Source organism: Bacillus sp. NPDC094077, assembly GCF_050279465.1.
GTDB lineage: Bacteria > Bacillota > Bacilli > Bacillales > Bacillaceae_G > Bacillus_A.
Genome location: NZ_JBNNUF010000017.1, coordinates 1 through 48968, shown reverse-complemented (window position 1 = coordinate 48968; position 48968 = coordinate 1). Strand labels below are relative to the sequence as shown.

The following is a 48968-nucleotide window of genomic DNA, read 5'->3' as shown; positions in this document are numbered from 1 at the left end:
AGGTGATGGAACAAGAACAAAAGGAATTCGTAAAGGACTATAAATATACTTAAATTAAAAAACAAGGGAGAGAAGAAAAATGAAAAAATTAGAAGCAGGAAAAGTAAAAGCGTATGGATCATTTATGGCAGTAACATTAGCAAAGAAAAGTAAACCAGGTGATGGAACAAGAACAAAAGGAATTCGTAAAGGACTATAAATATACTTAAATTAAAAAACAAGGGAGAGAAGAAAAATGAAAAAATTAGAAGCAGGGAAAGTAAAAGCATATGGATCATTTATGGCAGTAACATTAGCAAAGAAAAGTAAACCAGGTGATGGAACAAGAGCAAAAGGAATTCGTAAAGGACTATAAACATTATTAAATTAAAAAATAAGGGAGAGAAGAAAAATGAAAAAATTAGAGGCAGGAAAAGTAAAAGCGTATGGATCATTTATGGCAGTAACATTAGCAAAGAAAAGTAAACCAGGTGATGGAACAAGAACAAAAGGAATCCGTAAAGGACTATAAACATTATTAAATTAAAAATAAGGGAGAGAAGAAAAATGAAAAAATTAGAAGCAGGGAAAGTAAAAGCATATGGATCATTTATGGCAGTAACATTAGCAAAGAAAAGTAAACCAGGTGATGGAACAAGAACAAAAGGAATCCGTAAAGGGCTATAAACATTATTAAATTAAAAAATAAGGGAGGGGAGAAAAATGAAAAAATTAGAAGTAGGGAAAGTAAATGCATACGGATCGTTTATGGCGGTAACCCTAGCTAAGACAAAGAAGCCAGGTGATGGAACTAGGGCCAAAGGACTTCGTAGGAGTTAAAAATAGTGAAATAGAAAATTAGATTTATGAACTATCTAAGAAGAATAGTGGAATTCTAGTTCTACTATTCTTCTTAAAAGATGAAGGAGGAGACAATTGTGCTATTAAGAAAGAATTCTAATACTGTCACTTCTAGTGCTAATGAGGAGGAGACAATTGTGTTGCATATTAGTGAAGGAGAATACTATGGTCTAGAAGGTGTACATAAGGAAATTTGGGATAATTTTAACAAGGATTTCTTTGAAAAAACATTAATTGTAGAAGAATTTCTATCTAATTTTGATAATCCCAAAGAGGAGATTCAAAAATTGGTGGATGCAAGTGTAAAGGATTTAATTAATTATAAATTACTACTGGTTGTTGATAAAAATGAATAATTCTAAAGAATATTTTGTTGCTTTACATAATTTGGTTAGAGGGCTGTTAATTGAGAATCCATTTGATGTTGTTTTTAATAAAGTTGCTATTCAGTTCTTTCCAATGTATGAAAGTGCTCAAAGGAGAAAAGCAATGCCGATAGATTTAAAAGAATTGATAACATTTAGTAAATATTTATATGAAATGGATGAACAAGATGCTTTAATCGCCTCATGTGTATCTATTTCTTTAACAAATCAAATTGTCCTATATTCAAATGGAATTGATGCAAAATTAATAATTGGATTTAAAAAAATAGATGAAAAGTTACATTCTCATGCTTGGGTTGAATTAGAGAATGGCGAAGTTATTGATCCTCAAAATCATCTTGGAAAATTACAAGTAATGCATGTATTTAAAATGAGAGATGGAGTTGAAAGGTGGGTTACAGAAAATGAAAATGTGGATAGCTATGTGGGGGGAAAATAATAATTTAAAAAACCAATGGAGCAAGAATCTAAGAAATTGGTTAAGTTCAATGAAGATAAGTAACCAACTAAATTTTGATAGAGAGGGATTTTTTTTAAGTGAAGTTGATTTCTCTTTTAAAGGCTCTCATAAAAAGAGCAATGAACAAATTTCCTCTTTAGGTACTCCATTAATTTTGAACGGTGTACTAAGTGATTCCTTAGGCCATTCTTATATTGAAAATTTAACTTCAAAGGGAAGGGCAAATCTGTATAAGAGTTTAACCTCAAATATCGATAATCAATTACAAAATGCTCACGGTGATTTCACAATTACATATGTTGATCGGAATATGGATAATCTTATAATCGCTAATGATATTTATGCGACGAGACCGATTTATTATTATAAACATCCAAATGACGATTTCTTTTGTGCATCAAATGATTTAAGAATTTTGTTATTAAATTATGAAATTCCTTTTACGATTAATTACAATGCTTGCTTAAATTACCCAACTACACAATTTGCGATTAGTGAAGCGGAATTTAGTAATGAAACATTTTTTCAAGGTATTTATCGATTACCACCAGCTTCAATTTTACAATGGAATAAAAATGATAAACTAAACCTTCGTTCGTATTGGGGACTAAATAATCTACTAAATACAGTGAAACATACGAATATTACAGATTATGTAGATGAGTTCCGTCAGACAATGCTAGATGTTGTTCAACTTCGTATATCAGATACAAAAACAATCTTAGATGTGAGTGGAGGTTTAGATTCAGGAAATATTTTAGGTGCTGCAATCGCCAATGGCTCTAGTTCCTCTATTTTTGGAGTTAATCTATCTTTTGAATCTAACGACATGTCATTTAGTCATGATAAAGAACTTGTGACTAAATTATTGCAAGATTTAAATGTTGATCATGCCATTATTATGGGTGATGATATTAACAAGATTTTAAATGCAGAAATAGGAAGAGATCCAATGTGGTATATAGATGGACCTGATCCACGAGGAAACCCTTTGTATGATGAAGTTGTGGCTGGAATTTCTATTGAAATTGGTGCCGATCGTTCTATATCTGGCGACGGTGGAGATTATGTAGCGAGTGGAGAGGAATTAGTCATTGATTCTTTACTTAGACAGAAAAAGTTTAAAGAAGCAGTATCAAAATTATGGAATTGGTCTGATAAAAAGGTAGGAGGGTTCCTGGATAAATCATTTACTTATGGTATTGCACCATTTATTCCAGGATTAAATGAAAGGTTATACTATAAGACCGTTTGGGCTGAAAAAGTGGAAGCAAATATGCCATTTTTTACCCCAGAACATATGGAACGTGAGAATAAAGGTAATCAAAGAGAGTATGAACAGTATAAAAAAAGTAAGGATTTTAAACTCTGGGGGCACAGATATCACTATGACTATTTATATCCTAGAGCCAGATGTTTGGATACAACTAGAGTAGCAACGGATTACATGTACCCATTTTATGATAAAAAAATGATCGAGCTTAGTTTTTGTGTTCCACCTGAAGAGCATTATGATTTACTAGAAGGTCATAAAAATGGATATTATAAAGGATCTAAACAGCTGATGAGAAAAGCGTTTAAAGACGTTTTACCAGATTATTTATTGAATAGAAAAATAAAAACGACGTATGCACACATGGCTAGAAAATGTTTGTTAAATGAAAAACAAAATATTTTACAATTGTTCTCAAAAAATAAAAAGAATTTTGTAGCGGAATTAGGGATTATTGATAAGGAGAAATATAGAGATCATTTAATTGCAATGTTAATAAGATCCAATGATCCGAATAACGACCTAGGGATAAGTTTCCAATACCTTCGTTCAGTTTTAGAATTAGAAATTTGGCTACAAGAAGTTGAAAAGGGAAGAAATTATATTTTAGAAAGAAGTAAGCCAGTGGATCCTCGTAATATAGGAAAATGTATTTTTTCTTCAGAATTAAGACGAGCAACATTCTATTGAAAGTAGAGGAGAGCAATGTTTAATTTTTGTAAAGAGCGAATGCTCAATCTTAAAAGTACGATGAGCATAGCTTTTTTTTTAGGGAAAATAATATGGAAGTCTAGTCCGATTTTGGTCATAGTTTTGTTAGTTTTACTTAGTGCTGAAGGTTTAATTGTCGCCATACAGTTATTTGCCACAAGGGAAATTCTAAATGGAATTACAAATGCAAACCCTGGTGAAAACTACGTATATATTTGGGGGATTGTGTATTGTTCTACATTTGTTATAGGGATTTTCTCTGTGTCAATCACAAGTTGGATTCAAAAGTTACTAGGTGAAAAATCTATGTTGACAATTAATACAACACTTTTAGAAGCTATAGAAAAGATGCCAGGTATGCGATTTTTTGAAGAAACAAAATATAGGGATAAACTTGAGACTTTAAGAGATAGTACAAGTTGGTTACCTATGCAAATAGTTGAATCAACAGGCAGTGTAATAACAGGGGGAATTTCACTAATTAGTATCATCGTAGTAGTGGGTACGCTTTCACCTCTTTTAGCAGTGATATTAATTGTAAGCGCTATTCCTTTTGTTATATATGCCAATAAATTTACTGCAATGGAATGGGTATACGAAAATGAATTCGCATCTAATCGAAGAAAGATGTCATATTATCGAGACAATTTATTAGTGAAAAATACGGTACAGGAAGTTAGATTATTTAATTTGGGTGAATTTTTTTTGAAGCGATATAAAGAAACGTTTGATGTGGTATTTTCAGCGTATAAAAAAATTCAAACAAAATCTTTAATTCCAATTACATTGACTGGTTTATTATCTGGTGGAGTAGCTGGATTAGGTTATTTGTGGGTAACTTATAAAATAAGTAACGCTTCTTTGACAATAGGAGATATCGCCTTATATTTAAGTGCCCTATTTCAATTAAACGTATTATTAAGAAATGTTTCAAATGAATTTGTTGAAACACTTGAGCTTTGGAGAATGGGTGGAGATTTTCATGATTTTGTTAAATTAAAACCGGATATTCAAATCCCTTCCAGTTCAAAACTTGTAGATTTGCATGAAATGAATATTGAATTTAAAAATGTAAGCTTCAGTTATCCAACTAATAAAGAACATAAAATTCTAAAAGGTCTTAGTTTTAGACTGAATGCAAAGCAAAGTACCGCTATTGTAGGAATGAATGGTGAAGGTAAAAGCACAATTGTAAAATTACTTTGTCGATTTTATGATCCCGACGAAGGGGAGATTCTAATCAATAATATAAACATAAAGGAAATAGATATTCAGTATCTTCGTAAACATATTTCCGCCATCTTCCAGTCATTTGGAAAATATGGATTATCAATAGATGAAAACATTGGAATTGGTGATTGCGAAAGAATAGAAAATAAAAAACAAATTCAAGAAATAGCTAAGCGTGTTGGTATACACGAGAAAATTAATAGTTATACAGATTCCTATAAAACAATGGTAGGAAATGAATGGAATGGGATAGAGTTTTCAGGTGGGCAATGGCAAAAAATAGCGCTAGCTAGGGCCTTTTTTAGAAACGCTTCTACCCTAATAATGGATGAACCTACAGCCGCATTAGATATTAAATCAGAAGAGCAATTGTACAACCAATTTTATTTATTAACGAGACAAAAGACAGTACTATTAATCTCGCACCGTTTTAGTACTGTAAAAATGGTGGATTCTATTATTGTGATTAAGGATGGAGAGGTTATTGAACAAGGTTCACATGAGGTGTTAATGGATATGCAAGGAGAATATGCAAAAATGTATTTAATGCAAGCATCTAGTTTTTCTTTAGAGGGGACTGTTAAAAATGAAAATCCTCAATAAGGCATATCATGCTTTTAAATTTATGAGAGAAACATTGTCTTCTTTAAAACTGCTATGGAAAGCTGATAAAGTGGGATTTACCTATATTATGCTAATTAAAATACTGGAATCAATTATTCAGCCATTGCTTATTTGGTTAAGTACTAAGGTAATTGATGATTTATCAAAAGACCCCGCAGCATTATTAAATTCTAGCCTTACGTTTTGGATAATCATTACATTTATTATTCTCACAATCACTGCAGATTTGTTTAATCCTTTTTATGAAGTGAAAAAAAGGCTGTTGGTAGCGAAACTGCAGATGTATATCGATGTATTAATTATGAAAAAAGCCAATACATTCGAGAGTCTTGAATTCTTTGAAGATAAAGAACTGTACAATAAAATAAGGTCTTTTAGAAATAATGAGTATTGGATTACAATGTGGATTGATTTAATCATGAAATCATTTGGAGGCACTGTAAAGATTATAGCTAGCGTTGCATTACTATTTTCTCTATTACCGTGGTATCCATTTCTTCTTTTAATAGTTTCTATTCCAAAACTTATTAAAGAGGTAAATTTAAATCAGGCTACATTTGAAGGTAGGCCAGAATTAATGGAACTAAGAAGGAGAGCTGAATACTATACATCAGTTCCCTTATTACCGCAATTAGCACAAGAGGTAAAATTATTTCACTTAACACCTTTCTTTAAAGAGAAGTATGTTAAGACAGTACAAAAATTGTCTGCAACTTTAAGTAAAGATCAAAGAAAATTAGCTGTTCATAGTCTTCTTTGGGGTTTAATACAATCTTGCGTAATTTCCTTCAGCATAATTTTTATAATTAATGGTGCGATTAATAATGAAGTATCAATTGGAAATGTAGTTTTATTTTTAGGTATGACGATTCAGTTATGTGAAGGAGTTAATGAGTATTTTGCCTTAATTGCTATAGGGGCGAGGGAAGGAAGACATTTAAGAAACTTACTTAATTTTATACAACTACCTAATCCTAAAAGAGTAAATTCATCTTTAGTAGAGAGTCAAGAGAAGGATTCTGGTTTCTATTTATCGCAAGTGGATTTTTCATATCAAAATTCAGAAACAAGTTCTCTTAGTGTAAAAAAATTGCACATACCTCAAGGGAAAATCACTGCATTAGTTGGCGAAAATGGAGCGGGGAAAACGACGCTTATTAAATTATTATTAAGGCTATATAATCCGAGTCAAGGATCGATTTACTATAATAATAAAAACTTAAACGATTATGATTCAACTGAATACAAAAAAAAGTGTACCGCTGTTTTACAAGACTTTGTAAGGTACGAAATGTTACTAGGAGAAAACATAGGGCTTGGTGATGTGAAAAATATTAATAATACTCCTGAGATTCAACTAGCAAGTGATAAAAGCAATGTGAGGGAATTGCTTCCTACTATGACAGATGGATATGATACTCAATTGGGGAAATTATTTGGTGGACAAGAACTATCAGGTGGTCAATGGCAAAGAATTGCTATTGCAAGAGCATTTATGCGTGATAAAGAAGCTGAAATCTTAATATTTGATGAACCAACTTCAGCGCTTGATCCATATGCTGAAGATGAAATATTAAGAACCTTATCAAATTTGGCTGATAATAAAACTGTTATTATTGTAACGCATAGGTTAAGTACTGCAAAACTAGCAAACCACATTATTTATTTGGATAAAGGACAAGTAACAGAACAAGGAACACATGAAGAATTAATAATTAAAGATGGGAAGTATGCTGAGCTATATTCTATTCAGGCTAAGAAATACAGTTAATTTTTAAATGGAAAGATTCGTTTTGTTAACTATAACTCTATACATTGTTTTATGCGAAATCTACTTATAAATCGATTTACAAGTAAAAGGGGGCTATAAAAATGAAAAAAATGTATAGGATGCTATTAATCGTAATGCTTTTAATAGGGTTTAGTAGTTTAACAGAGGATAATATAATAAAAATTTCAGCAGATACAAATAAGGTAAATAAAGCAAAATATACTGTGATGGTTTATCTGGATGGATCTAGTTTAGAGAGTGATTTTGAGCTAGCTTCTGAAGATTTAAAAGAGATGCTGAAGATAGGCTCTTCAGAAGAAGTTAATATAGTTGTTGAAACAGGTGGAGCAAAAAAATGGCATACACCAGAGATTAATCCAGAAACCAATCAAAGGTGGATAATCCAAAAAGATTCATTACAATTAATTGAGGATGTTGGACTGAAAAACATGGGGGAATCATCTACACTAAGCGATTTTATGATTTGGGGTATGGAAGAGTATCCAGCAGAAAAATATGCTGTGATTTTATGGGGACATGGATCGGGATCTGTATATGGATATGGTCATGATGAACGGTTTGGGCTTGATCCACTTACATTACCAGAACTTGAAAAAGCGTTTAAAGACACTTATGAAAAAACAAGAAAAAAATTAGAGGTTGTAGCATTTGATGCTTGTTTAGTTACAAATCTAGAAACTCTTAGTTATATAGATCAGTATGCTAATTATATTGTTGGTTCAGAAGATATGGTTCCAGCTCATGGTTTAGATTATATATATACATTTGAAAAATTATTAAATAAACCAAATATGAATGGGGAAGAGTTGGGAAGAATCATAGCAGATGGTTTTTATAAGCAAGCCGTTGAAAATGAAGAAGAAGATGACGTAGCTATCTCTGTGATAGATTTATCTAAGGTAAAACCTATTACAAAATCTTTTTATGATATAGCAAGCTTATTGAAAGCAGATGTATCAAATGATGATAAATTTCAATCTATCCTTACTGCAAGACATAAGGTAGAGGAGTATGGAAAAATGGATGGACCAGAGGATTCAGAAATGGTAGATTTAGGCGATTTGGCAAAACAAATGTATTCTCAGTATCCATTCTATTCACGAAGAATTATGAGTGCAGTTGATCAGGCTGTAATTTATAATGTGAAAAGCCCTTGGAAACAAGCTACTGGTATTTGTTTGTTTTTCCCATTAGGTGACAGAGAGAGATTTGATGAAAAATTAAAACTTTATAAAAAAAATAACTTCTCCAAAGATTATTATGATTTCCTTGAAATAGTTATTGAGAATCTAAAAAATAATCAATACATGAACGTGAGCGATGAACCTTTATATCCAATTTGATTGAAATGCGTTTGGAAAATAAAAAGTTGTAGTTTCAATGAAAACGAAACTACAGCTTTTTATTTTTATATAATTTTTTATATGGGAGAGGTAATGGGCGGAAATAGGGAAGTTTTAGTAGATGTGTTTTATTTTGAAATTAGTTTGAATGAAGGGGGGGATTTGCTAAATTCACTATGTTGTTCATTTCCTTCTTGGTTCATACTTGCTTGATAAGAAGAAAAGCCTTTATACGTTTTTCTTTTCCATTGCCATAAGCCATTATTTTGATTGAAATCACCATAGTAATGATTGTAATCAAGTTTATTTCCGGTGTTCTTATTAAAATTATTCTTTAGTTAAATCGTCGCAAACTTCTAAGGATAACTGTGTAAAAGTGCGTATTTGCTCGGAAGTTAGGTCGAGAAATTCTGAGCATATGAAATAGTAGAAATCATTCTTCGTCGTAGGAACATTTTGATCGTTATAGACAGATATTGATATGAATTTATCTCAAGAATCACAAAATTCAAATTTAAAGATATATTCACTATAAAAAAGTTGTAAAAATTTTAATGCTAATCCTCCAAAGGCTAGTTGAAAAAACGAATCATCTTGTGTCATTTCATTGACAATTGCATGTAAATCTTGATATTCAATATCAGTTAGAGATATCTCCAATGAATCGGTCAAAACATGAATATACATCAGTTCTCAAAATTGAACGTATTAAAGGTAGTCTTTCCAAGCAACGAATAAAAGAAGATGAAAACACAAAGAAATACTACATTGATCATAATTCTATTCGCTCTACAGCAGACAGTGGTGGCCAACAACTCGTGCGAGGATTAGAGCATCAAATGCTACATGAAATTCAGGCACAAGCAGAGCTGCAAGATTTTATTAATGTCCTCAAAGCACTTGAGCAATATCCCATAGTAGGAACAATACAAGTAATTATGGATGTATTGCCAGATGTTCACAGTGAACATAGATTTACAAAATTGAGTGATAATATCACTAAGAGACGTTATGTAATTGCTCAAATATATTTGGGAAATGGAAAACAATACAACATTATAGAAATTGAACTGGAAAATCGGTCTTTGTCGACGTTGATTTTATCTTCGCTTGTAACTCGTGAATGGAAAGTTATTTATGATCGGCTGCTTGTAAATCTTGTGAATGATAGTGGGAAATGGACAAGTAAGTCATTGAAAAGCCTTGAAGGTCAAGATATTAAGCTGGTAAAAGCTAAACATAGTTCTAAAGGGATTCAGCACAGGGCAGAGGTTTTATCGAACAAATTAAGTTACTAGGTTGAAGTAACAATTATGAAACTTTATGAAAGGGATTATTCTATATTGCATGAGGAAAAAATTAACAGTGGAAGCATGTAATAGAATCTGAAATTAAAATGGACACATTTTCAAGGTCTTCGACGTGGAAAATGCGACGAGTGACATCGCGGCCTTATTCCGGAAAAACCTAGCCCAAGCGAAAGGCTTATCCAAAACGGTACGCGTATCATGAAGGTCTATAAAAAACCATCCTAAAACATTGAAGGACCTTTGTGTGCAGCTCTTTTTTCAAGTAGATAGCCCTTCTCCAATTCTTGATGTTGAAGACAGCGCAGAGAACTTATAGGAGAATTACGGATTGGATAAGAATTTTGATTAAAGGTCCTAGGGGCAATTTTAAAAAAGCTGCATGTTAAAACACGTCTTTTTCCTATAGTCAATGTTGCCAATTACTATTTACCGCAAAATGCTATAGCTTATGATATAATATATCGTGGTTAGTTGTACAATTACGAGGTGATTCTAAATGGAGTTAAGCGAAGCGATTAAAAAAGTACGCTTGGAGCTGTGTTTGTCTCAAGAGGGACTTGCACGTGAGCTTCATGTTGGTTTTACATCTGTGAATCGATGGGAGAATAATCATACAAAGCCGAATCAAATTGCTCGACATGCCTTAATCAAGCTTTGTAAAAATAAAAATGTAAACACTGAATTGATTGAGTTGCTTGTGAAGGCGAAATAGATATTATGTAGTTTTGGAAAAGGGCTTAGGGAATTTCTATTCTATAATATGAGGAGATATGATATGAAAGCTGAAAGGGAAATAGAAACCGCTTTTATAGAAAAGCTTAGGAACTTAAAATACATATATCGTGAGGATATTAGAGATAAAGCTTCGCTTGAAGCTAATTTCAAAGAACATTTTGAAAGACTGAATCGTGTAAAGTTAAGCAATTCTGAATTTGAGCGCCTCAGAGATAGTATTATCACTGCAGATGTATTTACTGCTGCAAGGACTTTACGAGAAATTAACACTTTTAAGCGTGATGATGACACGCCGCTGCAATACACCCTTGTTAATATAAAAGACTGGTGTAAAAATGAATTTGAAGTGATAAACCAACTACGCATAAACACAGATAACAGCAATCATCGTTATGATGTTATTATCCTCATCAATGGGGTTCCTGTTGTTCAGATTGAACTGAAGTCACTGCAAATCACACCTAAAAAAGCTATGGAGCAAATTGTAGAATATAAAAACGACCAAGGCAATGGTTATACAAACTCGCTGCTTTGCTTTATGCAGCTTTTTATTGTGAGCAATGAGAGTAACACATATTATTTTGCCAACAATCACAAGGAGCACTTTTGTTTTAATGCAGACGAGCGCTTTTTGCCAATCTATCAGATGGCAGATGAGGACAATAACAAAATTACCCATCTTCATGATTTTTCTGACAACTTTTTGCCGAAATGCACTCTCGGGCAATTAATAAGCCGTTACATGGTACTTGTTGTAAGTGAGCAGAAATTGATGATTATGCGTCCTTATCAGATTTACGCTGTTAAGGCAATAATGGACTGTATCGATCAGAATCGTGGTAACGGATATATATGGCATACTACCGGAAGTGGAAAAACACTTACATCGTTTAAAACATCAACACTATTGAAGGACAATCCTGAAATTGAGAAGTGTTTATTCGTCGTTGATAGAAAAGACCTAGATAGACAAACTCGATTGGAGTTTAATAAATTTCAAGAAGGCTGCGTTGAAGAGAATACGAACACAGAAAGTTTAGTTAAACGACTTACTTCGGATGATTACCGTGACAAAGTTATTGTTACCACAATTCAGAAGCTTGGGCTCGCTCTTAATGAAGATAGCAAGCGTAACCAAGAGAAAAAGAAAAGGGGCGAACCGACCTACAAAGATCGCTTGGCACAGCTCGCCGATAAACGTATTGCCATTATTTTTGATGAATGCCATCGCTCACAGTTTGGCGATAATCATGAAGCAATTAAAAACTTTTTCCCGAAAGCACAGCTTTTCGGCTTTACCGGAACACCAATATTTGAAGAAAATGCAACATATAAACAAATTGATGGAACGGTTGGTTCTTATATCACAACAAAAGATGTTTTCGAAAAAGAACTACATGCCTATACCATAACTAATGCCATTGATGACCGCAATGTGCTTCGCTTTCACATCGATTATTTTAAGCCGGAAGATGTCAAAAAAGCAGCAAAAGCCTCTGATACTGTAAGTAAAAAAGCGATTGTCGAAGCAATATTAGCAAAACACGATGCGGCTACTAATGGTAGACGATACAATGCGATTTTCGCCACAGCTTCTATCAACGATGCAATAGAATACTTTGAGATCTTCAAATCGTTACAAGAGGAACGCAAAAAGAATGAGGGTGCAAGCTTTAATTCGTTAAATATTGCCTGTGTTTTCTCTCCACCGGCTGAAGGAAACAAAGATGTTAAGCAGTTACAAGAAGACCTACAGCAAGAAAAAGCCGATAATGAACAAGAGCCCGATAAGAAAAAGGCAGCACTTAAAAGCATCATTGATGACTACAACTTGCAGTACGGCACAAATCACAGCATAAACGAATTCGACTTATACTATCAAGATGTGCAAAAACGTATCAAAGACCAAAAGTACCTAAACTCTGACTATTCGCAGGTAAACAAAATTGATATAACTATTGTGGTGGATATGCTTTTAACAGGATTCGATTCAAAGTATCTAAACACCTTGTACGTTGATAAAAACTTAAAGCAACATGGCTTAATTCAAGCATTTTCAAGAACAAACCGTGTTTTGAACGACACAAAGCCTTACGGAAATATTCTTGACTTTAGAGGGCAAGAAAAAGATGTAGATGAAGCAATTGCACTGTTTTCTGGAAAAGAAAACAGTAGTAGGGCAAAAGAAATTTGGCTTGTTGACCCCGCTCCTGTTGTGGTTGAAAAGCTGGATAAAGCAGTTGCCGATCTTGAGAAATTTATGGAATCACAAGGGTTAGAATGTAAGCCAGAGCAAGTAAGCAACCTTAAGGGCGACGCCGCACGAGGTGAATTTATCAATAAATTTAAGGAAGTGCAGCGTCTTAAAACACAGCTTGACCAATATACAGATATCAAAGAAGAACAAGAGGCAAAAATTGAAGAACTGTTGCCGGAAGACACTTTGCGTGCGTTCCGTGGTGTCTATATTGAAACTGCCCAAATGTTAAAAGCACAGCAGGGCAAAGATATTAGGGATAAAGATCCGGTGATTGAACAGATTGATTTTGAGTTCGTTCTATTTTCCTCTGCAATTATTGATTATGACTACATTATGTCTTTAATTTCGAGATATACACAACCCGATGTGCCTAAAAAAGAAAAAATGAGCCGTGAGCAGCTTATTAGTTTACTTTGTTCCAATTCAAATATGATGGAAGAACGTGAAGATATTATTGCTTATATCAGCACATTGGAATCTGGTAAAGGATTGGATGAAAAAGAAATAAAAGCTGGATACCAAAAATTCAAGGAAGAAAAAGCAGTAAAAGAAATGGAATCAATTGCAAACAAACATGGTATTGAACCTGTATCGTTGCAAGCCTTTATAGATGAAATTATAGGGCGTATGATTTTTGACGGTGAAAAACTAAGCGATTTGTTAGAGCCGCTGGAGCTTGGCTGGAGAGATAGGACTAAGAAGGAGCTGGAATTGATGGACGAATTAATACCGCTTTTTAAAAAGCTTGCAGGCGGACGTGTGATTGTGGGGCTGAATGCATATGAATAGAAAAGAGAAAATGGCTTTGGTACCGAAACTGAGGTTTCCGGAATTTGGAAACAACGGCGCGATTAACTTTGAAAATGGAAATGTAATATTTGAATCAATCAGTAATAAAAATCATAACTCTGATCTTCCTGTTCTCGCTATAACTCAGGAACATGGCGCAATTCCAAGGGATCGGATTAATTATAATGTGTCTGTAACGAATAAGAGCCTTGAAAGTTACAAGGTTGTCGAGATAGGGGATTTTGTCATTAGTTTACGGTCTTTTCAAGGCGGCATAGAATATTCTTTGTATCATGGTATTTGCAGTCCAGCATACATTATTTTACGCAAAAAAATTCCAATAGTGGAACAATACTATAAGCATTATTTTAAAACAAATAAGTTTATACAAGACCTAAACAAAGACTTAGAAGGTATAAGAGATGGTAAGATGGTAAGCTATAGTCAATTTTCATCGATACTATTACCTAAACCAGAAAACAAAGAACAACAAAAGATTGCTGATTTCCTGTCCTCCCTTGATGACCTTATAACTGCAGAGGATAAAAAGCTTGAAGCTCTCAAAGCGAACAAAAAAGGATTAATGCAGAAGTTACTCCCTGCCGAAGGTAAAACTGTGCCTGAGTGGAGATTTCCAGAGTTTAGGGGTTGTAGGGAGTGGGATATATACCTGATCAAGGATTTTGCAAAGGTTACTACTGGAAAAAAGGATACGCAAAATAAAGTTGATAATGGTAAATATCCGTTTTTTGTGAGATCTCAAGCCGTTGAGAAAATAGATTCATATACATTTGATTGTGAAGCAATTTTAACATCCGGTGACGGTGTTGGTGTAGGCAAAAACTTTCATTATATTAATGGAAAATTTGACTTTCATCAAAGAGTTTATTGCATATATGATTTTTCGAAATCGGCATTTGGCAAGTTTGTCTTTCAATATTTCTCTGAACACTTTAACAATAGAGTAATGAAGTTAAGTGCGAAAAATTCTGTTGATTCTGTTAGGAAGTCTATGATCACAGAAATGCCAATTACTATGCCAAACATAGCAGAACAACATAAAATATCCGATTGCCTTTCTAGCATAGATGACCTCATAACCGCACAAGCAGAAAAAGTTAAAACTCTGAAATTACACAAAAAAGGCTTGATGCAAGGACTGTTCCCTTCTATCGAGGAGGTGAGTGAATGAGTTCTCAATCGATAACTTCTTTTTCTGATTTAAATGCACTGGCGACCCATTTTAGAACGGTTCTCGATAGCAAGAAGTATGTTCTTCTTTTTGCATACAATGGTACAGGCAAAACAAGACTTTCAGGAGCGTTTAAAGACTTAGGGAAACATTCTATTCCTGAAAGTGAAGAAAAAACGCGAGATACATTATATTACAATGCTTTCACAGAAGATTTATTCACTTGGGATAACGACTTAGAGGGCGACACCAATAGACTGCTGTATATTAATAGAAATTCTCGTTTTTTTGATGGCTTAAGAGAGCTTGAAATGGAAAGCCGTATTCGCCCGTTTTTAAATCGGTACGCTGATTTTGATTTTTCAATTGATTATCAAAATTGGACGATTAGTTTTTCGCGGGAAGTAAGAAAAGATGGCGGAACTGAAAACGTGGATAACATAAAGATTTCTCGTGGCGAAGAAAATATATTTGTATGGTGTTTCTTTCTGGCGGTTGTCCAATTAGTTGTTGACCAAGAACCAGCCTACAGTTGGGTTAGGCACATTTATATCGATGATCCCATTTCATCACTGGATGATAATAACGCCATAGCAGTAGCAAGCCACTTAGCGCAGATGCTAAAAAGCCAAGAGGATATTAAAGTAGTCATATCTTCACATCATTCGTTGTTTTTCAATGTAATGTATAATGAGTTTAAAAGGGCAAAAGGCAAGGACTATCACTTATTAAAGAATAAGGAAACAGACGAATACCTCATTCAAGAAACCAAAGATACTCCATTTTTCAACCATGTTGCATTAATAAAAGAGCTAAGCAAAGCAGCGAACACAGGTAGGCTCTATACTTATCACTTCAATATTTTGCGAAACATTCTTGAAAAGGCAGCATCGTTTCATGGATTCGAAGACTTCACCGAATGTATTAAACGCGATGAAGATGACCCGGATGGAATCACATTTGCAAGATATGTGAACATATTAAGTCATGGTAACTATTCGCTGTTTGAGCCTATTGAAATGGTTGAAGATAATAAAGAGGTTTTTAGAAAAATTTTAAGGGGTTACCTGGAATTATACCGATTCAACCCTGAACTATTTACCGAAGAATAGGGGGCAAAACAATGAATGATACACAGCAAAAACAATTAGGCGCAACACTTTGGGGAATTGCTGACAAATTACGCGGGTCCATGAATGCTGATGACTTCCGTGATTATATGCTGTCTTTCCTCTTCCTGCGCTATCTTTCAGATAATTATGAAGAAGCGGCAAAGAAAGAACTTGGCAGCGATTATTTACAATGTGAAGAAGAAATAAAAAAAATCACAGTTGCTGCCAATCAGGATGATGTTATTAACGCATTAAAAGAACAGATAACAAACTATTTTAATAAACAGCAATTGGATAGCAAGGAAAAAAACTCAGTAATCGAGGAACATGAGGTGTTGTTGGAAAGCAAAAAGTTAACCCCTCTTGTTGTTTGGTATATCAACAATTTAGATCAAGTGGCTACGTTTGAAAAGCAAATGCGACGTAAGGTTCATTTTGTAATTAAGCCACAGTATCTCTGGAGTAATATATACGAATTGGCCCGCACACAAAATAAGTATCTTTTGAAAAACTTGCAAGCAGGCTTCAAATTTATAGAAAACGAATCCTTTGATAGCACGTTTCGCGGATTATTCTCTGAGGTTAACCTCGACTCTGATAAACTTGGAAAGAATTATGAATTACGCAACACAACGCTGTGCTCAATAATAACTGCTATTGCAGAAGGATTATCGGAGTTCCCCAATGAAAGTGACCTTTTAGGTGATGCGTATGAATACTTAATAGGGCAATTTGCGGCGGGCTCAGGTAAAAAAGCAGGAGAGTTTTATACTCCCCAGCAAATTTCAACCATCCTTTCTAGAATAGTTACACTTGATAGCCAAGACCCGAGCACAGGCAAAAAGGAGCAACTCAAAAACATACTTGACTTTGCGTGCGGTTCCGGCTCGCTTCTAATTAATGTTAGAAAGCAGCTTGGTGCTAATAGTATTGGTCAGATATACGGACAGGAAAAGAATATCACAACTTACAACCTTGCTCGTATGAATATGCTTCTACATGGGCTTAAAGATTCCGAGTTTAAAATATTTCACGGAGATTCACTGCTAAATGATTGGGACATTCTCACTGAAATGAACCCAGCAAAAAAGTTGGAATGTGATGCAGTAGTAGCCAATCCACCTTTCAGCTACCGCTGGGAGCCTAACGATACTCTGGCAGAGGATTTTCGCTTTAAAAGCTACGGCCTTGCACCAAAATCAGCAGCCGACTTTGCATTTTTACTTCATGGGTTTCACTTTTTAAGTGATGAGGGAACGATGGCAATCATCTTGCCTCATGGTGTGCTGTTCCGTGGTGGAGCAGAGGAGAAGATCAGAACAAAGCTACTCAAGGATGGGAATATTGACACAATTATTGGTTTGCCAGCTAACCTGTTTTTTTCAACAGGTATTCCGGTTTGTATTCTTGTGCTTAAAAAGTGCAAAAAATTTGATGACGTGCTGTTTATCAACGCAAGTGAGTACTACGACAGAGGTAAACGACAAAATGTCCTAATGCCAGAGCATATCGACAAAATAGTTGAAACATATAAATATCGAAAAGAGGATGATAAAAAATACTCTCGCCGTGTATCTATGGAAGAAATAGAAAAGAATGATTTCAACTTAAACATTTCAAGGTATGTTAGCACGGTTGCGGAAGAAGAAACTATTGACCTTGCAGATGTGAAAAAAAATCTAGATGAAATCGAGGTTGCTATTAGCAAGGCAAAGGATAAGCATAATCAGTTCTTAAAAGAGCTTGGATTGCCTGAGTTATCTTAAAACGAGATGATTACGCAATATAAGTTCTTTACAATCTAATAGTTGTATATAAATGAATACGTCTTTTAATACAAAATTAAAGTTTTTAAATTTTCTTGTTCAAGTAAAGTTTCTTTATGTTGAATAGGGATTAAGTAATGATCTTCCACAATTGAGCGTGATTGTTGAGTAACACTATTAGGAAATGATCAAACTTTAATATAAAATCAAAGCATAAATCTACTGATAAAGAATCCATTTTGTTCAATCTTTTTTTCAAAATGGATTCTTTTTATTTACAGGAAAATGCCGTTTTGTGAGATATTTTTGATTAAACTTTATTTCAAACCAACACAGGAAAGTATTTTTATCTTGTAGACATTGGTATTGACCCACTAACACGTAAGAGAAAGTAAAAGAAGAAGAAGGGATTCATTACTAAAAAGGAAGTGGAAAATGCTTTAACAAAGCTGCTCTCAGAAGTTCGTATTGGAACATATGTAGAACCTAGCAAACTTCTCCATGGTGAATATCTGGAAAGTTGGTTCAATACCAAGAAGCACAGTGTTGGTATTCAGACAGCAAAAGTACTGAAAGGAAACTTTAACAGTAGTAACATTCCTTCTCTAGGCAATATCAAATTAGCCAAGTTTAACAATCGTTGCATATGCAGAACTACGTTAATTCACTGTGAGACGAAGGTTTAAAGCGAGGAACGATTGAGAAGATTATCAAAATTATTCGAAACTCTCTTGAGTATGCAATAGATTTGGAGTTAATCACCAAAAATGTTGCGGCTAAGACCAAGTTACCTAAAGGTGATAAGGAAGAGTTAACTGTGTGGAATGAACAGGAAGTACAACTGTTCTTGAAAGTTACAAAGGATAGCAGGTATTTCATTGTCTTTCATTTAGCCCTTGTAACTGGAATGCGACAAGGTGATTTCTGAGCGATTAGGACATAGTAACATCAAAATCACATAAGGCACTTACTCACATGTTTTGCAACGATGCAAAAAGATGCAGTTAACAAAATGGAAGAGATTTTGTAAGGAATGTGACTAATTCTACGACCAATGGTTCTTATAGAGTATGAAAGTTAACAAATAAAAAACCGCATCAAACGTTAATTTGAAACAGTTTCTATAGCTATGACCCCGGAGAAGCTTGAACTCAGGACCTCCACCCTGTCAAGGTGGCGCTCTCCCTGCTGAGCTACGGGAGAAACGTTGATTTAAAGGGGTTTTTAAGGGTTTGTACAAATGAAATTCTATTAAAAAAGAAATGGTTATTATAATTTATGTGACCATTTGTGACCACAAAATAATGTCTTTAACTGTCTGTATAATGGTAAAGGGAGTGAGGTGACTCATTCTTTTTTGGTAGAGGGGGATATTTTCCACATTCTTCAACCCTCTTATTAGAGAATGGCTACATAGCACCCTAATCCACACCAAGCAAGGCATAAAAATTACGATACGAGATAAGTTAAAATCTTAAAGGAGAACAAAGACTATTGAACGAGTTTCTTGAAAATAAGGGTTTCTTAGCCTTTTTATATCAATATCAGTAACCTAGTAGTTTGGATTAGACAGTTCAACTTCATGTACCGATTTAATCGTTCTATCTATTTGGAATTTAAAAAGAAATATTGAGTTTTTTTAAAATACTGTCAATTACATTGGGAATCACATATAATAAATTTTGCAAGTAAGAAACTTAATATATTAGTTTAGAAGTATAGGAGGAGGCATTTGTTGTGAATAATTATCAACGACTGAGATTAGAATTTAATAATAACTGGGAAGAAGGAAAAAGAATTTCTTTACCACACTATAATTTATTAATGGAAAAAATACATGCTACCACGACAGGGGGGGTTATTCCATTCAAATTCCCTGAGACTGATGATAATGAGTTCCATAAGGCGCTTGCTTACTTCCTCGATGGTCTCGATGGATTACCATTAAGACCAGATATTGCTTTTGACAATACATGGAGAGCGGTTGATTCATATGTATTAGGTATTTTTCAAGGTAATACAGAACAACCGAAAAAAACTTGGGATTTGTATATAGACTCGTATCAGATAGTAAAAGATACATTTGAAAGATTTCATAATTTAATACCTCTACAATCCTTAGAGTTTTTATCCAAGAGGCTACTCAATAACTCAATATCAAATGTGGAAAGAAGACATGTTGAACATATACGGAGAAGAGTCAAAAGAGTTTTGAACGAGGTAGATAATGCTCTATATGATGATATCTTAACGAAATATAACATCTTTAATGCAGATACCCAGAGAAAGTGTGCATCTTTATTTAAGATTGTGTTGGCGGGTCAGAGTATTAACTTAAATGATAGAGATGTTCAACTTAATACTAAACAAAATGTAGTGTTAATTTTAGATGGTATTATTTATTCTTCAAGGAATGAGAGGTTTCATGGGGATTCGTTTCCGCAATTCTTAAGTAGTAAGGCTAAAATGTCAACTTTCGCTAGTGGATATTTTGTCTTTCTGTATACATATTTTTTGTTTTTGCTATTAGTACACTATGATACTGTACTTGAGTTAGAAATTAGTTCTGTCATTGAAAACATTAATGTAAATCTTGATATTTATGAAGAGTTGTTTTTAAACAGTATAAAGCGTTAACAAATTCTTCATTTAAATTTTCTAATCTATTTCCCTCCAAAACTATAAGTGATGGGGGGATGAAAACTAGTGATTTCTTTATTTTTTAGACAGTCCCTTTATACTGTAGGTGTTTTTTTCTTCTTTTTTTAAAATCCCCTCAATTTGCCTGACTGTAATACCTTTGGTACTATGAGCCGAATCTCTTCCATCTATAATAATAGATATGTTTTTTATCGTCATTATATTCGATGTCGTAATCAATAGTTGTAGTTCCATATTGAAAAGTCGTCATACTATAACTCCTTGTCTTGTTTGTATATCATTATTTTAGGGATAGGAACACATTGTGACAACTGTAATTGCAATTGTAATTTTTACTAGATGTTGTTGTGTATACATCAGCATAATTGAGGGCGTTATAAGTAGTTATGCGAGGAAGAGAGTGTGTCATAAAAGAGTTGAACAGAGGAGGGGGCAATTTTACACATTTAATAGTAGTCTTGTTAGGTAATGGGGGACTAGCACTTACATCCACACCGATTCGATGTATAAAGTGCCGATACGAGACGGATATTTGATGCTTTTTATCCAATAAAAATACCTTAACAATAAGTATTTCTAAAGTAAATGCCGAAGCGTGTATACATCATTTGTTCATGTCGACACTTTTTATTTTAGGTATCAAAGTAGTTTTGTATCGATGCTACTATTGTAAGTAGCTCTTGATGCAAGAGTTGATGAGAAGATGCTAATTACAAATCCTTTAGAAGGCTATGATGGATATAAGAAAGAGATTTTTATCAAATTGTTGATAGAATCTATTGCGTTACACTGGTAATGGTATTTTAATAATATTAATAATTGAATGAAGCGTTAAATAAATAAACTATAAAAGGAGAGAGTTTACATGCACCCACCTCAATAGGAGGCACACTTATTTCTATTATTTGTTACGTACTAAAATAGATAGGATGTTTCATGTCTATAACGTGGGATAAGGGTGTTTTCTTCGAGGTCGGAGTATGTAAATTCACCCCTTTTTTTGTGCTTCTTGGGGTAGGATATAGGATATATCCACTCGTACTAATCTTATGAGTGCTTTTTTTATCCGTACACAGCTTGTCGGCGGCTATTTAAATTCTGAGTTTATATGCTTCAAACCCTTGTGGTTCTAAGATTCGGAAGAAACTCCCTAAAAAAAGGGGAGTTTTTTCTAAAGTTGGAGGGTGAACTCCCCAAAAAAAGAGGACTTCGTTCCAGACCTTTGGGAAGAATTCCTCAAAAAAAGGGGAGATAACGGGTCACTAAACAGAAGACGAATTATAAATAGAAGATAAAAATAAAAAAGAATATATGTAACGCCCCCCGCAAGCGAGTAGGGGACGTTACGGACTTCGGTAATTTCTGCTTTTTTATGGAGGCTAAAGTTTTAGATAAAGCAAAAGAACCACCAATTCCCTCCAAAGCGTAGTGGTCTAAAGATAAGAAAAATAATCTATGAGCCAACCGCCTTTGTAGGCATTTAAGTCAGATAGTTTTCAACCCTTGTCAGCTTCTTAGTTGTGAAATGATACTAATGTAGACGGGCAAAAGAAATTGATAAATGCTGATAACTTTTGGGGTGTGAGATAATACTAAATTATGAGAGCATACGAACTTTTTAGTTGTAATATAAAAAATATACCACTTACTACAATTTCTCATCAGAATCACTAGTAATTCTTGAGTGAATCTGATATAATTTTAATTTCGGATACATGTTGATATTGTGTTGCGTCTGTGATATAATAGACTTATAGTTAAATAGATGTACTCGCATTCTTGTCCAACGGACATAGTGTTATTTTGCGACTTAGTTCTATTGCAGAACTGACGACTTAGGCACAGAAGAGTCTATCAATCCATTAATTTGGGTCGGTAGCTTTTCTGTGCCTTTTTGCGTTGACTTTTTAGTAACGAAACTACGTTAACAGAAGGAGAATGTGGATGAATAAGACTTACTATTGCTACTCAAAACAACTTAAGGATTTCTTGAAAATGAATAATTTAAGATATGCCACCACTGGAAAACACAACAATGGAAACATCTATTGGTGCTTTGAACGTGGTGAAAAATTAGACAGTGCTTTAGGTAAATGGAATGAACTTAAAGCATTATTGAAAAAGTGAAAAAATTACGGCTAGTGAAAAAGGCTTCTTCATACTAAGTCAAGGAAGAAGATTAAGAATTTTAAGTAAAATAAGGAGAATTACAGTGATTAATTACGTTGAAGTTGATAATAATTTTATTTGGAATATTGAACAGTACAACTACAAGGAGCAGTTCATTACAGTTCTATTAAGAACCTGGAGCATGAATCCAATGGGTTCAGCTAGAGTAGGGGTTAACAGCTTGCTACAGATGCTTTCGTTGAGTGAGGATAAAAAGAATAAAGCATCTTTAAAAGAAACCCTTGTAGCAATGGAAAAGAAGGGTATGATTATTATCTTTGAAGATTTCATAAAGATGAATCAGATTCAAGCAGAAGATATGAAGTATGCGAATGATTACTTTATTGAAGTATCTGATATTTCTGATGCTAAGACAATTTCTGGAGAGAATGCTGAAGGTAAAGTCAAGAACAACATCACTAAGATTTCATTTGATGTGATGATGAAGCTTATTGCAATGAAAGAGCGTAATAAGTCAATCGCATTCGCAGTTTACTTCAATATTGTGCATTGGATTTGGGAAGGGGTTTCAAATTGGAGTGTGTCAAACCCCACAATTGAAAAGCTTGCAGAAGCTACTGGATTAGATAAGAAGACAATCACTAAGTATGTGAAAGTGCTTATGGAAAATGAGTTAATCTACTTTGAAACTATCAGAGAAGAAAAAGATAAAGAGAAAAACTACTACTGTAAATGGGAATATAGGGAATCATTTAAGGCAGATGTTAAGGCTCTTCAAAATTATTATAAAGAGAAAGGTGGACAATAGAGTGAAATATTATTATATTGAGGGACAAATAGAGTTGCGTATTGACAAGAGAGGGAATATCGTTTTTAGTCCTATAACAGGAATGTACGCTAAGGGTAAAAGCGTTGGTGAAATGCTTGATAGCTATGACTTAGAGATAATTCCCAGTAACAAAAAGATAAAAGAAGAAATGGGAATAACAGAAGAAGACATGAGCAGGTTCAGTTTCCCGAAGATAATCAGAAAAAAACTTGTAAAGGATTGCCGTCCGATACAAGTCAAAGAAAATAAAAAATTAATTAGTTAATGACATTATAAGATATAAACAGATAAAGGTCATCCCTTTAATAATGGTGACTCTACGATAAAGTATCACAAATAAAAGAAAGAGGTAATTTAAAATAATGGAAAATTTAAAAGTATTTGATAACGGCGAGTTTGGTAATTTAGGAATTTTAGATGTTAATGGCAAGTTAATGTTCCCTGCGGCAAGATGTGCAGCTTTGTTAGGATACAAAAACAAACATGATGCAATAGGAAAACACTGCAAGAAAGATGGGGTCGCATTTTGCGAGGTCACCGATTCTCTAGGAAGAGGTCAGAAAGTAAAGTTTATTACAGAAGGTAATCTTTATCGATTAATCGTTAGTTCTAAATTAGAAGAGGCTGAACGGTTTGAAAGTTGGGTGTTTGATGAAGTTATTCCTCAAATTAGACAAACTGGTGGGTATATTCCTGTAAAAGAAGAAGAATCTGACGAAGAAATATTGGCTAAAGCATCATTAGTTGCTAAAAAGACGTTGGATAAGAAAGACGAAATTATCAAACGACAACAGCAAAAAATCAAAGAGCAGGAAGATATTGTTCAATCATACAACAGAATGATTGCATTGGATGGAATATTCAATATGAAAGAAGTTGCTCAGTTATTAGACTTTGAGATTGGTAGAAATAAATTATTTGCACTTCTACGAGATAAGAATGTCTTAGATAATCACAACCTGCCATATGAAATGCATCGTAAAACAGGGAGATTTAAGGTTAAATTGTTTGAAATAGATGGAAAAACGTTTACTACAACAATGGTTACATCAAAAGGTATCGATTATATTAATAGATTGATAATGAAAAATGGAAGATATAAACCTCGTAAGGAAGTCAGCTAAAAGAAGTATCAGAGGGAAGAGGAGGACTCTTGTTGAGGCTCTCCTTTTTTTGTGCCTATGAGCGGATAATTGGGCATAGGGTGGAGTTCAAGACATAGCTGCATAGAGATTAACGAAACCCGTCTTTTATATTGTCGGATACAACAACATAACTAGGTTAGTGTAGGGGGTATTTTCGGGATAATCCATCCCCCTGTATATTAGAGATATAGAATGTAGATACAGAAAGACGTACGGTAAAATGATTTTATGAGAGTAGTACTTAAGGGATGCTGCTCTTTTGGTATTGATATGGTATGATTTTCCTGTATGAAATTTCAAGGGGAAGGCTTAAATGAAAATTGCATTGGTAAGTTTTCTAAAATAAAAGCTAATAATTAGTGTAATGCAAGAGAGATGTATCAAGAGTAAACTTTGTTCAAGAAAGCTGCCAAATTCACTGAGTGGCAAGATACTTTAATTTTATACGCTGTTGATAAGTTATGGTGATAAATAAAAGGGAGGAAAAGCTATGGCTTTCAGAATAAAAAAGACGGATAATACCAATTTTGATTCTCCACAAGAAATGTACAAGGACTATAAAAAAAGGAAGATTCAAGGAACGTTAGATTATCAATCTAAAATGATAGAAAATTATATGCAACAAGCCTTTAATAAGAGAGATGTTGCACTTGAATTGCCAACTGGAAGCGGAAAGACATTAATTGGACTATTAATTGGAGAATTTAGAAGAAGAAAAAACAAAGAGAAGGTAGTTTATTTATGCCCAAATAATCAACTTGTGAATCAAGTCGTTGAAAAGGCTAATACTGTATATGGAATAAAAGTACATGGATTTACAGGGAAGATTGTAGACTACTCTGCAGAATCTAAATCAGCATATAATAGAGCAGAAACAATAGCAGTTACAAATTATAGTAGTCTTTTCAATAATAACTCGTTTTTTGATGATGCTGATGTATTGATTTTTGATGATGCCCATAGCTCTGAAAATTACATAGCAAGTCATTGGTCATTGGATATATCCCGTTTTGAGCATCGAGAACTTTATAATTCTCTCGTAGAGTGTTTAAAAGAAGAGTTAGGAGTTACTCACTATAATAGGATGACTAACGACCGCCCGATGACAGAAGATTCTTTGTGGCATGATAAATTACCCAATATTAAGCTAATCAAAAAGATACAGGATATAATTCCTGTAATTGATGCTTATGTCGCTGATAATAGCTTAAAATATGCTTGGGCTAATATTAAAGATAATTTGCATGCCTGTAATATGTTTTTAAGTTGGAGTGGGATACTTCTTCGTCCTTATATTCCGCCAACACTTACACATTCACCTTTTGCAAATGTAAAACAAAGAATTTATATGTCAGCTACATTAGGAGAGAGTGGAGAATTAGAAAGAATTACAGGAGTTAGGAAAATTTACAGACTTCCAATAGTTTCTGATTGGGATAAAAAAAGCATAGGGAGAAGATTTTTTGTTTTTCCTAATGCATCATTTAAACCGAATATGGATTTAGATATTTTGATGAAGATTAATGAAAATGTTAATAGAACTCTTATGCTCGTGCAAGATGATAAAAATGTTAAAAAAGTAAAAGAACATGTTGAAAAAAACTCAGATACAAAAGTTTTTCTGGGTAAGGATATTGAAACAGGTATTCATAATTTTGTAGAGTCCGAAAATGCAATGGCTATTCTAGCTAATAGATATGATGGTATAGATATGGATGGTGATAAATCTCATATGTTGGTTCTCGGAAATCTGCAAAATGCCACTCATTTGCAAGAAAAATTTCTAACTAATAGAATGGTTGCTTCTGTACTATTCAATGAAAGAATAAAGACACGAGTAATTCAGGCTATTGGGCGTTGTACAAGGTCTGACGTGGATTATGCTGCAGTATGTATCTTTGGTCATGATTTAGAAAGTGCATTACTATCACCAAAAAAAATTGTCAATTTCCCACCAGAGTTAAGAGCTGAATTAGAATTTGGATATGACCAATCTACGGGACACGAAAATATTGAAGAATTAATGGAGTTTTTAAATTTATTCTTTGAACGTGGAGAGGACTGGGAGGAAGCAGATGAAGCTATTATTAGCCTAAGAGATACTTATATTGAGGAAGGATATAAGAGTAATGACGCTGAGAACTTTGATAGATTAAAACAATCAGTAGTCCATGAAGTAGATTTCCAGTATGCATTATGGAGAAGTGATTTTGATGAAGCTCTTAATCAAGTGGATTTAATATTGCCAAAATTAGATGGGAATGCTTTAAAGGGTTATAAAGGGTTCTGGAGTTATGTTGCAGGTTATTTAGCTTATAACATTTATAAAAGTGGAAGAGAAAAATATCATGAAGTAGCAACGAATTATTTTAAACAAGCTTCAAAATCAACCAATACTATTAATTGGTTTAATCAGCTAATTGAAAAGAAAGATTTAGAGGCTGAAGTAGACAATCGAGATAATGGACTTTTTGATACTATTGAAAGAATTGAAACGCAAATAATAAATGATGGTATTAGGAATAGTAGGAACTTTGAATCCAAGGCTTCAGCAGTTTTAAGACTTCTAAACAGTGAAGATGGGATAGAGTTTGAAAGAGGACATCAAATTCTAGGAACTATGCTAGGATATATTTCTAGAAATGCAGAGGGAATATCTGACCCTGATCCATGGTGGATTGTAGATGAAAAGCTTGTAATTGTATCTGAAGATAAAATTTATGAAACGGAAACAAAACCGATTCCTGTAAAACATGTAAAACAGGCTTGTACACATGAAAACTGGATTAGAGAAAAAATAGAATTTTTGAGTAAACATGCAATTGTTGAAACTATATTTGTAACAACATCTAAAGTTATTGAAGAACCAGCTGCTATTCATGGTAAGAATGTCTGGTATGTTAATAGGGAAGAATTTGTAGGATGGGCTAATAGAGCAGTAGGTGCATTGAGAAAACTTAGAAGAAGCTTTTCTCAGCAAGGAGATTTGGTTTGGAGATTAGAAGCTGCGGAAATTCTAAAAGAAGAACAAGTAACTCCGAATGACTTCTTAGATTTTATAAAAAAAGAAAAGCTGGCTGACATTGTAAAAGCGCAGTCTGTGAAAAACTAAAAAAGTAAAAAACACAGAGAGGAATGAAGGCTTTCTGTGTTTTTATATTTTCTCCTGTTTTTATGGTAATCTTAATGCATTAATGATTCCATATATTTTATGGAATGGGAATTATTATGAGTAAGGGTGTGTTAGAATAATTGATAAAGATATTACTATATTCCTTCGGAGGATTTTTTCATGATTAGGAATGAACTACTTATTTTTAAAAAGCCAACAGATGCAGTTGGTGCTAATAGAGGATTTTTTTATCAGTATTTAAAAACACTAGTTCTGTGGGTCAAGAATTATCAGTTTAACAGAGAGGTTAAAATTTATTGCGAAGTAGAAGATGATATAAAAGAAATTGAAGAGAATTATAATAGAATTAATTATACGCAATTAAAATGCTATAGCTCTGTATTGAGTTTAGAGAGTTCGGACGTGCAAAAATCTTTATATAATTTCTTTGTTTTGTACTTATTAAACAAAGATTATGACGGAACCTTTGCTTTTGAAACGAACACTGCAGTATCACGGAACGACAAGTTATTATCAAATTGGTCACTGGAAGCAGGTCGTTTAGAACTACAAGAGGGGCTTATTGAAAAGTGTGTATCTAAAACAAGAGAAATTTTACTAAACGAATTAGATAAAACAGAAAGTTCGAAAAAATCACACCTTCGGAAAAAAATAAAAGATAAAGAAGAAAGAATTTTAAATGAAACGAATCAAAAGAAAAAAGAGCAATATGTACAAGATAAAGAAAAGTTGGAAGTGGAGTTGGGTGAATACCCATCTAAAGTTAATGATTTTAAAGCAGAGATAACAAATGATGACCAACTAAAAAGGTTTGTTAATCGAATTCAATGGGAATTCAAAAGTATAAATACAGAGGGTAGTTTGAAAGCATTGGAAGAGGAAGTTTTAAATATCTTACGTGATATTTTAAGAACAGATAAAGAACCTAATATTTATTTCTGTAGGCTACTTACTGAGGTGAGTAAAAAGGCAACAAAACATGAAGAAGAAAATAGAATGCTTGATAATGAGTTATTAAAACGAATATTGAGTGAAACGGATGATGAAATAAAGATACAAACTTCGCAGGAATTGATTGAAAAATGGAATGAAAGCTTAAAGGCTGGCTTAGGCAGTGTACACGAACATCTTGAAAAAATTGAAAAAAATCTCGAGGGAAAAATCGACCAATTAAATGTATCCAAAAATTATTTAGAAGAATATGCGTTTGTTGAATTACCCTATAAGGAGTCAGAAGAAATTCAAATCTTTATTGATAAGGAACAGAATAACAATCAAAGTAAGTTGGAAGAAAAAATAAATAGGATGGAAAATGTTGAAATAGATATGAAAGAGTCATTTTTAGAAATGGGAACAGAATTTCGTTGCAGATACTTAATCTATTTGGAAGAACTAAAATTAAATGCAGCAAAAGCATATAAAGCTGTAAAAGTTTTAGAATCAAAAGTACAAGTAATATGCACAAGGCAAACAAGAAGATTATCTAAACTTACAGAGATTGATTCAAATGATGTTTATGATGAATTAGAAGAAAAATTGGAATTGCTTTTAAATGACTTTAATAAAGAACAAATAAAGAATGGCTTAAAAGTAGATATGGATATTGTAACGGGACAGATGTTTCATATGGCAGCAAAATGTTCATTGAGATGGCATAGGGAGGTGCGAATAGTATGACAGAAAGGCGTAACACTCTTAAAGAGCTTTTTAACTATTTGCGTCACCACCAATTGAAAATGGAGACGGTTCCCTTGAAAGAGCAAAAAGATTATCATCATCCCGATGATGATTTTGATTTTCATGCATATCGAATCTTATTGTTACTTCGTATCTGTGGCATTGTAAAACCTGGTTTTTTTGATAATTATACTATCTATGGACGTGGGAAGTTTTCTTTTTATGATTTTTTGATAAGGTATCCTTTTTATTTAGAAAAAGCATTAAAAATAAAGAAAAAAGACTCTTTAATAAAAGGATTAGAAATAAAATCTTATGAAACTGAAGATGCATTTTCTCCTATGATTAGCTATATTAGGGGACCTTGGGACCACAAATACCCTGATGTTCTTAACTATATGGTAAGTAAAAACTTAATTACAGTTCACTATTCAAACTTCAATAAAAGTAAAAAAGCTTTTTGTATTACGTTGACACAATTAGGAATAGAGAAATCCGAAATGGTAGTAAAAGAAGAACCAATTTGGACGAAAAGGATGGAAGCTATCAATGTTATCTTCAAAAAAGACACGACAAACCAAACGGTTGAAAAGTTTATTAGAGAGCATTTTCCATCATTAATATTAGGAAATGCAGGTGAATGAGGATGTTTATAGAAGCTGTTAAAATTAGAATAGTGGGTAATAGTGGGGAAATATATGGAAGATATTTGAATTTTATGAGGGATGAAAGTATACAAGAAATAAGTATGATTTATGGGAAAAATACTTTTGGTAAATCCACCCTGGTTAACAGCATTATCTATGCTTTGAAAGGCGAAGATATTTATCCAAAAAATAAGTATCCTATAAATTATGAAATCATCTTAGAACGTTTTCTGAATGACACTGTTAAAAGTGCTGAAATATATTTGCAATTGTTTAATCAAGATAAGCGTGTAGTTGTGTTAAGAGATGCAATGGATAAAGAAGAAGCAGCTATAGTATTTCATGATATATTTTTAGAAGAAAATGATGATGGTAAATTATTGGCTAAAAAGGCAAAAACAAAAGAATATTTTAAAATGACCAAGGATAGGAATCTGATTGGAAATAAGACTTATCAAGAATTTCTATTTTCTTTTTTGAATATTGACCCTATCAGAAAATTGACAGAGGAAGATACTGAAGAAGGATTATTGTTTTACATACAAAATTTACTACCTCTTTTTGTTATTATACAAGAGGCTTGGACAGATATACAGGCGAATAATCCTAGATATACTATTAAAGCTGTAAAAGAAACAGCATTTGAAATGATTATGAAACTATCGTCATCTCACGTTGCTAAGTATGACCATTTATTAGAATTAAACAGGACAAAACTTAGGCATAAAATAAACTCAATTAATGATGTAAAAGAAGTGATTCGATTACTTAAATATAACAATAGGTTAGAAATTGAAAAAGAAATTAATCAAAATATCGAAATGGTTAAAGATTTTCAAGAAAAAATATCTTTAATGGAGAATGATAGACAAGTAGTAGATAATGTTTTAAGCGAAATTAGGGCTAGATTTAAGCATACGAGTCAGATTGTAAGAAGGTATGAACAAAACTTAGTTGTATTGAACAGAGAAATTTCAGAGTATGAATATTATTTGAATAAAATTCAATACGATATTGAGAAAAATGATAAATTAAAAACAGCAAAAAAGTTAATTGGTATCATTCCTATTGAGAAATGTCCAAGGTGTTTAAATGCGCTAACACTAGATGAAGATAGGGAGTTAGCGACGCATCACTGTAGTTTATGTGGTAGCGAAATGCAACATGAAGATAATACAAAACAAACTTTAGAATATTTAAAAGATGAAAAGGCGGATTTTAAGCGCCTTTTAGAGGTAAAACAAGAAGCAAAACAGGAAATAGAGGGGAATTTAACTTCGGCTCGTTTTGAACTTAAGGAAATTAAATACCAAATGGACGAACATGAAGAAACCATTAAACCAAAAAAACTTGAACAATATTTATATTACTCAAGAGAAATAGGAAGAATTTTAAACTCTATTAAAGGATTAGAAAAAGATAAAGAGATTATTTTAAAATTCGAGAAATTAGAAGAAGATAAGAATAAAGTACTAGAAAAAATAGATGAATTAATGGCTAAGAAAAAGGCGGCAAAAAACAAAAAAGAACAAGATAGAAAGAAAATTAGGTTCTTTGAGAAAGAATTTAAAAAGATGTTATTTAAAATGGACTTTTTAAGTAGGGGGTTTGAAGAGAAAAAAATTGAGGAAATAGAAGAGAATCTGAAGAAACAAAATGAAAAAGAAAATCTAAATCAACAAGATGAAGAGTCTGTTGTCCAAAAGATATATAAGAGTATATATATAGATACCGAGGGTTATAACCCAAAAATTGAAGGGATTAACCTTTATAATATCACCTCAAGCAGTGGTTTAATACGAATTATCTTATCTTATTACATATCATTATTAAGAACAGCTTTAGCATTTAAAACAGATATCAATCATCCTCTTTTGTTGATTTTAGATGAACCAAGACAACAGAATTTAGATGTTGAAACATTTAATACATTTCTAAAAGAGTTATATAGTTTGCAAAGGAAATATCCAGGAGAGTTCCAAGTAATCTTGGCATCATCAGAGAAAGGGAGTATTAGAGAAAAAGATATTTGTCTTTATTTAAATGAAAATAATTACTTAATTAAAGAACTTGTTACAGGATAAACATCAAAATATCATGGGTTTTATCGATTGGATGTTGTTTTTTGTAAAACATGAATGTTCATGTTTGTCTATGCTATTAAATAATTTTTTATATTACTAAGGATGTGAATTGACTTAATGGGATTTTATGCTTTAGTCATTGGTATAATTATACTTTATTTTGTGTCTTCTAAGTGTCTAGGTAAGTTTTTAGATTACGTATTTAAAAAAGCAAACGCCCATTCTCCCATTTTTATAACCATAATAATAATGGTTTTAATAATGATTATACCTGTGATTTGGTTATTTACTAATAATTTTTGGGGTGCATTAATCCTTATATTGTTTGGTCAATACCTACCTTTTGTATTTGGTTTTGGACCGAGTAAAACAAAAGTTAATGCAGATAATATTTCCAAACCGAAGAAAAGGGTTATTATAATTGACCACGTCTCAAAAGATATACCATACTCATCATTATTGGTGCTTTTCATTGTTGCGGCTACCTACATATTTAAAGAAATATTAAAAAACCCTACAACGATACAACTGTTTATATTTTTGTTAATGTTATTAGTGTTAATAAACATTTGGGCATTCTCCCATAATAAAGAGAGTAGGAAGATAAGAAGAGGCAGTGCATATTTTTTTGTTATGATACTGTCCCTCTTTTACAATTATGAAGTACTAGATTTATGGTTAAAGTATGACTTTTCAATAGCATCTGTTAATGCTTTACTTATCTCAATTACTATTTCGGTTTATACAGCCATAGACAATGTTGTTAATTTATTCAGTGAATACATTGATTCTTTAAATAAAGACTAATACTGATGTCAAAAAAGGCTAGGGTACAAGTCAGTCTCTGTGATGCCTTTTTAACAGCAATCCAAAGATTTAAACATGTGAGTGTAATTACTCGACAGTGGAGGTTAGTCCTAGTATCTGTGTAACCACTTTACAGTTTTCAATCACTATTTTATAATTTTTATTGAAACATTATTATAAGAATTGGTTATTGCTAATTGATATAAATATTACATGATTATAAAACTCAGTATTGTCAAGGATTGCCCCAGCAAAAGTAACTCGTTCTGCTCTTCAAAACGCAGCATCTGTTGCAGCAATGTTCTTAACAACTGATGCAGTTGTAGGAATGACTATATGGTAACGGAAATGATGCCTAATAACATTTAACTAGAATTGTAAACCCTATCTTCTTTATTGCAGATAGGGTTTTTTGCTTGTTTGTATATAAATCTTTGGGGATAATTCAGTTAACGACATTAATAATCGTGAAGGCTTGCAATTAACAATCATGATTGCAATTCATAATCTCTTAAAACAATAATAAGCCTTGATATATCAACATTCTTAAACAATCAATTCTTGGTGGTGGATTTACAATTTATAATCTGAATGCCTTTGCTATTTGTGGCCATGGTTCTTCATTTAAACAGTTGAAAATATTGGGATTTAATTACTTTAGAGCGAGCATCTTACCTAGATTTGGTTAGATGCTTTTTTGTGGAGTAGAGTAGATAAAGATAATTAATGAAATATCGATTTTATTAATTAAGAGCAGACAAGGAAGTCTGCTCTTTTTCTATTCAATATAAAATATAAATGATTTAAATAGACTATAAAAAGTTTACTAAATAGTAAGGGAAATTATTGATGCGATAAGACTTATAATTATTTATAACGCTGTTTTATTTTAGGGTTAATCAAAGTATCTTTTGAAAGCATATTTTTTGTATCTTCTTCATTAAAAATAGAACCTAAAGGAATGTATTTGCCGTTAATATTGTTTGTGTATAAGTTTCCTTCCTCATCACAAAATATATAACCATCCACTCTATTGCTATATCTATTTTTTTCTATAATTAAATATGTTTTTGATGTGTTTAAAAATTTTAAGGTTTGTTCAAAATCACTATCTGATATTTTGTATATATCTTCGAATTTCTTTGCAGAAGACAAAGGGAAAAATTGGTATATACTCCAACGTTTTATATTGTTAAGAGTGGTTATATATTCATAAATATCAGGTATAGAATTTATATTCTGTGCAGTTAATATAGTATTAACTTTAATTTCGATATGGTACTTTTCTAATTGCTGTAATGTATGATTAAGTTTTTGAAAAAGGCGGCGAGAATCTCTAAATAGATTATAATCACCACCAATAGCATCTATTGAAACACCTAACAAATCGATATTTTCTTCAATGAATTTAAAGTCAGATTCACTAATACTCAACGTATTAGTATCAACATGAGTAATAAGATGATTTTGATGTGCGATTTTACATGCTTCACGAAAATCCCTTTTACTAAATGAATCTCCACCACCAAATGTAATGATGTTGAATCCTAATTGAATTGCTTGTTCTACTATTGATATAGTTTTATCTTTAATTTTTTTATGATGAAAATCTATATAGCAGAATTTACAGTTTAAATTACAACTTTGATTGTATGTAAGGATTAGTCTTTTCAATTAAACACCTCTAAATCTGCTTCTACATCTGCTATCGATTTGCTATTATTCCAACAGTAATCAAAATGACTTTTCATTGTTTTATAGTTACTACTAGCATTATCGAATTCAATTGCTACGAAATTGTTTTCTAAACGTTCAGAAGTTTTACCTAAATGATAAGGGTCGTATATCATATAATCGTTCGTAAAGAAAAGTGTATTGTAAACTTGGTCAGTAAATCGAATTTCTAAAGTTTCATACTTTGATACAAGAACCTTTAGCTCTTCAAAATTTAGTTTTCTATCCACTCCAGTAGAATTATTTAACTTATTTCGTACAATTTTATTTTCACATTCTGGATGTATTAAAAGTACTTTGAAAGAAGTACTTTTATCTAATTGTTTTTTTACTTCTTTCCAATGTCTATCTGTTGAAGCATCTATATATGAGCGACCTGTTTCAGCTAATAAATACATATAAGAAGCTTTACTAATAGCAATTTGAGTTTTTTCATTTCTCTCTTTTTTCGAATTACGGTCATACATGAAATAAATATTGTTAACGCCATCTTTTTGTAAATTTTCATATAGAGTTTCTACTTTTTTTGCTTTTTTGAGTAAAGGATTGATTCCTTTTACTTTTAAAATAATTTCTAGAATTATAGCGATTATTGCAGTAGCTATGGCACTTTTAAACATAGCCTTTCCTAGAAATATGTTTAAGACTAAAGCAGCTAAAGTAAATAGAATTATTTCTAAAGTAGTATTGATTAAGTAAAATTTTCTAGATTTCTCTTGATTATCCAAAATTAGCACCTCTTATTACATTTTACTTATTATTTTAAAGCAGTATTTAAAATAATTCTATGGTTCTATAAAAATATTAGTTATAACGTAGTAAGGTCTCTGAGCCAAGTTCGTGAATATGTAATACTCCCTAGTTGGGATAATCGATAAATGAATATGAAGCAGAAACTCTTGAAACCCTTGTCGTTCTGAGGTTTGGCATAATGCTACGTGAATCGCAAGTAAATAAACTACGTACGTAGTAACACAAGTACTGGAGTTTCTGGACGCAGATTAAGTCTCTCTTCAACTTATTAGAAAGTATATTCAAGTCACATTCAGTTGTCTTTATGCTGATATAGGGTAAATTTCTAATCCATAGTACCAAGTTATCCAATATAATGAAATTACCATATACAGAATGGTTAAGGACTCCAAGGAGGCTCTTAATGATGAAAGGAAGCGTCAAAAAAGATAACAAAACAGGAAAGTATTTTTATATTGTAGATATTGGTATTGACCCTTTAACAGGTAAAAGAAAGCAAAAGAAGAAGAGGGGATTCATTACTAAAAAAGAAGCGGAAAATGCTTTAACAAAGCTGCTTTCAGAAGTTCATACTGGAACATACGTTGAACCTAGTAAGCTACTTTATGGTGAGTATCTGGAGAGTTGGTTTAATACAAAAAAGCACGGTGTTGGTATCCAAACAGCAAAAGTGCTGAAAGGGTATTTAAACAGTCGTATCATCCCTTCCCTAGGCAATATCAAACTAGCTAAGTTAACATCATTGCATATGCAAAATTACGTAAATTCGCTACGAGACGAAGGTTTAAAGCGAGGAACAAGAGAGAAGATAATAAAACTCATTCGGAACTCTCTTGAACATGCAATAGATTTGGAGTTAATCACCAAAAATGTAGCAGCTAAAACCAAGCTCCCTAAAGATGATAAGGAAGAGCTAACTGTATGGAATGAACAGGAAGTGCAATTGTTCTTAAAAGCTGCGCAGGATAGCAGGTATTCTATTGTCTTTCATTTAGGTCTTGTAACTGGAATGAGACAGGGGGAATTACTAGGTTTGCGGTGGAAAGATGTTGATTTAGAAAAGGGACATTTAGTCATTAGTCAAACGCTAAGTCATGATGGGAAAACGTTCTTGCTTGGAGGTAAGACGAAGGCAAGTTTAAGGAAGATACTACTACCTGCATCAACAGTAGCAAAGCTAAAGAAGCATAGAGCAGTCGTATTGAAAGAGAAGCTGAGTCAAGGTGAGGAATACAATGACAACGACTTGGTAATGTGTACTCCTTCTGGAACGCCAATCAATCCTGCTAACGTTAGACGAAGTTTAAACGCTTTGATTCAGAAAGCAGCCGTTCCAAAGATTCGATTCCATGATTTACGTCATACACATGCGACTTTGCTATTAGCTAAAGGTGTGAATGTGAAGGTGATTTCTGAACGGTTAGGACACAGTAATATCAAAATCACATTAGATACTTATTCACATGTACTGTCAACGATGCAAGAGGATGCAGTTAATAAAATAGAAGAGATTTTATAGGTAATGTGACCAATTCTGTGACCACTGGTGTTATAGTATACGAGTTTAAACAAATAAAAACCGCATCAAACGTTAATTTGACACGGTTTCTAACTGTATGACCCCGGAGAGGCTCGAACTCACGACCTCCACCCTGTCAAGGTGGCGCTCTCATAGCTAAGTTATGGGAAGTAACTACTTTTCAGTCTTCAAACCTAATCCACAAAATCTATTAATCCTCACCCAATTACTTCCTTCTTTTTTTTTATATTCTATAATTAATCTATAAAATTAAATGGGGGTAATTTCCAAGATGAAGCTTCAAATCCTGACCCAAAAAGCTACTCAATTTGAACCCAATATTTCATTACTTGCTGAAAAAGAATCGGGGCGCCAAGAATTCGTAAAACGTTTTCCGTTAGAATCCTTAAGAAATCTAACCATAGAAGGATATGCCAATACTAAAACGAAAGATTGTTTCAATTACTGGCTCGAGCGAAAAAATATTTTAGGCGGCATTGGCGGAGCCAATTCTGCTAAATTCGGTATTTATCTAGCTAAAACTGGTGAGTACTGTAAAAGTTACGGTAAACAAAAATTGGTATTAAAAGATGAACAGTTACAAGAAGAATTTAGAGTCCTAAAAGAAGGAATTTGTGAGGCAATACGAATTGCAAAGGAAGGCCGTATCTCTGAAATTCTTAAATTGAATTTACCAATTTATAATATGGTGCTGCTAAAAATTTTAAATATTTATGTTCCAGAGAAGTTTTTTAATATTTATTCACCACCAATTTTGATTGAGCTTGGAAAGGAATTACATATAAAAGATGAATTGCTTACCCCTCAGAATGCAATTGAGTTGAATTATGCAGTGTTGCATGCTATTAAGAAAGAAAATGTTTTTTTAGATTGGTCTAATGAAAAAATTTCACGATTTATCTGGGAGACATTTTCAGAACGAGATAAAGCGCGTGATAAGAATTCAAGCTATTGGCTAGCTGGACATACATATGGAAAAGATCGTTCCATTCAAGATTTTTTATTGAAAAACAATTGCATAGCAATAGGCTTTTTACATGAGGATTTATCATCTCTTTTAGAAGAAGAAAATATTGAAGATATCATAGATGAGAAGGAAGAAACATCAGCAGGGCAAAAAGCATTAAAGCAATTTTTAAAAATGAAAGAAGGGGACCTAGTTGCTTTAAAAACATCATTTACTCGTAAGGTTGATGGGAAGACAAGATCAGTGTTACGAGTTAGTGCTGTTGGAAAAATTACCAAAGATACTATTGATGGTTATGAATTCTCTGAAGAGTACGGACATCAACTTCCTATTGATTGGATTAATACTGAAGAGAGAGAGTTCATAGGTTACGGAGGATATCGTAGTACATTAAATGAAGTGAAAAATAAGAATGTAATCAACCTAGTATTTATGCAGGGAAATGAAATAAGTAATACGTCTCAAGAATCTAGTGAAGTATTAGATACAGATCCAAGAAACTATGTATTTTTTGGTCCACCTGGAACAGGGAAAACATATCAAATTGTTGAACGTGCTCTTGAATTAATCGATAAAAGAACATATGAGGAACTGAAAGCAGATGGCCGAGAAGCATTACAGCAAGAGTTTTCACGTTTAACAAAAGAAGGGAACATTCATCTCGTGACGTTCCATCAGTCCTATGGGTATGAAGATTTTATAGAAGGATTGAAATCTGATGGGAAAGGAAACTTTGTGCCAACAGATGGTATTTTGAAAAAAGCAGCGCTTGAAGCTATGTATGAAGGAATTCAAAGTATAAGTCAGGATTTTTCTAATGAAGTTCGTTTTGAGCAACTTTATGATTACCTGGTTGAAAATGGCTTGAAGAATAATATTCAATTTGAATCAAAAACAGGAACGACAAGTTTCATTTCATACATTTCAGAGCAAAATAATATCGTTGTAACGAGTGAAGATGTAAAAACTAGTTCAATAATTTCAAAGAATCGTTTACTAAACTTGTATCGCTATGTTCAGGAGCATGATATTGATTGGAAGAATAATATCATGTTTGTTCGTGAGGCGATTGGTGGCTGTAATCAGACGAGATATTGGTCTGTACTAAATTGGATATTAGAAAAAATGGAAGATACAGTAGAAGACGAAGAAAAAATTGAAGTTGAAGGAGAAGAGAAAAAGGCAATTATTCAAAAGGCATTGCTGGAAAACGGTTCCTTTGATTATTCGAATGCGAAAAAACATGTTGTAATTATTGATGAAATGAACCGAGGTAATATTTCTAAGATTTTTGGTGAACTGTTAACGTTACTGGAAGAGGATAAGCGTTTAACAGAAAGTAATGAATTGATTGTTGAACTACCTTATTCAAAAGAGAAGTTTACGTTACCTCCCAATCTATATGTAATTGGGACAATGAATACGGCTGACCGCTCCATAGCTTTGCTTGATACAGCGTTACGTCGCCGCTTTGTGTTTGAAGAAATCATGCCAAATACTGATCTTCTTGAATCGATTGGTGATGAAATTGATCTCTCTGAAATGCTTTCTGTTATTAATAAGCGGATTGAAGTGCTGTATGATCGCGATCATATGATTGGGCATGCGTATTTTATAAATGCGAAAACAAATAGTGAAGTTATAGCTATTTTTCAAACGAAAATCATTCCACTTTTACAAGAGTATTTTTATGATGATTGGGAAAAGATCGGTCTTGTTTTGGGTGGAATTGGGAGTTCAAAGGAAGATCAATATATAGTTTATAAAGAAGAAGTTAATGTAAATGAACTGTTTAAACAAAAGCCGTCTATTTATATTCCTGCACTGTACCGAGTAAAACGAAAATTAACAGCGCAAGAGCTAATAGCGATTTATGAATAAGACAATTACAGTGCATGAGGCGTATGACTGGATTACAGAAAGTGAAGTTACGGCAGAACAATTTGATGAGCTTATACGGTATATTGAAGAAAAATATCCAAATGAACAGGTGATTGATCAAAAGTATAAACGACTTCGCTTTATTAATTATGTTGGCGTGATACAATGTTCAGATGAGAGATACGAAATAATTCCAAAAATAAAACTCACACTTATTGACGATCGAAAGGCATTGCTAGGAATGCTTTCAATTACAGGCTTTTTGCCGGTTTCATTTTATGAGGAAGTACTAAATGGTGAAGATAGGGGGGGAACTGCTTACGGCATTTCTTGCTACATTTCTTATCCGTTTGCTGAATGAACTCAGACAAGGGACTTATAAAACATACGAACGTCATGAAGAAAATTTAAATACACTGCGTGGCAAACTCGAGCTTAGTAAACACATTTATAAGAATGTATTTCAAAAAACAAAAGCATATTGTGCCTTTGATGAGTATACGGAAAATAACTCTTTAAATCAGCTCTTTAAATGCGCATTGCTCATTATAAAAAAGCATACAAAAATACATACTTTAAAGCTTTATCTTGAGCGTTGTTTAGGCTACTTAGAACCAGTGGATGTAGTACATTTTACAGAAAAGGAATTAAAAATCATTACATTTAATCGACAGAATGAACGTTTTCGTCATGCTGCTTTATTTGCTAAGCTAATTGTTGAGCGGGCAACGATTTATAGTAAAGGGCAAGGAGCATCATCGTTCTCTTTCTTATTTCAAATGAATATGTTGTTCGAAAAATATATTGAAGTAGCCCTACAAGAAGCTATTGGTAATAATAAAATAATCAGTCAGCATGCAGAGAAGAGGCTATTACGTAACAAGAAGAGTGGACGCCAGAATATTTTATTAAAACCAGATTTTGTGATTGATAATATGATAATCATGGATATGAAGTGGAAAAGTGCAACAAATAGTGGAAGAAGTAGTTATGTACAGAGTGACATTTATCAAATGTATGCGTATGTAACTGCTTATAAGGAAGTTCAAAGGTGTATATTGCTGTACCCGAAACAAGAAATAGAAGCTGATCATCCTGTGTGGGAAGTTATCGATACTGAAAAAACTATCGAAATGTGCACGATAAGAATTGATGAATTTTCCGAGGCTGTGCGAGAATTAAAAGAAATTCTACAAAAATAAGTTAAATAATTTTGTAAAGACACTCAATTTAATTTGGGTGTCTTTATTTTAGAAATCAAATCTCTTTTAAAAGGGTATGAATATTTAGTTTATTTAAATTGAAATAAAAATGAACTTATTATATAATAAGTTCAAGAAATTTTTTCCTTTTTAATCATTCCTAAATAACCACAAACCTTTCGGGTTTACGATTCATTACAAGGAAGTGTATAACGCATATACGCTAATTTGTAATACGAATGTATTCCTGGGAGGTTTTTTTGCGTTGTAGGAATAGGGCAAGTAATGAACTAACAAGGATGTGATAGATTATCTTAAATTTTTAAGAAATGTAGTAAGGAAGTAAGAATTTTGAATTTCAAAATACAAAAGAAGGTGAAAAAAGATGAGAGGAGAAGTCTCGTCTTTTTTATTTCGAAAGGAGAAGGACATGGGTAAGAAAATTATGGTTCAATCTGTAAAGTTGGTAAAAGACAGTAATCGTATTTACGATATTGAGAAAAAGAAAATTACTTGTCCAGCGGATGCTGTACGCTTTGCACAGATTATATTTGATATAGAATCAAGACCAAATGAAATTTTTGGTGTGTTTAACTTAAATACCAAGAATGAAATTATTGGGTGTAGCATTGTGTTCGAAGGAACTGTTGATTCATCGTTAGTCCATCCAAGGGAAACTTTCCGCACGGCAATATTAAACAATGCATCTTCAATTGTATGTTTTCATAACCATCCTTCAGGACATAGTATGGAGTCTCATGAAGATGTTGAAGTAACTAAGAGATTAAAGGAGTGTGGAAACATTATTGGTATACCTCTTTTAGATCATGTAATCATTGGAGATAACAGCTATGTAAGTTTATTGAAAAAGGGGATTATCTAAGCAATAAGCCAACTATTTTTAAGGGCGTGTATGGAGGAATAGGAAGATTCTAGAGCGTTTATTCGCATAGATCTTCTTATTTTTTTATTTATAAATGTATTCATAATATGTGATTCGTGGAAATGGTCAGATTAAAAGGTCAGAAATATAGGATAAGAAAAAAGGATCTATGCCTAATAAACTAACAAGATAGCTCTAACCTAAAGCGAGCAAAATTAGCTTAAAGGCTTTTGATATGAAGGGAAAAGAAGCAGCGAGCTGCTCAAGTGATAGAAAAGTAGTAGAAGAAAACCAAATAGCATTCAACGAGCAAACTTTGGAGTTAATAAACCATTTGTGGCTGAAGGGATTAATGCGGGGATTGAAGATTTGAATGCACAACTTGTTCTTAAGGCAATGGAAATAGCTTTAGAAAAGAATGCGCCTAAGGTGAACGTAAACGTTTAGAACCAATATTAGCTAAATATCGAAAAGAAGCTTAAGTCAAATGGAAGTAGATTATATTATGCGAGAGAAATTTAATCATGGGTGGAGTATCCAATAGATTAATGATTTTCGAAAGGTGTGGAAATTTGGTATTTCTGTAGGGAACATTTTGAAAATATTTAAACGGGACCCCCAGTAAGCAATTTTACTAGTCTATGATCAAGCTGAAAAACAAAAAGTAAGGGTTTGGAGTGATTATGATGCCTGAGCAACTAACAATATTTGATTTTGAAAAGGCTTATATTAAGAGATTCAATTTGCATTTTTAGCTTTAGACACATAAAAAGCTTCATCAAATTCCAAAGTTGAGGGAGTGATTGTATTGAAGGTGTGGCAATCTGTCGAAGAGCTACATAATCATGCCAAACAAATAATTGGCAGGCAGATGAAAAATTTGATAAAACCCGAATCAACGCAAAAATATTTTGATAATCCCAAAAATAAATTATCTACTATGGATTTTGAAAAGATTGGTTTATAAATAGGAAGTTTTGAATGTTCGTTTACTGCCGCTTTTTGTTTGAAAGGTTTATACATTTAGTTGGTTGACTAATGTATCAATTCTTCATATTTTTAAAAACCATTTATTTCTTCATGTAAATCCCATATTAGTATATCTAAGCACATAGCATACCGTAACTTTATAAATATTTTTCTATTAATTCAGAAAAGTATTTATAAAGTTTAAATAAAGAATTTTTTGAATATTTTATATTTACAAACAGTTTAGTGTGGAATATTATAACAACATAAGCTTTTTAGTACATGAAAAGGAGTTGATAATCATGGAAAAAGTTAAAGTTAAAGTTAACATTAAAGCTGAAGAATTAACATCTTCACTTGGCGAGCCACGTGCTTAATCCAAGTGTGGAAATTATGACAACATAAGTTTTTTAATCCATGAAAAGGAGTTGATAACCATGGAAAAAGTTAAAGTTAAAGTTAACATTAAAGCTGAAGAATTAACATCTTCACTTGGCGAGCCACGCGCTTAATCCAAGTGTGGAAATTATGACAACATAAGTTTTTTAATCCATGAAAAGGAGTTGATAACCATGGAAAAAGTTAAAGTTAAAGTTAACATTAAAGCTGAAGAATTAACATCTTCACTTGGCGAGCCACGCGCTTAATCCAAGTGTGGAAATTATGACAACATAAGTTTTTTAATCCATGAAAAGGAGTTGATAACCATGGAAAAAGTTAAAGTTAACATTAAGGCTGAAGAATTAACATCTTCACTTGGTGAGCCACGCGCTTAATCCAAGTGTGGAAATTATGACAACATAAGTTTTTTAATCCATGAAAAGGAGTTGATAATCATGGAAAAAGTTAAAGTTAAAGTTAACATTAAAGCTGAAGAGTTAACATCTTCACTTGGCGAGCCACGTGCTTAATCTAAGTGTTGTATATTATTACAATTTAGGTTTTATTACATAACAAGGAGTTGATAATCATGGAAAAAGTTAAAGTTAAAGTTAACATTAAAGCTGAAGAATTAACATCTTCACTTGGCGAGCCACGCTATTAATTCAAAGTAGTAATTGGGCCTATTTACATTAGGCCCCTTTACTGATTTTTTGATTCAAAGTATGAATAATATTTAGTTTGTATATTATATAGATTTTCAATATTCTATTTTAGAGAGGTTACTATAATGAAAAAACAAATTGAATTCCCTATAGTATCATCGTCGATTGAGCCTATAAAACTGTCGAATGGAGATATATTTCTAAACAGTCATATGGGGCGTCATATGAGAATTGAAAAAGCAGAATCTATACTTGAATGTTTACTTGAAAAATGTGATGGCACTAAAAATATAAAGCAAATTGTTAATGAATTAAGATTGGAAAATTATGATATAACAGAAGTAGAAATTGAGGAAATATTAGAGACATTTTCTGAAAATGGAATTGTAGTTGAATGTAATAAAAGAAAGGTTCCAGAATGGCTTTCTAATGAACAATATGATCGGTATTTTACTTTAATTGATTTGTTTGAAAATTTTCCGGATTTAAAAAATAATCCCTGGGAAGCTTTTGAAAAAATTAGAAATGCCAAAGTTGGAATTATAGGCATGGGAGGAACAGGTAGCTTATTAGCAATGATGCTTGGAGCTACTGGTGTTGGTTATCTTAAATTAATGGATGGAGATAAAATTGAATCCTCTAATTTAGTTAGGCAGATTTTTTATGATGAAAATCAAATTGGTGAATTTAAAGCCGAAATTATTAAAAAAAGAATAAATTCATTTAATAGAGATGTTAATGTGGAATGTATTAATAGTTATGTTGAAAATTTAGAAGATGTTTATTCGTTTGCTGATGGTCTTGATTTTATTTTTGTAGAAGCTGATGAACCAAGATTTATATTGAATAGGTGGGTAAATGAAGCGTGTATAAAGTTAAAAATTCCTTATATAGGAAGCTTTGCTCAACAGATTGGTCCATTATTTATACCAGAAGAAACAGCTTGTTTTACATGCTATGAAGAATATATAAGACAAAATTTAGACAAAAGTGATTATGAGGATTTAATTATTGGGATGCAAAAGAAACGAGGAAGAAAGTATCCTTCTGTTGTTTCAGGAATTACATTATCATCACATTATCAGTTTTTAGAATGGTTTTCTTGGTTAACAGGTACATATGAGCCTTTAACTAAAAATAAAGTTTTAACTTTTAAAACAGGTGATATTGTAAGAACAGAGGATGTGTTGAAAAATGAATTATGTGAATCGTGTTCTATATAATTTATTAATCTAATATTTGATAGGAGATGTTTAATTAATGGAAAGAATAGAAGACATATTTACTATTACTCTAGAGGAATCTAAGTTGAAATATGAAGCAAATGAATTTTTATTAGCCCTTTTAGATACATATAAAGAATTATTAAGTAAGCATGAAATAGATTTTTCAGATGAGTTAAAATACCATCCATCTATGGCTTGGTCAATTTATCGTGATCCTGACAATGTTGAGCTTTTAAAAGAAAATCTTGCTATCTCAGAACAAGATAAGTCATGGTTTAATTCTATAAATGATAATGATTGGGTTAGTCGTTCACTTGATATTTTATCTGAAAGTAATTCAAAAGATTTAAATAGAGAAATTGTATTGAAAATGAATGTTCCAACTACAGAAGAATGTGAATTAATTAATAGAGCTTTAAGTATTATTGAAGAGGCTTGGCCAGAAGCTTATAAACAAATAAAATTATTATCAAAAAAGATTGTTTTGATTGATTCTAATGGTGATAATTTTACTTCGGCTACTGGAGCATATTCATTTGGGGCAATATTTTTGAAAAATAAACCAGGTTGGAATGCTATGAATTTTGTTGATGTTTTAATACATGAAAGTGGACATCAAGCATTAATGGTTAAACAAACATTTGGAAGAATGATTGAAAATTTAACTAAAAAAGCAGATTCTCCTTTAAGAGAAGATAAACGTTGGTTAAATGGTACGTTACATGCTACATATGTGTTATGGAGAGTTTTAAAAGTATTTTCTAAAATAAAAGAATCTGAAGTTGTTTTATCTGAAGAGGAAAAAATAACAATGGATAACTTGGAAAAAGAATTTATTTTGAGATTGGAAAAAGGTGTGGAGATTTTAGAAAACGAAGCTGAGTTTTCTAATTTAGGGAAAATCTTTTTTGATGAAATTAAACAAGAATTGAGCGAGTTTTTATTAATTTATTCTTAAGGAGAGTTTATGAATTTATTTAAGTATTTGAAGCAAACGTTTCATTTTCCCGGTTTTCAAAGTTTTTTATATTCCGGTTTCTTAACAAGTATTGCGAATTGGAATTATGTAGTTGCAATGACCGCTTTGATTTATCAGCAATTTGGAACTACAGGAGTTGCGATATTTGGTCTTACAAGACAAATTCCATATATACTTTTTTCACCCATATCTGGTTATATAATTGATAGATTTCCGAGGAAAAAAATAATTATTTTTATAAATCTTTTAAATGTACTATCTATGACAATGCTTATTATATTTTCTTTCTTAAAAATTAATTCTTTATATGTGTTTCTTCTAGTTTCCTTAATTCAGGTGTTTGTAGGAACTATAGATTACCCTATTAGATTGACAATTGGTAAAAAATTAGTTGATAAGGATTCATTATTAGCAATGAATACACTTACGACTTCATTAGGTACAATTTCTCTTATGATAGCTCCTATTATTGGAGGCGTATTGGTTGGTTTAAACGATTTATTTTGGGCGTTTTTAATTAATGTTCTAGTATATTTAATTTGTTTAGTTTTAGTGTGTTTTATACCAAAATCTATCAATCAAAATTTTGATGGATTGTTGCAAACTGAACAAAAGGTTAAAATTTCAGATTCTCTAAATAATATTGTAGAGGGATTTAAATTTATTTTATTCAATAAAAAGATTTTTTCTGTCTCTATTATTTTATGCTTTATTCATATAGTTGTTGGATCAGTCTTTGTTTTTGTTCCATATCTTGCTGATATCACTGGACAAGCAGGTTCAGGTACGGGATATTATTTAGCGATTAATGGATTAGGTTGTGTTATCGGAACTTTATTAGGTGGACACTTTGGTAAGAAAAATCTTACTTTTATAATTTGGATAAGCGTATTAGGTTCTTTTATTGCTTGTATTATTTGTGGTGGAATAAATCATGTTTTCGTGGCATATTTAGCAGTTTTATTTATAGGTATTTTTACTATGTTGCCGGAAGCACCTATTATGACTATTATTCAGGAAGAAACTCCTGACAATGCTTCGGGAAGAGTATTTGCAGCTATTGATGTTTTAATTATAGGTGGTATGGGAATAGGTTCATTTTTAGTTGGTTGGTTATTTGCTAATACAACATTTATGTTTACTTTGTTTGTTATTGGTATTTTGCCAGTTATTGTTTCACTACTTATGAATAAATTTTTATATGTTAAAAACGATCAAGTAAATAATAGCTCTATTACAGAAGCATGATTTTGTAAGTAATAATATTTTTTATATTTAAGTGTATACCCTAAAAAATTAATGATTGCTATGGGTAATAAAATTAATAATGAACATAAAAACCTTTAGGACTTTCTAAAAGTTTTTATGTTCATTAATTTTTTAAATGCGATATAAAAATTTTGATTAGTCGGTGAAATAAACCGTATTAAGGGTGGATAAAATTGACCCTAATGTTTAGAAATATAATAATTATCAGTTTAATGAAGAAAATAAATTAAATAATCAAATTTTCGGAACCTAAACCTGTTTTATATATCTATTGATAATATTATGGATTTTAAGAAAGAGTAAATCAAGATATATAAGTACTATGATTATTGTTAAATATGATATTAGAGGAGCGATATAATGAATATTAGCCTTGAATTTACTGATAAATCAGAACATTATGTTCAAAAATTATTTGAACAGCAAGTGATTCAGAATCCGAATTCTGTCGCGTTGGTATATAAAGAACAAAGGTTAACCTATAAGGAATTAAATGAAAAAGTAAATCAATTAGCTTTTTATCTACAGAAACGAAACGTAGGACCTGAAAGTATGGTAGGGGTTTATATAGAACGTTCTTTAGAGATGATTGTAAGTATATTAGGAATAATAAAAGCTGGTGGTGCATATGTCCCACTAGATCCCGCATATCCAACAAAGAGACTTGAATATATCTTGAAAGATGCCAATATACAAGTATTGCTAACCAAAAGCCATTCAACACAGTGGATACCTAAAGAAATAGACTGTATTGATATAAAAGAACATGAAATGAATATTTCGAAAGAAAAAAGTATAAATCCTACAATTGAAGTTAAACTAGATAATTTGGCATATGTAATCTATACATCTGGATCTACAGGAAAACCCAAAGGGGTATTAATTGAACAAAAGAGCTTATATAATTTTATTATTTCTAGTATTAATTTAACAAAAATGAATGCAGACAGTAAAACTATTCAATTTGCTTCATTATCATTTGATGCTTCAGTATTTGAGATATTTGCCAGCCTAGTTTCAGGTGGAACCTTATATGTATGTAGTCAACACGATATTATGCCAGTTGAACCACTTACTCAGTTCTTGCAAAAAAATAAAATTACACATGCACTTTTACCACCTACGGTACTTAATTTGTTAGATGAATCTGTATTTAAAGATTTACAGGTTGTGACTTCTGCGGGATCAGCCTGTAGTGAAAAAGTTGCAAAACGCTGGATGCAAAATCACCTTTTTATTAATGCGTATGGTCCAACAGAAACCACAGTTTATACTGTCGCGGGAATATATAAAGGAGATGGAGCACCTCCTATTGGTCGGCCCATGCCAAATGTAGAGGCATATGTATTAAATAAAGATCATAAGCGTGTCCCTATTGGAACAGTGGGTGAACTTTATATAGGCGGTATCGCATTAGCACGAGGATATTTGAATCAACCTGAATTAACAGAGGCATCATTTATCCCACACCCATTCAAGAATAGTTCAAATGATAGATTATATAGGACAGGTGATTTAGTTAAATATTTACCTGATGGAAATATAGAATATATAGGAAGAGCTGATAAACAAGTTAAGATTAG

Annotated in this window: 39 protein-coding genes and 4 pseudogenes; 40 read left to right on the top strand and 3 right to left on the bottom strand. The window is 32.3% G+C overall.

All coding sequences use genetic code 11. The annotated features are described in order from the left end of the window. Nucleotides 1-79 precede the first annotated feature (79 nt). The 11 genes from ACQKNR_RS25395 to ACQKNR_RS25345 all read left to right on the top strand — a co-directional run bounded on the left by ACQKNR_RS25395 (nt 80) and on the right by ACQKNR_RS25345 (nt 8659). Entirely contained in the window at nt 80-199 is a 120-nt protein-coding gene (locus ACQKNR_RS25395) for a lariocidin family lasso peptide (RefSeq protein WP_427321714.1), read from the top strand. A gap of 36 nt (nt 200-235) precedes the next feature. After that, nucleotides 236-355 (top strand): lariocidin family lasso peptide, encoded by a 120-nt coding sequence (locus ACQKNR_RS25390; protein ID WP_427321716.1) that lies wholly within the window; start codon nt 236-238, stop codon nt 353-355. Nucleotides 356-391: 36 nt separating this feature from the next. Then, a complete protein-coding gene (locus ACQKNR_RS25385; RefSeq protein ID WP_427321714.1) occupies nt 392-511 on the top strand; it encodes a lariocidin family lasso peptide in 120 nt (39 codons plus the stop codon). A 35-nt stretch (nt 512-546) separates the two neighbouring features. Then, nucleotides 547-666: a lariocidin family lasso peptide gene (locus ACQKNR_RS25380; protein ID WP_427321714.1), complete on the top strand. Its 120-nt coding sequence runs from the start codon at nt 547-549 to the stop codon at nt 664-666. A gap of 36 nt (nt 667-702) precedes the next feature. After that, nucleotides 703-819, top strand: a complete 117-nt coding sequence (locus ACQKNR_RS25375; protein ID WP_427321712.1) for a lariocidin family lasso peptide — start codon at nt 703-705, stop codon at nt 817-819. 98 nt (nt 820-917) lie between these two features. Next, complete coding sequence (locus ACQKNR_RS25370; RefSeq protein WP_427321710.1) at nt 918-1196, top strand: PqqD family protein; 279 nt, start codon at nt 918-920, stop codon at nt 1194-1196. Further along, nucleotides 1189-1665 (top strand): lasso peptide biosynthesis B2 protein, encoded by a 477-nt coding sequence (locus ACQKNR_RS25365; protein WP_427321708.1) that lies wholly within the window; start codon nt 1189-1191, stop codon nt 1663-1665. The genes ACQKNR_RS25370 and ACQKNR_RS25365 overlap by 8 nt, the downstream gene beginning before the upstream one ends. After that, on the top strand, nt 1631-3649 hold the full coding sequence (locus ACQKNR_RS25360; protein WP_427321706.1) for an asparagine synthase-related protein: 2019 nt from the start codon (nt 1631-1633) through the stop codon (nt 3647-3649). Before ACQKNR_RS25365 ends, ACQKNR_RS25360 begins: the two co-directional genes overlap by 35 nt. A gap of 15 nt (nt 3650-3664) precedes the next feature. Beyond that, the gene (locus ACQKNR_RS25355; RefSeq protein ID WP_427321704.1) at nt 3665-5503 is read left to right on the top strand and encodes an ABC transporter ATP-binding protein; all 1839 of its coding nucleotides are present in this window, start codon (nt 3665-3667) and stop codon (nt 5501-5503) included. After that, nucleotides 5487-7295, top strand: a complete 1809-nt coding sequence (locus ACQKNR_RS25350) for an ABC transporter ATP-binding protein (RefSeq protein ID WP_427321702.1) — start codon at nt 5487-5489, stop codon at nt 7293-7295. Before ACQKNR_RS25355 ends, ACQKNR_RS25350 begins: the two co-directional genes overlap by 17 nt. Before the next feature lie 101 nt (nt 7296-7396). Then, complete coding sequence (locus tag ACQKNR_RS25345) at nt 7397-8659, top strand: clostripain-related cysteine peptidase (protein ID WP_427321700.1); 1263 nt, start codon at nt 7397-7399, stop codon at nt 8657-8659. Between the two features lie 128 nt (nt 8660-8787). Here the strand turns inward: ACQKNR_RS25345 and ACQKNR_RS25340 are convergent. Continuing rightward, nucleotides 8788-8997 (bottom strand): annotated as a pseudogene (locus ACQKNR_RS25340) (hypothetical protein); the annotation flags it as partial. 321 nt (nt 8998-9318) lie between these two features. On the opposite strand from ACQKNR_RS25340, the gene ACQKNR_RS25335 reads away from it, so the two are divergent. The 18 genes and pseudogenes from ACQKNR_RS25335 to ACQKNR_RS25250 all read left to right on the top strand — a co-directional run. After that, on the top strand, nt 9319-9957 hold the full coding sequence (locus ACQKNR_RS25335; protein ID WP_427321698.1) for a Tn7-like element transposition protein TnsE: 639 nt from the start codon (nt 9319-9321) through the stop codon (nt 9955-9957). Between the two features lie 508 nt (nt 9958-10465). Continuing rightward, nucleotides 10466-10681 (top strand): helix-turn-helix domain-containing protein, encoded by a 216-nt coding sequence (locus ACQKNR_RS25330; RefSeq protein ID WP_427321696.1) that lies wholly within the window; start codon nt 10466-10468, stop codon nt 10679-10681. A gap of 63 nt (nt 10682-10744) precedes the next feature. Continuing rightward, the gene (locus ACQKNR_RS25325; RefSeq protein ID WP_427321694.1) at nt 10745-13753 is read left to right on the top strand and encodes a type I restriction endonuclease subunit R; all 3009 of its coding nucleotides are present in this window, start codon (nt 10745-10747) and stop codon (nt 13751-13753) included. Next, nucleotides 13746-14945, top strand: a complete 1200-nt coding sequence (locus ACQKNR_RS25320; protein WP_427321692.1) for a restriction endonuclease subunit S — start codon at nt 13746-13748, stop codon at nt 14943-14945. The genes ACQKNR_RS25325 and ACQKNR_RS25320 overlap by 8 nt, the downstream gene beginning before the upstream one ends. Then, entirely contained in the window at nt 14942-16057 is a 1116-nt protein-coding gene (locus ACQKNR_RS25315) for an AAA family ATPase (protein WP_427321690.1), read from the top strand. The genes ACQKNR_RS25320 and ACQKNR_RS25315 overlap by 4 nt, the downstream gene beginning before the upstream one ends. An 11-nt stretch (nt 16058-16068) precedes the next feature. Continuing rightward, entirely contained in the window at nt 16069-17823 is a 1755-nt protein-coding gene (locus tag ACQKNR_RS25310; protein WP_427321688.1) for a type I restriction-modification system subunit M, read from the top strand. 359 nt (nt 17824-18182) lie between these two features. Beyond that, a pseudogene (locus tag ACQKNR_RS25305) lies at nt 18183-18745 on the top strand (Arm DNA-binding domain-containing protein); the annotation flags it as partial. Nucleotides 18746-19560: 815 nt separating this feature from the next. Further along, nucleotides 19561-20460, top strand: a complete 900-nt coding sequence (locus tag ACQKNR_RS25300; RefSeq protein WP_427321686.1) for a hypothetical protein — start codon at nt 19561-19563, stop codon at nt 20458-20460. 1968 nt (nt 20461-22428) lie between these two features. After that, on the top strand, nt 22429-22611 hold the full coding sequence (locus ACQKNR_RS25295; protein ID WP_340933383.1) for a hypothetical protein: 183 nt from the start codon (nt 22429-22431) through the stop codon (nt 22609-22611). A gap of 85 nt (nt 22612-22696) precedes the next feature. Next, complete coding sequence (locus ACQKNR_RS25290) at nt 22697-23422, top strand: hypothetical protein (protein WP_427321684.1); 726 nt, start codon at nt 22697-22699, stop codon at nt 23420-23422. 1 nt (nt 23423) lies between these two features. Further along, nucleotides 23424-23708 carry a hypothetical protein gene (locus ACQKNR_RS25285; RefSeq protein ID WP_098361232.1) on the top strand — a complete coding sequence of 95 codons (285 nt, stop codon included), beginning with the start codon at nt 23424-23426 and terminating at the stop codon, nt 23706-23708. A 97-nt stretch (nt 23709-23805) separates the two neighbouring features. Beyond that, a complete protein-coding gene (locus tag ACQKNR_RS25280) occupies nt 23806-24567 on the top strand; it encodes a BRO family protein (RefSeq protein WP_427321682.1) in 762 nt (253 codons plus the stop codon). A 511-nt stretch (nt 24568-25078) separates the two neighbouring features. Next, nucleotides 25079-27700, top strand: coding sequence for a DEAD/DEAH box helicase family protein (locus tag ACQKNR_RS25275; RefSeq protein WP_427321680.1), 2622 nt, complete (start codon nt 25079-25081; stop codon nt 27698-27700). A gap of 180 nt (nt 27701-27880) precedes the next feature. Further along, on the top strand, nt 27881-29398 hold the full coding sequence (locus ACQKNR_RS25270) for a hypothetical protein (RefSeq protein WP_427321678.1): 1518 nt from the start codon (nt 27881-27883) through the stop codon (nt 29396-29398). Further along, nucleotides 29395-30042: a hypothetical protein gene (locus tag ACQKNR_RS25265; protein WP_426967567.1), complete on the top strand. Its 648-nt coding sequence runs from the start codon at nt 29395-29397 to the stop codon at nt 30040-30042. Before ACQKNR_RS25270 ends, ACQKNR_RS25265 begins: the two co-directional genes overlap by 4 nt. Before the next feature lie 2 nt (nt 30043-30044). Continuing rightward, nucleotides 30045-32129, top strand: coding sequence for an AAA family ATPase (locus ACQKNR_RS25260; protein WP_427321676.1), 2085 nt, complete (start codon nt 30045-30047; stop codon nt 32127-32129). Nucleotides 32130-32246: 117 nt separating this feature from the next. Beyond that, nucleotides 32247-32936 (top strand): hypothetical protein, encoded by a 690-nt coding sequence (locus tag ACQKNR_RS25255; protein WP_427321674.1) that lies wholly within the window; start codon nt 32247-32249, stop codon nt 32934-32936. A gap of 241 nt (nt 32937-33177) precedes the next feature. Beyond that, nucleotides 33178-33279 (top strand): annotated as a pseudogene (locus ACQKNR_RS25250) (hypothetical protein); the annotation flags it as partial. A gap of 524 nt (nt 33280-33803) precedes the next feature. On the opposite strand, the gene ACQKNR_RS25245 reads toward ACQKNR_RS25250, so the two are convergent. Both ACQKNR_RS25245 and ACQKNR_RS25240 read right to left on the bottom strand, forming a co-directional pair. Next, nucleotides 33804-34610 (bottom strand): radical SAM protein, encoded by an 807-nt coding sequence (locus ACQKNR_RS25245; protein ID WP_427321672.1) that lies wholly within the window; start codon nt 34608-34610, stop codon nt 33804-33806. Then, on the bottom strand, nt 34607-35398 hold the full coding sequence (locus ACQKNR_RS25240; RefSeq protein ID WP_427321670.1) for a hypothetical protein: 792 nt from the start codon (nt 35396-35398) through the stop codon (nt 34607-34609). Before ACQKNR_RS25240 ends, ACQKNR_RS25245 begins: the two co-directional genes overlap by 4 nt. 431 nt (nt 35399-35829) lie before the next feature. On the opposite strand from ACQKNR_RS25240, the gene ACQKNR_RS25235 reads away from it, so the two are divergent. From ACQKNR_RS25235 to ACQKNR_RS25185, 11 genes and pseudogenes are all read left to right on the top strand, one after another. After that, on the top strand, nt 35830-36942 hold the full coding sequence (locus ACQKNR_RS25235) for a tyrosine-type recombinase/integrase (RefSeq protein ID WP_427321749.1): 1113 nt from the start codon (nt 35830-35832) through the stop codon (nt 36940-36942). Nucleotides 36943-37234: 292 nt separating this feature from the next. Further along, nucleotides 37235-39811 (top strand): McrB family protein, encoded by a 2577-nt coding sequence (locus ACQKNR_RS25230; protein ID WP_427321668.1) that lies wholly within the window; start codon nt 37235-37237, stop codon nt 39809-39811. After that, nucleotides 39804-40172: a hypothetical protein gene (locus ACQKNR_RS25225; protein WP_427321666.1), complete on the top strand. Its 369-nt coding sequence runs from the start codon at nt 39804-39806 to the stop codon at nt 40170-40172. Before ACQKNR_RS25230 ends, ACQKNR_RS25225 begins: the two co-directional genes overlap by 8 nt. Next, on the top strand, nt 40105-41013 hold the full coding sequence (locus ACQKNR_RS25220) for an McrC family protein (protein WP_427321664.1): 909 nt from the start codon (nt 40105-40107) through the stop codon (nt 41011-41013). The genes ACQKNR_RS25225 and ACQKNR_RS25220 overlap by 68 nt, the downstream gene beginning before the upstream one ends. A 430-nt stretch (nt 41014-41443) precedes the next feature. Beyond that, nucleotides 41444-41896, top strand: coding sequence for a JAB domain-containing protein (locus ACQKNR_RS25215; RefSeq protein ID WP_061530361.1), 453 nt, complete (start codon nt 41444-41446; stop codon nt 41894-41896). Between the two features lie 244 nt (nt 41897-42140). Then, a pseudogene (locus tag ACQKNR_RS25210) lies at nt 42141-42331 on the top strand (DnaD domain-containing protein); the annotation flags it as partial. A 373-nt stretch (nt 42332-42704) separates the two neighbouring features. Further along, nucleotides 42705-42863 carry a hypothetical protein gene (locus ACQKNR_RS25205; protein WP_427321662.1) on the top strand — a complete coding sequence of 53 codons (159 nt, stop codon included), beginning with the start codon at nt 42705-42707 and terminating at the stop codon, nt 42861-42863. 1173 nt (nt 42864-44036) lie between these two features. After that, the gene (locus tag ACQKNR_RS25200) at nt 44037-45134 is read left to right on the top strand and encodes a ThiF family adenylyltransferase (RefSeq protein WP_098215793.1); all 1098 of its coding nucleotides are present in this window, start codon (nt 44037-44039) and stop codon (nt 45132-45134) included. A gap of 37 nt (nt 45135-45171) precedes the next feature. After that, nucleotides 45172-46095, top strand: a complete 924-nt coding sequence (locus ACQKNR_RS25195) for an aKG-HExxH-type peptide beta-hydroxylase (RefSeq protein ID WP_427321660.1) — start codon at nt 45172-45174, stop codon at nt 46093-46095. Between the two features lie 9 nt (nt 46096-46104). Next, nucleotides 46105-47364 carry an MFS transporter gene (locus ACQKNR_RS25190; protein WP_427321658.1) on the top strand — a complete coding sequence of 420 codons (1260 nt, stop codon included), beginning with the start codon at nt 46105-46107 and terminating at the stop codon, nt 47362-47364. A gap of 381 nt (nt 47365-47745) precedes the next feature. Further along, nucleotides 47746-48968: non-ribosomal peptide synthetase (locus tag ACQKNR_RS25185; protein WP_427321656.1), on the top strand; the 1223-nt coding region annotated here is incomplete at its 3' end.

Coding starts and splice junctions, on each gene's coding strand:
- ACQKNR_RS25265 (WP_426967567.1), top strand. CDS start 29,395: ATGACAGAAAGGCGTAACACTCTTAAAGAGCTTTTTAACTATTTGCGT.
- ACQKNR_RS25360 (WP_427321706.1), top strand. CDS start 1,631: ATGAAAATGTGGATAGCTATGTGGGGGGAAAATAATAATTTAAAAAAC.
- ACQKNR_RS25280 (WP_427321682.1), top strand. CDS start 23,806: ATGGAAAATTTAAAAGTATTTGATAACGGCGAGTTTGGTAATTTAGGA.
- ACQKNR_RS25330 (WP_427321696.1), top strand. CDS start 10,466: ATGGAGTTAAGCGAAGCGATTAAAAAAGTACGCTTGGAGCTGTGTTTG.
- ACQKNR_RS25375 (WP_427321712.1), top strand. CDS start 703: ATGAAAAAATTAGAAGTAGGGAAAGTAAATGCATACGGATCGTTTATG.
- ACQKNR_RS25355 (WP_427321704.1), top strand. CDS start 3,665: ATGTTTAATTTTTGTAAAGAGCGAATGCTCAATCTTAAAAGTACGATG.
- ACQKNR_RS25385 (WP_427321714.1), top strand. CDS start 392: ATGAAAAAATTAGAGGCAGGAAAAGTAAAAGCGTATGGATCATTTATG.
- ACQKNR_RS25310 (WP_427321688.1), top strand. CDS start 16,069: ATGAATGATACACAGCAAAAACAATTAGGCGCAACACTTTGGGGAATT.
- ACQKNR_RS25270 (WP_427321678.1), top strand. CDS start 27,881: ATGATTAGGAATGAACTACTTATTTTTAAAAAGCCAACAGATGCAGTT.
- ACQKNR_RS25230 (WP_427321668.1), top strand. CDS start 37,235: ATGAAGCTTCAAATCCTGACCCAAAAAGCTACTCAATTTGAACCCAAT.
- ACQKNR_RS25260 (WP_427321676.1), top strand. CDS start 30,045: ATGTTTATAGAAGCTGTTAAAATTAGAATAGTGGGTAATAGTGGGGAA.
- ACQKNR_RS25225 (WP_427321666.1), top strand. CDS start 39,804: ATGAATAAGACAATTACAGTGCATGAGGCGTATGACTGGATTACAGAA.
- ACQKNR_RS25350 (WP_427321702.1), top strand. CDS start 5,487: ATGAAAATCCTCAATAAGGCATATCATGCTTTTAAATTTATGAGAGAA.
- ACQKNR_RS25390 (WP_427321716.1), top strand. CDS start 236: ATGAAAAAATTAGAAGCAGGGAAAGTAAAAGCATATGGATCATTTATG.
- ACQKNR_RS25315 (WP_427321690.1), top strand. CDS start 14,942: ATGAGTTCTCAATCGATAACTTCTTTTTCTGATTTAAATGCACTGGCG.
- ACQKNR_RS25215 (WP_061530361.1), top strand. CDS start 41,444: ATGGGTAAGAAAATTATGGTTCAATCTGTAAAGTTGGTAAAAGACAGT.
- ACQKNR_RS25195 (WP_427321660.1), top strand. CDS start 45,172: ATGGAAAGAATAGAAGACATATTTACTATTACTCTAGAGGAATCTAAG.
- ACQKNR_RS25295 (WP_340933383.1), top strand. CDS start 22,429: ATGAATAAGACTTACTATTGCTACTCAAAACAACTTAAGGATTTCTTG.
- ACQKNR_RS25235 (WP_427321749.1), top strand. CDS start 35,830: ATGAAAGGAAGCGTCAAAAAAGATAACAAAACAGGAAAGTATTTTTAT.
- ACQKNR_RS25335 (WP_427321698.1), top strand. CDS start 9,319: ATGAATCGGTCAAAACATGAATATACATCAGTTCTCAAAATTGAACGT.
- ACQKNR_RS25395 (WP_427321714.1), top strand. CDS start 80: ATGAAAAAATTAGAAGCAGGAAAAGTAAAAGCGTATGGATCATTTATG.
- ACQKNR_RS25345 (WP_427321700.1), top strand. CDS start 7,397: ATGAAAAAAATGTATAGGATGCTATTAATCGTAATGCTTTTAATAGGG.
- ACQKNR_RS25365 (WP_427321708.1), top strand. CDS start 1,189: ATGAATAATTCTAAAGAATATTTTGTTGCTTTACATAATTTGGTTAGA.
- ACQKNR_RS25255 (WP_427321674.1), top strand. CDS start 32,247: ATGGGATTTTATGCTTTAGTCATTGGTATAATTATACTTTATTTTGTG.
- ACQKNR_RS25200 (WP_098215793.1), top strand. CDS start 44,037: ATGAAAAAACAAATTGAATTCCCTATAGTATCATCGTCGATTGAGCCT.
- ACQKNR_RS25320 (WP_427321692.1), top strand. CDS start 13,746: ATGAATAGAAAAGAGAAAATGGCTTTGGTACCGAAACTGAGGTTTCCG.
- ACQKNR_RS25190 (WP_427321658.1), top strand. CDS start 46,105: ATGAATTTATTTAAGTATTTGAAGCAAACGTTTCATTTTCCCGGTTTT.
- ACQKNR_RS25220 (WP_427321664.1), top strand. CDS start 40,105: ATGGTGAAGATAGGGGGGGAACTGCTTACGGCATTTCTTGCTACATTT.
- ACQKNR_RS25275 (WP_427321680.1), top strand. CDS start 25,079: ATGGCTTTCAGAATAAAAAAGACGGATAATACCAATTTTGATTCTCCA.
- ACQKNR_RS25325 (WP_427321694.1), top strand. CDS start 10,745: ATGAAAGCTGAAAGGGAAATAGAAACCGCTTTTATAGAAAAGCTTAGG.
- ACQKNR_RS25380 (WP_427321714.1), top strand. CDS start 547: ATGAAAAAATTAGAAGCAGGGAAAGTAAAAGCATATGGATCATTTATG.